We start from the raw sequence: 57,516 nt of genomic DNA, 5'->3' as shown, positions 1-57,516 counted from the left end.
CGACGAAGCGTTCGAAGGCTACTGGAACCGTCCGGACGCGAACGCCAAGTCGCTGCGCGACGGCTGGTACTTTACCGGCGACACGGGCTACTTCGACAAAGACGGCGACCTCTATGTGTCGGGGCGCGTCGACGACATGATCATCAGCGGCGGCGAAAACATCTCGCCCGTCGATATCGAATCGGTGCTCTCGCTGCATCCGTCGGTGGATGAAGTGGCCGTCGCGGGCGTGAAGGACGAGCGCTGGGGCCAGCGCGTGGTCGCGTTCATCAAGCGCCGCGACTACGTCGATTCAGCCGCGCTCGACGCGTGGTGCCGCGAGTCGGACCTTGTCAATTTCAAGCGGCCGCGCGACTACGTGTTTGTCGACGACATTCCGAAGTCGCCAGTCGGCAAGATCCTCCGCCGCAAGCTGTCCGCCGGCGAATATCAATGCGATGACGGTCCGTCCGCATCCGCTGCACACCACACCGAAATCACGAAGGAGTAAATCAACATGACCGACTTGACCCATCGCGGCCAGGCGCTGCTTCAGGACCTCGACGGCTTCTCAATCGAGATCGACGCCGGGCGCGAGCGCGCGGACATCATCCTGCATCGCCCGCCGTTCAACGTGATCTCGATGCACGCGCGCGACCAGTTGCGCGCGGCGTTCGAAGCGCTCGACGAAGACGATCGCGTGCGGGTGATCGTCGTGCGCGCAAAGGGCGAACACTTTTCGAGCGGCGGCGACATCAAGGGCTTTCTCGAAGCATCGCCTGAGCATGTGTCGAAGCTCGCCTGGAACATCGCCGCGCCCGCGCGCTGCTCGAAACCGGTGATCGCGGCCAATCGCGGCTTCTGCTTCGGCGTGGGCTTCGAGTTGTCACTTGCATGTGACTTCCGCATCGCGACCGAGACCACGTTCTATGCGTTGCCCGAACAGAAGCTCGGACAAATTCCAGGCTCGGGCGGATCGGCGCGGCTGCAGCAGATGGTTGGCGTTGGCAGGACCAAGGACATCGTGATGCGCTCGCGCCGCATTCCGGGCAAGCAGGCGTACGAGTGGGGCATCGCGGTCGAGTGCGTGCCGGATGCGGAACTGGAAGCCGCCACTGATGCGCTCGTCGACGAGTTGCGCACATTCTCGCCGCTCGCGCAACGCACGGCGAAGAAGCTGCTCAACGATTCCGAAGATACGCCGCTGTCGATTGCCATCGAACTCGAAGGGCATTGCTATAGCCGTCTGCGAACCTCGGACGATTTCCGTGAAGGAGTCGAAGCGTTCCATGGCAAGCGCAAGCCAGTGTTTCGCGGTTCCTGAGAAGCCAGCAAAAGACGAGGAGACAGGCATATGGAACGTTTCGATTACGTGATCGTTGGTGGCGGATCGGCGGGATGCGTGCTCGCGCATCGGCTGTCGGCGGTGCCGTCGCTGCGCGTCGCGTTGATCGAGGCGGGCGCCGATACGCCACCGGGTGCGGTGCCCGCGCATATCCTCGACAGCTATCCGATGCCCGTCTTTTGCGGCGATACCTACATCTGGCCGGATCTGAAAGCCAAGGCGACGAAGACATCGGCGCCGCGCGTGTATGAGCAGGGCCGTGTGATGGGCGGCGGATCGAGCATCAACGTGCAGTCGGCGAATCGCGGTCTGCCGCGGGATTACGACGAGTGGGCCGCGAACGGCGCGGCGGGCTGGGGATGGGACGACGTGCTGCCGTATTTCCGCAAGCTCGAGCGTGATGTGAATTTCCCCACCGGCGAGTTGCATGGCAGCGACGGCCCGGTGCCGATCCGCCGCATCATGCCGGAAGACTGGCCCCCATTCTGTCACGCGTTCGCCGACGGTCTGCGCGCCAACGGCTTCGCCACCTTGCAAGACCAGAATGCCGAGTTCGGCGATGGCTTGTTCCCAGGCGCGTTCTCAAATATCGACGACAAGCGCGTGTCTACCGCTGTCGCATACCTCGACGAAGCGACACGTAAGCGGCCCAATCTCACCGTGTATTCGAATCTACGTGTCGAGCGGATCGTGATGGAGGGAACCGCCGCGCAGGGCGTGGTCGCGGTGGCGCCGAACGGCGAGCGCGTGCATCTGGACGCCGATGAGGTCGTCATCTGCGCGGGCGCGCTCCAGTCGCCCGCGTTGCTGATGCGCGCGGGCATCGGCTCAAAGCATGAGCTCGACGAGTTCGGCATTGGATGCCTCGTCGACCTGCCGGGCGTCGGGCGCAATTTGCAGGATCATCCGTCGCTCACGTTCTGCCATTTTCTCGAGCCGCGCTTTCGTATGCCGCTTTCTCGGCGTCGCGCGAGCATGACGGCGGCTCGATTCACGTCGGGCGTCGATGGTGGCGAGTCGTCGGACCTGTATCTGTCGAGCGCGACGCGCGCCGCATGGCATTCGCTGGGCAACCGGCTCGGTCTTTTCTTTCTGTGGTGCAACCGGCCGTATTCGCGCGGCCGCGTGCAACTCGTTTCATCCGATGCGGCGGTCGCACCGCGTGTCGAGCTCAATTTGCTCGACGATCAACGCGACCTCGATCGGCTCGCGGTGGGCATACGGATGCTCGCGAAGGTCGTCGCGGCGTCGGGGCTCGGTCACGATCAGCGTGATTTCTTTCCCGCGGCTTTTTCGCCGCGCGTGAAGGCGCTGAGCCGTGTCGGCGAGGGCAACGCGCTGCTGACGTCGGTGCTTGGCACGCTGCTCGATACACCTGCGCCGATCCGCCGCCTGCTGATCGAACGCTTCTTCACGGGCGGGCTCAGGATGTCCGCGCTGCTCGCCGATGAACGCGCCCTCGCGGACTTCATCCGGGCGAACGTCTTCGGCGTATGGCATGCGAGCGGAACGTGCCGCATGGGCGACGCGCGCGAGCGCAGCGCCGTGACCGATACCGAAGGCCGAGTGCACGGAACGCGTGGCTTGCGAGTGGTCGATGCATCGCTGATGCCGCGACTACCTTCGGCGAATACCAACATTCCGACCATCATGATTGCGGAGAAGATCGCCGACGCAATGGTCAATAGACGACGCGCAGGTAGCGCATCGACAACGACGCCGCTCGCCGCCGCGCACTGACAAGTTTCTTTAACGGCAATAAGAGCACGCCACAACAACGTGCCTTCAACACGGGGTCAATCGAGAGATGGCCCGGTGACATTCAAGGAGATGGAAATGTCCGTAGCAGCGCAAAATGGCGCCGCCGCACCCGCTGTCGATCAGCGGCAGGTGATGGGCGCAGTGGTAGCTTCGTGCCTCGGCTGGGCACTGGATTTGTTCGACCTATTCGTGTTGTTGTATGTTGCGCCAGTGGTGGGGCGTCTTTTCTTCCCCTCCGAGCACGCGATGCTTTCTCTCGCCGCCGTCTATGCATCGTTCGCCGTGACACTGCTGATGCGCCCGCTCGGCTCCGCGCTCTTCGGTTCTTACGCAGACCGCCGTGGCCGTAAAGGCGCGATGATCGTCGCGGTGGTCGGCGTCGGCCTGTCGACTGCCGCGTTCGGCCTGCTGCCGACCGTCGCTCAAGCCGGTCTGCTCGCACCGATTCTCTTCCTCCTGCTGCGCCTGATCCAAGGCGTGTTTGTCGGCGGCGTGGTTGCTTCGACGCACACGATCGGCACGGAATCCGTCGCGCCGAAGTATCGCGGCGCGGTGTCGGGACTGATCGGCGGCGGCGGGGCCGGGCTCGGCGCGCTGCTCGCGTCAGTCACGTTCCTCGCGATGTCGGCGCTTTTCCCCGGCGATGCCTTCGACGTATGGGGCTGGCGCTGCATGTTCTTCACCGGCATCATCAGCTCGGTGCTTGGTCTCTTCGTGTTCAACAGCCTTGAAGAGTCGCCGCTGTGGAAGAAGCTCGCCGCCGAAAAGGCTGCGAAGGCCACCGCGCAGGTTAAGAGCGCGCCCGTCGAAGTCGTGCGCTCGCCGCTAAAGACGCTATTTTCGCGCGACTATCGCAAGATTCTCTTCGTCAACCTGCTCCTGACGATTGGCGGCGGCAGCGGCTACTACCTGACATCGGGCTACCTGCCGACGTTCCTCAAGGTAGTTAGCCATGCACCCAACGGTGCGGCCGCGGCGATCCTGATGATCTGCAGCGTCGCGGTGGTGATCGCATCGATCGCGGCAGGGCACCTGAGCACGTTCATCGGTCGAAAAGGCACGTTCGTGTGGATCGGGCTGGTCCGGCTCGTCGCCTTGCCCGCGCTGTTTCTGCTGCTGCCGACCGCGGACAGCATCATGATGGTCGGCGTCTATGCCGTGCTTCTCAGCGCGCTCGGCAGTGCGGGGTACGCGCCGATCCTGATCTTCCTGAACGAACGCTTCCCGACCTCGATCCGCGCGACCGGCACGGGCCTCTCCTGGAACATCGGTTTCGCGATCGGCGGAATGATGCCGACGGCCGTGTCGCTGGTGGCGAAGGACGCGAGCCAGTTGCCGATGACACTGGCGATCTTCGTCGGCGCGATCAGCGTGGTCTTCCTGGTGGGCGCGTTCGTCGTGCCCGAGACGCTTGGCAAGCTCGAAGGCGGTTCCGCGCGCACTCCCACCTGATTCACTGAGCATGATGGCGCGCGCCAACGGGCGCTCGCCTTACACAACAGCCGGAGACATCGATGAAATACGAAGAAGACGTGCGTGCGCGCTCCTACAAGTTTCGTGACGAGTATGTCGACGCCACGCCATGGTGGTATCGCGGCGAAATGCACCTCGGCTTCACATTGCTCTTCACCGGCGGCGTGATCGTCTATTGCCTCATGCAGCTTCATGCGCCGACGCTCGTCGAATGGCTCGCGGTCATTCCGCTCTTTCTGTTCGGTAATTGGGCGGAATGGGCGGCGCACCGCTACGTGCTGCATCGTCCGACGAAGTATTTCAGCATGATCTACAAGCGCCATTGCGCGGTCCATCACCGCTTCTTCACGCATGTGACGCTTGAATACAAAGGCCACCGTCATTGGCGCGCGCTGCTGTTTCCGCCGTTTGCGCCGGTTGCATTCGTGCTGGCGGCCGTGCCGTTCGCGCTCGTGATCGGGTTCGTGTTCTCGCGCAACGCAGGCTACATCGCGTTGTTCACGATGGCGGCATACTTCCTGATGTACGAGGGACTGCACACGCTCTCGCACTTCACCGACAGCCCGTTCCTCGATCGCGTCCCACTCGTCAACACGGTGCGGCGTCTGCACGCCACGCACCATGATCCCGAGGTCATGGCGACACAGAACTTCAACCTGACGTTCCCGATCTGCGACACGCTGTTCGGCACGCGCAGCGATGTTCCGAGTAATGCGCGGGAACCGTTGGAACGCGGGCACTAAGGCGCTTGCTGCCCCGATACGCCCCTCGTCACGCGCTTTATCTCGTCGGTGATGATTGCGATGAGCGCCTGCGCGGCGGGACCGATCGGCCGCTTTGGATGCGTGACCTGGATGATGTGCCGCACGATCGGCGGCGCTGCGATCGTGTGGGCGCGCAGCACGCCTTCATCCACTTTGCGCTGCACGACCACGCGCGGCAAAATCGTCGCGATGTTTCCCTGCTCGACGAACTGCACGATCGAACTGAGCAGATCAACTTCGAACTTTGGCTTGATGACGATATCGACAGCCATTAACGCGGCGTCGAGGGCGCCGCGCAGGCCGTTGCGGCGCGTCGGCAGCACGAATTCGACACCGGATATGTTCGCGAGATCGATCTCCTGCGGCAGCTCGACGCCGTGCACAGCACTCGTTACGAACACCATTTCCTCGGCCAGCAACGGCTCGACATCGAGCGTCAGGCGTCCGCGCGGCTTGTTGATGATGGCGGCATCGAGCTGGCCTGCCTCGACGGCATCAATGAGTTGCGCGCTGAAGCCGTCGGCCACCGATACCTCGACCTGCGGAAAGAGCGCGTCAAACCTCGCGAGCGACTCCGGCAAGACGCTTTCCGCTTCCGAGGCCACCATGCCGAGCGAAACACGACCGGTGATAATCACGTCGCGCCGGCTCAACTGCTCCCGCGCGTGGTCGATGTCGCGCATGATCGGCGTGTAAAGGCGATACATGAGGCGCGCCGCTTCGGTGGGCGCCATGCCGTGCGGGCCGCGTTCGAAGAGCGTCTGTCGCAGTTCGGCTTCGAGCTTCGAGATCTGCATGCTGAGCGCGGGCTGCACGATATTGAGGCGCTTGGCCGCGCGCGTGACGGAGCCATCCTCGAAGAGGGCGACGAAATACTGGATTTGCTTGAGGTCCATGAGGCCAGCGCGAGGAGGGAAGCCGGAGACTGCGAGTGTAACCACAAGTCGAAGCGTGCGTGACGTTGATCCACATGCTCGCACGTCGGCGTGCCGGCCTTTCCGTCGCGCGTTTCGGCGACGCCTCGATCCATTTACGCAACGCATACCCTTCACCAGAGCAGGGTAGCATGCCAAAGCGAAGGAGCCCGCTCTACGACGAATACCTGGACGTGTTTTATAACCGCAGTCGTCGTCATCCGTCGCTCGGCTTTGTATCGCCGGTTCAGTTTCTGCAGAACCGGATCAAGCTCACCAGATCACGGATGCTGCTGCATAACTCGGGACCTGTGGAAGGCGAAAAACCGAGGGAAGCTCACGCGTGGTGTTCGGCGCAAGCTGAGCGCCCTAGATCGACAGACCCGGTCCGCCATTGCCGCCGAGCAACTGCTCGACGGCATCGGCGTCGGCGTAATCCTGCTCGGGCAGCGCGTCAAATACGGTGATGACGTCGTTGCTCACGCCCGCTTCGTGCGTGGCGTCGACGATCGACTAGTTGAATTCCGACGCTCATGGCGTCGTCATTGGGGGCGGCTTCTGGATAAGGGCGTCGGCAACCGCCAGCGAGCGATTTTTCCGTTTTCTCAGGCGGCCCCAACTTTACTACGTTTATAACGAATGCGAGTAGTCCAACCGCTAATGTTGTGTTGCGCGTGGGGGATGATGCTTGTGAACGATGGCATCGGGCGCGCAGTGTTGGCGCGCGCCCATGACGCATTGTACGCTGCTTCGGCTCGCGACAGAGCTCGTTTGGAGACGTCTATTTGCTTCAAATAAGAAATGCGAGTTGTCAGTAGTCCTCGGCGACGCATAAGCTTTCTCTCACTGATGCCTGTCCTGAGCCATGCGATGACGGAACTGCATGGCTAAGCCGCATGCACATTTTCACACGTAGAAGTCGCGATAATCGATTCGCAACGCCGAAAAGCAATATACGTTATGCTAATCATTAACGAGGGTAATATAATGAAGATCGAACCAATGGTCGAGGCATTCGCTGGGCAAGGACACGACAATGCAATGTACACAGGTAGCGAATTCCTCGCCAGCCTGAACGATGGTCGCGAGATCTGGCTGAACGGGGAGCGTGTCGAAAACGTGGTCGAACACCCGGCCTTTCGCAATTCTGCCCGGATGATTGCGCGCTTCTATGATGCTTTGCATGACCCGAAACGCCGTGACGTCCTCACTACCGAGATGGACGACGGTAGTGGCATGCGCTGCCATCGTTTCTTCCAGGCGCCGCGTTCCGCCGACGAGCAGCTACGCGCGCGCGATGCGATAGCCGAGACGGCGCGCATCAACTACGGGTGGATGGGCCGCACACCCGACTTCAAAGCTGCATGGATTGGCACTTTCGGGGCCAACCGTGAGCTGTACGGCGAATACGGTGCTAATGCCCAGCGCTGGTACGACATTGCGCGCCGCCGACTACCGTTCATCAATCACGCTGTGGTCAATCCGCCGGTGGACCGGCATCTCGATCCCAACCATTCCGACGTTTTTGTGCACGTCGAAGCGGAGACTCACGCGGGCCTAGTCGTGAGCGGTGCGAAAGTCGTCGCAACCGGCGCCGCGCTTACGCACTTTACCTTCGTGGCGCACTACAACGTGATGTACAGCGACAAGAAGTATTCACCGGTATTCATAGTCCCGACTAACGCCCCCGGCGTGAAGCTGATCTGCCGCCAGTCATATGAATTGAACGCGACGCTCACCGGTACGCCGTTCGATCACCCGCTTTCGAGCCGGATGGACGAGAACGATTCAATTCTGGTGTTCGACAAAGTTCTGATTCCTTGGGAGGACGTCTTCATGTACGGCGTCGAGATGTCGAACCGCTTTGTTGAACATTCAGGCTTCTTCGGTCGAACGCTGATGCACGGTTGCACCCGTCTGGCTGTTAAGTTTGATTTCATTTGTGGGCTGTTCCTGAAAGCAGTCTCGATGGCTGGCACCAGGGGCTTTCAGGGCGTGCAGGGCGCGGTGGGCGAAGCGATTGCTTTGCGCCACATGCTGTGGAGCTTGTCTGATTCGATGGCGTGGCGTGCCGATCCGTGGAAAGACGATTTCGTCTTGCCAAACATCGAGTCGGCGCTCGCTTACCGCTCGATCGCGGGCGACTCGTATAGTCGGGTCATCAACCTGATCCGGAAGACAGTGGCCAGTTCGCTAATTTATCTGCCGTCGCACGCCGCCGATTTCGCGCAGGCCGAGGAGCGTTCCTATTTGGATCGCTATGTGCGGGGGTCGGACGGCGTTGACTCGGTCGAACGCGTTAAGTTGATGAAATTACTGTGGGATGCAATCGGCTCCGAATTCGCCTCGCGCCACGAACTTTACGAAATCAACTACTCGGGGAGTTATGAGAAGAGCCGCATCGACACCTTCAACATCGCGCACGCCACCGGTCGCAGCAGCGAGATGCATGCGTTTGTCGAGCAATGTATGAGCGAGTATGACCTGAACGGTTGGCTCGCCCCTGATCTGCGCGCAGTCGGCGCTCAGTCGGCTAGCCACTAATCGACGCTGATTCAGCACCATCATTGGGGAAATTGCCACCATGACCCATTTCGTCCGCGAGGTCGCCGTCGTTACTGGTGCGGCAAGCGGCATCGGCGCGGCAACGGTGCATGCCTTGGTGCGTGACGGCTTCGACGTTGCCTGCGTTGATCGGGATGCACGCGCCGTATCGGCGCGTGCCGACGAATTCGGCGAGCGGGCTCGCGCCTTTGCGGTTGATCTTTGCGACGAAGCCGGCGTGGCTGAGACGTTTCGCGCGATCATCCGCTGGCGCGGCTGGATTGATGCGCTTGCCACTTGCGCCGGGGTGGTCGACACTACCGAATGGTCGGCGTTGTCGGCCGCCCGCATCCTCGAGGTCATGCAGATCAACGTTGTTGGCACGTTTACGCCGATTCGCGAGGCTGCCACCGTGATGCGCCCGGGCTCGCGCATCTGTACCGTGTCGAGTGTCGCCGGCATTCGCGGCGGCGGTCTTGCCGGCACGGTAGCATATGCCGCCAGTAAGGGCGGGGTTATCGCCATGAGCAAGACTCTGGCGCGCGAACTCGGCCCGCTCGGCATTACCGTCAACTGCGTGGCGCCAGCGGTGATCCGCACCCCGATGCTTGACCGCACCACCGAAGGATCGGGTGAACTCGGCCGGTTGCACGGTATGACTGTGTTGAAGCGAGAGGGGCGTGCAGAGGAAGCGGCCGATGCCATCGCTTGGTTCCTGTCAGGCCGCGCATCATTTGCGACCGGCACGACGCTGCCGATCGACGGTGGCCTTGCCATGCTCTAGATTTGTCTCGCGTGCGGCGCTCCCTGCACTTCCGCGCGCTTCTATCCAACGTGAGGTCTTTCATGACTTTTCTGCCAGATAACGATTTCACTTTGTTGCGATCGTGGTTGTTTGTTCCCGGTGCAGACCTTTCGTCCTTGCTCGATGCGCCCAGTACGGGCGCCGATGTAATCGTCCAAGAACTCGAGGATTTCACGCCAGCCGAACGTCGTCCGCAAGCGCGCACACTCGCGGCCGAGGCTTACAACGTGTGGCGTAGCCAGGGGATCATGACGGCAGTCAGGGTGAATCCGTTCGAGACCTGCGGACTCGACGACCTGCGTTCAGTGATGGCTGCGCGCCCGGCTTTCGTCATGATGTCGAAGGTGGAGCAAGCGGAGCAGGTCGTCGAACTCGATCGCGCAATTACCCAGCTGGAGCGGGAACTGAATCTTAAAGTTGGTTCAACGCAGATCGTGCCGAACATCGAAAGCGCGCGCGGCATCGTCAATTCCATCGCAGTCGCCAATAGCAGCGAGCGGATCAAAGCGATGCTGGTCGGCACCGAAGACATGGTCGTCGATCTGGGAGCCGATCGCAGTCGCGAAGGTACCGAACTGTTGTACCCGCGCTCGCGCTTCCTGCTCGAATGCGCGGCAGCCGGTGTGGTGCCGATTGATTGTCCCTATACGTTCTCTGACGCCGAAGGTGCCCAGGCGGACATGCGGGTCTCGCGTTCGATCGGCTACAAGGCCAAGGCGGTGGTCAATCCTGGGCTCGTCGAGTTGACCAATCATGCGTTGACGCCATCGTCGAAAGAGGTCGCGATAGCGCGGAGTCAGATCGGCGCTTTCGAAGCGGCTCGCGTAAATGGTGACACCCGCGCAAAGGTCGGCGGGCTGGTTATCGAATACCCAAGTTACTTCGCCGCGAAGCGCTTGCTGGAGCGGCACGAGAAGTTACGGCGCTTGCCGCTCGCCCCACGCGGATGAATTTCCGTTGGCCCCGATCATCACCTATTGGAAAATAGTGTCTCACCGTATGTTCACCAACTGTCGCGGCCATGTCTGTTGGCTCGAACGCGAGTTCTTTCGGCACGTCGACTTAGCTTTTTATGGCACAGTCAAGGCCTTCGAATGAAGGCGGGGGCGCCATTTTGACAAACGCTCAGTCCACTTCGGCGGGATCATCAGCGTAGGTCAGAAAACCTAGTACCACTCGTGTAATCGCGGCTTCGATCGTGCTGAGCGTAAAGCCCGCCGGCGGATCAATCACTGCAGCGTGCACCAGCGATCCGGTGACCGTCATGATGATCCACGCCGCCAAATCCAGGGAGTGCGGCGAGAGCTGTTCACTGTAATCGCCGAGCAGGCCGAGAATTTTCTTGAGGATGCATTGATCAGCCGGACTCTGGTCGGCCGGCGCGTCGAAAAACGGGAACTCCTGTTCGAGCACGCGATGCAGTTGTGGTGAGTCCTGATGCGCGAGCAGCATGGCCCGGACAACCGCCGCGATCCGCGGCGGCAAGCTTTGCCGCTCGGTGGCGAGCAACGCCCGATCGATTGCGACATCCATTTGTCGGGCATGGCGTTCATGCAGCGCCGCGACTAGCGAATCCTTGTTTGGGAAGTACTGATATAGCGAGCCGACGCTCACTCCCGCGCGGGCAGCAACCAGATTTGTCGTGGTGGCGGCGTAACCCCGTTCGCCGAGGACACGGCCGGCGGCTTCGAGTATTGTCTCAACCAAGTATTCCGAGCGGGCTTGCTTGGGCTGTTTGCGCAGTTGGGGAACACATTTCATTTTGGGGCTCTTGGCACGAACTCGAGTGTCACAATACGATTCACACGGGGCCGATGCCCCGCGCGCCTCGCGAACGTTCGCTCCATCTCCTTGTAATGTAATTGAATTCAGTCGGTTGAAGCGCGGTACTTCAAGGCGTATATCTACGACATCTCTACTGTCCTTTTAGATCTGCCTCTCCGCTACGTTTCGCCGCCAACTCATATGGACTGCGATGTTAAGTCTGAATCGCGACGAAGAATTCGGCTCGCGCAGAGCAAACAGATAATCACGAAAAGTCAGCTTTGGAAAGCATTGCATGCGGATGATACTTCCAATTCCGCTACTGCAAGAAGCGATAGTAGGGACACCGATTGTACTGTATCCGTCAGCAAATCCAATCTAGACATCGCATCAATTAGATGTCGACGATATTGAGCAGTATGCCTTACGAGACACGTCAGTATTACTCAGCGTCTGTAAAGATAATCGAGCCCGGTTTAGAATTCTCCCAAACGATGAGGCCGACGGGCTCGCTCAGGTGTTTGTCGGCGAACTGGCGCATGTCGCCAGTGAAGAAGTTCTCTCGCCGGGCGCGCTGCTGCGGCCAGACCGCGTGGACTGGATTGGCCGTGTTATCGGCTTGATCGTGGTACAGGTCTCGCACCAGCGGTGCCGGCCCATGTTGGTCTGAACGACCGTTTGCGTATGTCGGCGCTCTATGATCGTGCCTTGATACACCGGCCCGCGCGGATAGTTGCCTCGCCGGCCCAGCGCGCCGAGCGAAGCCCATACTCACGACAGGAACGCCGTGCGAAAGTCCCGCTCGCTCTCCAGGCAAAAGACCATCTCACGCCAGATCGCTTCGCCTTGCCGAGTCCGTCGAGCCCCCGTGGCACCATGCCTCTCCAAACTCGTATCGTTAAACGTATTGTTCCGCCAGTTACGCTGGAAGCACCTTCTCAGCGTACGGGATAGCATTCAAGACGGGATGAACTGACGCATACGAATTCATACCGACTGCAAGTGTTTTTTTAGGTTGGGGGCGCTCACGTGCGGCGCGAAGTAACCGAGACGAGACGCTTGAACCGCCAGCGCATATGCCGGCCAAGTATTTTCGTGGCCGGCGGCGCTGACGATAGGAACGCGCATTACGCTCTGCTTCCAGGCGCCTTCTCCGGGTGCGATCAGTTGCACCTCTGTTCAAATGCCTGGCGCATTGAGGTGCTGTGGATCTGATCTCCGGATCGATCTCGACCCTACCGAGATATCCATTCGGTATCCTGAGGTACCAAGAATTTTGGGATTAGAAAGTCAATTAACAAGGCATCGGTGTGTCATTGCGGCCGATCACCCATGGTTCCTTCATACGGCCACGCGCTTTGCTTAGGCATGAAGAACCGTAGTCGCCTGAATGTCCAACAAAAAGAACGAATGCGAGTAGTGGAGCGAAACGACTTATGCGTTAGACCATATGGGGCGGTGAGCTGGCGAGATCGCCACGGTAAGTGTCCGGCAGGTGGTTTTTTAATATCGAGTATCGTCCGGGTTCGCAGCGTTCAATAGGATAACAGTCCCGTAGGCATGCAAAATATGTGGAGGTCAATGTAGATACGGGTCAGGACGAAGTTTAGCGATGCTCGTCATATCTCAAATATGCATAATAAATGCGCGATCGGTCACGAATCGTATGGGAAGTATCTGCCGGCGGAGGGATGAAACACTGCACTGCTATCTACGTCAAGCGTGTTGATAAAACACGAGTTGCGAGTGAAGAAGATCACCCGCAACATAAGGCTCCGTTCCGATAAATCAGGCGTAACGCTAGGTATCAGTGCCGCGGTCCAGGGATTTTGCCGCGATGTTTAAGCGGCGCGGCGGCGCTTGATACTCGATCTGTCAACACTCTTTTGGGCACACATCATGGGCGATAAGGGTTACAACACGGTAATCGAAGTCAAATACCGCGACACGGATTCGATGGGGCATGTGAGCAGTCCGGTCTATTACGACTACCTGCAGCACTCGTATCTCAGTTACATGTTCGACCTACTGAAGCTGCCGCGCGATCAGAAGCTGCCGCACATCATGGTTAAGACCTCGTGTGAATACGCCCAACCGGCGTTCTACGGAGACACGCTGACAGTCAAGAGCAGGGTCACGAAATTTGGCACCAAGAGCTTTGAAATGGAGCACATCATGCATCGCAACGACGAGAGCAGCACTATCGTCGCGAAGGGTTTTTCGACGCACGTGATGTTCGACTACGAAGCCAACCGCAGCACAGTTGTGCCGAATACCTTCAAGGACCAGGTCAACGCTTATCAGGTCGAGTAAGCCGGTGAACGTTCCGGAGCGGTACGGCTGTGTGGCTACGGGCCGACTGACTCTTCAACGCCGGACCCGTTGGCCGTGCCAGCGGGAATTTTCTCTATAGAACGGCGATCCGGTGGCGCGGGGGGCGACCCACAAGAGTCCCCTCGCTAAACCCGTCACATGAGTAGGATAGCTATGCTTTCTGCATGCACAACTGAACAGGTAAGACTGCGTACGCGCTATGCCGAGATTGGCGGGGAAATTGCCAGCGCGCGTTATGGGCGAACGGAAGGCTTCGACTACGCCGGCTGGAGCCGTCTACGCGACGAGCGCCTTTGGCATTTGATCGTACCACCCGAGTACGGCGGCGAAGCCGAAGATTGGTGGGGCTTCACGGCAGCGCTGGAAGGCTTGTCTGGTTCGATTCGCACACCAGAACTGCTGTTGTCGGATCGCGCAGGCTGGCATGGTGCGGGCGATGGTACGTCACGGCAGTGCCGCGCAAAAGGAGCGCTATCTCGGCGCAATTCTGCGCGGTGAGGTAAGTGCGACCGGCATCGCCGAACCAAGAACCGGCACTGACGTGCGCAGTATCGAGACGACGCTGAGCGAAGACGGAGACGGTTACCGCCTGAACGGCACGAAATTCAATATTGCGCACGCCCCCATCATGGATTTCGTTCTGGTGGTTACGCGTCTGGTTGGGCGTGAATCGAGCAACATCACTCTGGTGCTGCTCGACCGCGATACTCCTGGAATTGAGACCGGATCCGAGGATGACAAGCTCGGCAACCGCAACCTGCCGACAGGGCAGCTACATTTCAACGACGTGAATGTCTGTGCCTCGCAGATTCTCGGGCAGCCGAGTCGCGGCCTTGGTCATCTGATCGACATAATCTCGCTTGGTCGTCTCTATTATGGTCTTGCTGCCGCGAATCTTCTCGCGCCGTTCGTCGCTGAGGCGATGCAATACGTGGCGAACAGATCCAGCTTTAAGAGCACGATCGATTCGCATCAGTACATCCAAAAGCGTCTTGTCGACATGAAGATCGGTATGGAGCGTAGCCGCTGGTCGGCTTACGGCGCGCTCGGTCAGTTGTTGAACAATCATCCTGAAGCTTTGCTGTCTTGCTCGATTGCCAAGGTGGTTGGCGCGGAAGATCTGATCAGCAGCGCAACGAGCCTCGTGAAGCTGTACGGCAGCGTCGGTTACCACAACGGCTGTATCGGCCAGTTGGTGAAGGATGCGCTAGGCTTTTCCAGCGTGGGCGGCACAGATGAGATGCATCGCAAGAACATTTTTAATCAGATGCAGCGGCTTCTCGGTTAAGTCGGACGGCGGCGCGGTGGTTCAGCCCTGTCGTAGCGGCCGTTCTGACGCGTGGCGAATGCCTCGGCTGTTTCCAATTTCGCTATATGAGTGGGCACATGACTGCGTCGTTTACAGACAGGAACATCAGCTCGATTACGGAAGTGATTGGTCCGGCCGAGTTAAAGCGGCAACTACCGCGCGCGGCGGACAGCGAGCAGTGTGTAGCTCACTCGCGAGAAGCGGTCACGGATGTGCTGTACGGGCGCAGCGGCAAGCTTCTGGTGATTGTCGGGCCATGCCCGATTCACGATCCGGTCGCGGCGCTCGAGTACGCAGCACGTCTGTTGGTTCAGCGTATCTCGCTCCACGAGGACCTCGAAATCGTGATGCGAGTGTACTTCGAGAAACCGCGCACCACGATCGGTTGGAAAGGTTTGGTTAACGATCCTCATCTGGACGATAGCCACGCGATGGAGGAAGGGTTACGGCTCGCCCGGCAATTGATGCTGGACATCACCAGCGTGGGCTTGCCTATCGCCACGGAATTTCTCGATCTGACCACGCCGCACTACCTCGCAGATCTGGTGACCTGGGGTGCAATCGGCGCACGAACCACGGAATCGCAAATCCATCGCGAACTGGCTTCGAGCCTCGCGTGTCCGATCGGTTTCAAGAACGGAACTGACGGAAATGTCAATATCGCGATCGACGCGATTCAAGCGGCGAGACACGCTCACTGCTATCTGGGCATTACCGAGAGCGGCCACTTCGCCAAGGTCGCTACGACTGGCAATCGCGAGGGGCATCTCGTGTTGCGCGGCGGCAAGCGGCCGAACTACGACGCCGCGAGCGTGGCGGCTGCGTGCACGCTTTTGAATCAGAAGGGTCTGCCCGAGCGGTTAGTGATCGACGCGAGCCACGGCAATAGCGGCAAGCTTCCCGAAAACCAGCTGCGCGTATGCGACGATTTGTGTGAGCGCATAGCGAACAACGATGAGCACATCGCCGGGGTGATGATCGAATCGAACCTGGTCGAGGGCCGGCAAAGCTTCGGCGCGGGGGCGGTGTTCACTTATGGACAGAGTGTGACCGATGCATGCATCGGTTGGAGTGACACGGAGGCGTTGCTGCGCCGGCTAGCCAATGCGTCGCGACAGGGCCAACTCCGCAAGGGAGCGAACGAGCAAAACCAGGCAAAGGGTCGTTTGCAGGTGGCCGACTGAGCGCTGACTCAGACCCGCGCGGTGCGTGAGACCACGCGGGTAACGCAATCGGGCTCGTGCCGCGGCAGTCAGGCAACGGCAGGCTCCCCGGTTCTAGCACGTTTTAGAGGAGGTGTTTTAGATGAGTCAACTCGCAGAACCGAAACCGGTCGCCTTCGCGCAGGATGAGATCGACGCACTTCGCGCGGAAATCGATGCGATCGATGAGCAACTACTGGGCTTGTTGAACCGGCGTTTAAGTCGCGCTCAACAGATCGGGGCCAAGTTTTGTATCGACGCGCCCGTGTTGCAGTCAGCTCGGGAGGGCCAATTGCTGGATGCCCTGTGCGCACGTAATGCTGGCCCGCTGGATGCCGCCCACCTGCGCTTGATCTGGCGGGAGATACTCACAGCGAGCCGCTATCTGCAGAGCGAACCTGTAGTCGCGTACCTTGGCCCTTTCGGCACGTACACCGAAGACGCCATGCGCACGCATTTCGGCGTTGCGCATCCTTCGATCCCGTGCGAGAGCGTTGATGCGGTCTTCGACTCCGTCACGCAGGGGAGGGCGGCGTTCGGCGTGGTCCCCATCGAGAATTCGACTGAAGGAGTCATCACGCGCACGCTCGATTTGATGCTGGCGCGGGGATTGCGCGTGAGCGCCGAAGTGGTACTTCCCGTCCAGCACAGTCTGATGTCGAAACACGGCGCACTAAGCGGCATCGACTGCGTGCTCGGTCACGAGCAGGCCCTCGGTCAGTGCCGCCGCTGGCTCGATGACCATCTGCCGGGCGTGCCGCGGCGCACCGTGCCGAGCAACGCCCGGGCGGCGCAATTAGCGACCGTGGAACCGGCCAGCGCAGCGATCGGGAGCCGCCGAGCGGCTGGACACTACGGATTGCAGATCGCGGCCGCGGCGATCCAAGACGAGCGTCAGAACAGCACGCGCTTCTACGTGATCGGTCCGGATCAGCCGCAGGTTCGCGGGGCCACGCGCACCTTGCTGTGCATCGAACTGGATAACCGGCCCGGCGCGCTGCAGCGTATGCTGGCGCCGCTTGCCGACCGGGAGATTGCTGTGACCCGACTCGATTCCCGCCCCCTCAAAAGCGAGCTGTGGGCGTACCGGTTCTTTGTGGAACTGCAGCGCGATCAACATGACGCCGCGGTAGCAGCGGCGTTGGCGGAGATTCGCCTAGCTGCCCAGGACGTAGTGGTGTTGGGTTCGTTCGCTGCGGCGACAGACACGCCTGCCGCCGACGCCGATCGCGACACGCTCGTCAATCCGCTGGAGCACGCGAATGCCATCCCGAACTGATCCGATACACGTCGCACGCGAAGTGGAGAACGGCTCTCGCGAGCGCAATTCAACGCATGACGCGGCGGCCCTCGCACGCAGATTTAGCGCGATCTTCAACGGGCGTGACGACCGTCTGATCGTGCTATTGCGCATCGCGTCGGGGCAGCGAGGCCAACCGCTGTTGCTGCATTGGGTTGACCGTCTGCGGGGCAGCTATGGGGACGACCTCGAGATCGCGCTGCTGACGGGTACGTCGGACCCGGCGGGTATCTACGCGCGTTCCGACAGTACGCCGGATGCGCTTCCGTTAGTGGCCGAGATATGCCGCAGCGCTAGCAAAGACGACCTTCGGCGCCACGTGCCGCAGTCCAACTGGGCACTCAAGCCGACGTCTTGTACGCAGTTAGAGGCGTTCCCGCGGGTCGCGCGCGACTACCTAGAGAGCCGGCGTGGCGCCGCCGATCTGGGCTGGCTGATTCCGTTCGACGGTCCGGATTCGCTTGATCTCCTAGACGAGACGGTGCTATACGCCGCAGCCGACCGGCGTCGGACGATCCTCGACATGACTGGGCAGGCATGCGTGAGCGGCGAACAGGTGCGGCTCGCCCGTCTTGTCACCGAGTATCTGATCCACGGCGCGAATCCGGTCGGCGGCGTCGCGATCAGGGGAATTTCCGCAGCCTCACCGGAGGCCACTTTGCGGGTCGATGCCACCGAAGCAGTGATCGACGAATTCGCCAACGCGGTGCGGGCGCGCCGCGTCTCGGCGTCTACGCGGGCCTCGCTGCCTCTCCGGAGACGCTTATGAGTAACTTCAGCGAAACGAATCTTCGCTTCGCGTTGGGAGCCGGCGGTTCTGCGACAACGCGTCAGACGACCCGCTCAGCGAGCGGGGATGACATACTCCGCCGGTGCATATGCCTAATCGGCCTGATGGGCTCGGGAAAAACGACGGTGGGCCTTCTCTTAGCGGAGCGTATTGGCTTTCGCTTTGTCGATGCCGATGTCGAACTGGAGGCGCGAGCCGGCTGCTCAGTTGCGGACATGTTCGGCCGCCACGGCGAGCGGATGTTTCGGACGCTCGAATCAGTTGTGCTCGACGATGTCACGAGCCGGCCGCCGGTCGTCTTTTCCACCGGCGGTGGCGCCGTACTCTCGGCGGGCAACCGCGCCATGTTGAGGCGCCGCGCGACGGTCGTGCATCTCGGCGCGGATGCCAGGGCACTGTGGCAGCGCATCCGCACTGGTACGGAACGACCGCTTCTCAGGACTGCGGACCCGTTACAGACTCTACGCGAGCTGGAGCAACAGCGGGGGGCGCTCTATCGGGCGTGCGCTGATGTTTCGGTCGATACGACGGGAATGACTATCGCGGCGGTGGTCGACACAATTCACGCTCAACTGGCGCGTCGCACTGCGTGAGCATGTGCACATCTTCACGCAGAATGATATCGCAGATATGAAGCAACACCGCTTTACAAACCGCAACGGACACCCGGTTCTGGCAGAGGTTGAGGGCGATTCGCCTAAGGTTCCCAACGACGACCTGTGGCGCTCCATCAAGCTAGCGTGCAAACGGCGCCTCCAGTGGGCGGCGAATGCAATGCTCGTTCCGCTCCGGCTGCTGAATTATTCGATTGAGACGGCGCCGCACGCCGATCTCACCGTTCGCGTGCTGACTGGACTCGACGAAGTCAGGCCGCGCGAGGCCGCCAGCGTGTCGCCGGCCAATGTCGATCCGGTTTTGCTGCGACAGACGCTCGGTTGCTTCGCTACGGGCGTCACGATCATCACTACCACCGATGCGGGCGGCGAACCCGTCGGCCTGGTTGCGAATTCGCTCACCTCCGTCTCGCTCGACCCGCCGCTAGTATTGTTCTGCCTGAAGCGCAGCGCTTCCACCTTGCCCGCATTCGAGCGCGGCGCCGACTTTGCCATCAATATCCTGCATGCTGGCCAACAGGAAGACGTGACGAAGTTTTTCGCCGGTCACCCGCAGCGCTGGAACAGCGACCACTGGCGCGCAGGCGAAACTGGTTTGCCGGTGCTTGAGCATTGCATCGCGAACCTTGAGTGCAGCAAATACCACCAGTTGGACGCTGGCGATCACGTGATCTTCATCGGTCGCGTGCGCCGGGTGCGCGCCAATATGGCGCGCGAGCCGCTGCTGTATTTCCAGGGCCGATATCGTCGTATCGACACGCAAGCTTGAGTTCGTAGGGCATTGCACGCTCATACCTGCCGTCCGTCCCGGGCTGCAACGGTTAGACCGAGAGTTGGTGCGCGCGCAGAACGGTGTCCCGGACGAGACGCTGGTTGCTGGCATCGCAGTTCTGCAACCCAGCGGTGCGCATCCGACTGGCACCCAGATTCAGACGCGGGTACGGGCAATACAACCGCTAGGGACCCTGCCGCTGCCGATGGTTGCATGTGAAACCGTCTTTGCTGCGAAAGCGCCATAGATGAAATTCGCCTGGGCTCGGCAGAGCGATGCCCCCTTGAACCTCCGGCTTGAGCGGATGAAATGAGAACGTACAACCACCCGTTGCGCTGTACGGCAGGGCGAGTGGCCGTAATCGAGATCGGAAATGTGCGGCTGCGACCTCCATCTGCCAGTTGCATGGATTGCTTGTGCCGCAAGTGTAAGTTATCACCAGGACTATTCATGCAAGTGCGCGAGTCGTCCAGGATACGAGTCATGGACTCAATCGGAGACTCAAAATTCAGACATCCCTCTCCCACCAACTTCCTGGCCTCGGAGGACGCCGCTTTTCCTGCGAGCCCGGCCTGCCCCCGCAAGTAAGCAGCTCGAATGTCCCTTCATGCAGATGGCTGACCTGTGGGGCATCTACCGCCATCATGGTCGCGGTACTTGCAGGGTGCGCCAGCGGAAGCGGCATGCAGCCCTCACGCACGGCATACGACCCCGGCGTGCTGCAGGCGGGCAGCGAGATCACTGCGGCAAGACAGGAAGCGGTCGCGCCACAAGCGCTTCCGATGTGGTGGACCACGTTCGGCGACGCCCAACTCAATATGTTGATGGACCTGGCCGCGCACGACTCGCCTTCTATCCAGATCGCCGAATCCCGTCTGCAGGAAGCCGAAGCCGCGAGCGCTGGTATCGCATCGAATCTGCTGCCCACGGTCGACGCGTCGGCGTCGGTCAACGCTAACCATTTTCCAGGCCACTCCACCTATCCCGACCCTTATGCCGGCAGCTATGGCAGCGACGGAGCGATCGGGGTGAAGCTTGTCTATCAACTGGATTTTTGGGGCAAATGGCACAAGGCGGCGGATGCGGCCAGGCTCAGGGTCAAGTCAGCGGAGTTCGAAGCAGCTGACGCGAAACTCGTGCTCGAAACCGCGCTCGTTTCGGCCTACGTCAAGCTGGACGCTGCATATCGCCTGCGGGATGTTGCGACCCAAGGCCTTGCCCAGCGCGACGGCGTGTTGCACCTGTTGCAAATCCGCCAGCAAGCGGGTCTTTCAACCGACATCAATGCTGTCACGGCTCGCGATGCAGTAACCCAGACACGTTTGGATATTGCGCGCTACACCGCCGAGATTGCACGACGTCAGCATGAAATTGCTGCCCTGCTGAACAAGACGCCGGCATTTTCCGACACGCTGAGCCGTCCTGATATCCACACGCTGGCCGATCCCGCGCCCGTGTCAGACGTTTCGGCGAAGTTGCTCGGTTACCGGCCCGACGTATCGGCCCAGCGCAGCATCGTCGAAGCGGCTGCGAAGGAAATCGGCGTCGCACAGGCTGCGTTCTATCCGGATGTGAATTTGGTTGCTTTTGCTGGGCTCCAGAGTCTGGGGTTGGGATATCTGATGCGTGCCAGCAGCACCCTCGCCAGCATCGGTCCGGCCATCACGCTGCCGATCTTCGAAGGCGGACGTTTGCGGGCTCACCTGAAAGGCCGGGTTGCCGAATACGACGAAGCCGTAAGCGCATACAACGCGGCCATCGTAACGGCTCTGCAGCAGGTGGCGGACGGCATCGCGGCGGTGAAAGCTGCGAGAGAGCGCCAGCAGGAGGCACAGCTGGCCGCCCGTTACTGGACGCACGTCGTCGATCTGCAAAAGATCCGCCAGCGTAATGGACTCTCAGATGCCAATGACCTCCTCGCAACTGAGACGGCATTGCTACTGAGTCGTCGACGTGTGGCCGAAGCCGATGCCGAAGTTGCGGATGCCCAAGTATCCCTGATTCGGGCACTCGGCGGGGCGTGGTCGCCCTCTTCCTCCATTACTTCTGCACGAATTAATCATGACTGATACCACTACGCCTGTTGTCACCCCTGCATCGTCGCGACGTCGCCGACAGATGATCTTGATTGCCAGCGTACTGATTGTGGCGGGCGCCGCATGGGCAGTCTGGCACGGCATATCTGGCAATACGCTCCGTTCGACAGACGACGCATATGTCAATGGGCACGTCGTGTCGATCACTCCCCAGGTCGCGGGTCCTGTGTCGGCGGTGATGGCCGACAACTCGGACCGCGTACAGGTCGGGCAAACGCTGGTAACGCTCGACGGGAGTGAGGCGCGTATTGAGCTTGCGGCTGCCCAGGCCGAGCTCGCGCAGACTGTCCGCCGGGCGCACGGACTATTCGCTGCCGAGGCCCAGACCGCGGCAATGGTCACACTGCGGCAGGCCGAGCTAGCCCGTGCCCAGGCCGACCTGCGTGCCCGTCAGAGCATCGTAGGAGAGGGCGCAGTCACCGCGGAGGACGCTCGCCACGCCGCTGATACCGTCAAGACGGCGCAGGCCGCGCTCAATGCGGCCCAGCAGACCCAGGCAGGGGCTCTGGCCCAGACTCGAGGCACAGATGTCGATAACCATCCCGACGTGCGTCTAGCCCTCGAACGCGTCCGTGCCGCAGCGCTGATGCTGGAGCGAACGACGATCCGCTCACCGGTTTCGGGTATGGTCGCGCAGCGCAGCGTGCAGTTGGGCCGGCGTGTCGCGGTTGGCGAACGGCTCATGGCGGTCGTTCCGCTTGACCAGGTGTGGGTCGATGCGAACTTCAAGGAAGTGCAACTCGCCGGTGTTTGTCCTGGCCAGACCGCTCGCGTGACAGCGGACATCTACGGCAGCCATGTGGTCTATAACGGCACAGTAGTCGATATCGAGGCAGGCAGTGGCGCGGCATTTTCGCTGCTGCCCGCGCAGAACGCCACGGGAAACTGGATCAAGGTCGTGCAGCGTGTGCCGGTGCGGATCCACCTCGACCCGAACGAAGTCGCGCAACATCCGCTGCGTATCGGCATGTCGACCGTGGTCGACATCGATACAGGCAAGTGCCCATCCAAGCAGGACCGGAGGCGGACAGCGTCGGTTGAACAGACGTCGCTCTATACGGAACAGCAAGCCGTGGCTTACCAGAACGCCGCCGCGGCGCTCAGCGGCAGCGATGGAGCGCAGAAATGACACGCGCCGCTCTTCAGCCCATTACGCCGCTATCGGGTATGACACTGGTGATTGCGGCTATTGCGGTAAGTCTTGCGTCGTTCATGGCCGTGGTCGATATCACGATTGCCAACGTATCGATTCCGACGATTTCCGGAAATATGGGCGTGAGTTCCGAAATCGGCGAGTGGGCAATCACCTTTTTCGCGATCGCCAACTCGATCTGCATTCCCCTCACAGGGTGGCTGTCGAGGCGGTTCGGCCAAGTTCGCCTTTTCATGGCGGCGGTCGCGGCGTTTACGGTCGCATCGATACTGTGCGGCCTCGCGCCTAATTTCCAGACGTTGCTTGCTGCGCGCGTGCTGCAGGGAATGGTCTCGGGACCGATCGTTCCGCTCAGTCAGGCGCTGCTCGTCGCCATATTTTCGCCCGGCAAGCGCTCGTTCGCGGTGGCCATGTGGGCTATGACTATCATGGCTGGTCCCGTCGCTGGGCCAGTCCTGGGCGGCTGGCTAACGGACGACTACAGTTGGCCGTGGATCTTTCTGGTAAATGCGCCGGTCGGCCTGTTTGTCGTGGTCGCAGTCATCATGCTGTTCAAGGGGCGGGATACGCCAACGCTGAAGCTGCCAATCGATTTCATGGGGCTGATCTTCCTCGCTGTCGCTGTTGGCTGCCTGCAGGTGACTCTGGATCGTGGCCGAATTCTCGACTGGTTTTCGTCGCCGGTCATCAGCGTTACGGCGATTCTGTCGGCGCTCGGCTTCATTTTTCTTGTCGTATGGGAGCTGGGAGAGAAGCACCCGATCATCGATCTCCATCTGTTTTCACATTGGAATTTCACGATGGGGACTATTGCGGTCGCAGTTGGTTTCGGTCTGTATTTCTCCGCGCTCGTGCTGATTCCTCTGTGGCTGCAAACCGATAGGGGATACAGCGCAACCTGGGCCGGACTTGTGACAGCGCCGATGGGTCTGTTCGGCATACTGCTCGCTCCGCTGCTCGGCAAGTGGGTACAGAAGGGGGATGCGCGGATCTTCGCTAGTCTCGCCTTCGTAGCGTGGGCACTGGTTGCGTGGTGGCGCTCGTCGATGACCACCGATGTTGGCGCCGGCACGATTGCACTGGCTTGCCTCGCCCAAGGCATAGGGATTGGCCTGTTCCTTACGCCGCTCGTGGTGCTGTCGTTGGCCGGCCTTCCGCCCGAACGCGTAGCTGCTGCGTCGGGACTGCAGACGGCCATTCGTATGATGTCGGGCAGTCTGATGGCCTCGCTGGCCCAGACTTTCTGGGATCGGCGCTCGCGGTTCTACCAGAACAAGCTGATCGATACACTTACGCCTTTCCAGGACCGAGTGCGCGACGCCGTCGATGGGCTTCAGCAACACGGCTTTTCCGGCAATCAGCCGTGGGCAATCCTGTGGCACCAAGTGATCGTGCAGGCCGACATGCTTTCGCTTAACGATTTCTTTTTCCTCTCCAGTATCGGATTCGCGCTGTCGATAGCCGTCGTCTGGCTGGCAAGGTCACCTAAAAAGATACTCTGAATCCGGGCGGCTACACCAGGCGGGCGAGCCCTTCCCTCGGTGATAGAACCGCCTTGGATCCTATTGCCGCGAACGCGCGACATATCGAAGCGGTTTGATAAATTTTATGTAGGAGTCTTGCAATGGACATTGATTCATTTCGTCGCTCACCTCGCTTAAGAGTGAGTGCGATCGTGTTGCAGACTCTTGAGATTACTCCACGCATGCGCCGGCTCGTTCTGGGCGGTCCCGATCTTCGTGCGTGGATAGAGTCGGACGGCGTCCGGGAGGCGGCCGCGTGGGTCAAGGTGTTCCCCTCTGGCCGCGAGGGGCGGGCTTATACGATTCGTCACGTCGACGACGCAGCAGGGACGGTAGATATCGATTTCGTCTTGCATGGCGAGTTCAATGATAGCGGGTCGGTTTCGGATTGGGCGCGAACTGCCAGGCGTGGCGATCAGGTCGATATCGCAGGACCCCGCAACGGTGGGTTTTTTCTGCTGCCGGACTCGAAATGGGTCTGGATTGCCGCAGACGCCAGTGCGCGGCCCGCGGCTCAATCAATCATGGAGCGACTGCCGCATGGCATTAGGACCGTGGCCGTGATCGATGTTCACGATGATGAAGAGCAGCGGCAACTGGTTCAATCTCCGGAACGGCTGCATTTGCAGTGGCATCATTGGCGGCAGCGGACGAATACGCTGGAGGAGGCCGACTTGCTTCTCGCAAGAATTAACGGCTTGGATGGTCCGGGGCAGGTCTGGATGGCAGGTGAGGCCGAATGGGTCCGGAGCTGGCGTACGTTCTGGCTCGAACACCGGAAATTGGACAGACATCGCCTGAGCAGCAAGGTGTACTGGAAGATCGGCACGCGTGATCATCGGGACTAGTTTGCCTGACGGACGCCGCCCCTCGCGGCTGATGCTTCGTCGTCGGGGGAAACGTCCGTATCGGTGTTGCCCTCAGGTTTGCAGATCCGGTGAATCAGCCGGCGCAATGCGCGATGTCCCGGATCCGCGTTGAAGCGCGGATGCCACGCTTGGGAGATGGTCACCGGAGGGGTGACTACAGGCAGGCTTTTAAGCTCCATGTCATAACGTGCATTTTGCGTGAGCCGATCGGCGACGGTGGCGACAAGGTCAGAGTTTCTTGCAATCGAAAGCGCTTCCATGAAGGTTGGCGCAACCGCCTGGATACGGCGCGAAAGTCCATGTTTCCCGAGTTCGACATCGACCGGCCCATTCAGGAGACCTCGGCGTGAGACGGTGACGTGACCATACTTGACGAACTCCTTCACGGTCAGTTGTGGTGACCTCGCGAGCGGGTGCCCTTTGCGGAAGACCGCGACAAAGCGGTCATGTAACAACGTTTGACGTACGATCTCCGGCCCGAGATCCTCGATGACTCCGATATCGAGATCAATGAGTCCTTCCCTGAGCGCGACAATGTCCTGTCGACCCTGCGCTGTGAAGCGAATCGTCACAAGGGGCGCCAGATCCTGCAACGCGCGAAGAAGGTCCGGACCAAGCCTGCCGGTCGCTCCGTCGTCCGCGCGGATCGTGAATGTGCGACGCAGGTTCCTGAAGTCGAACACCTCGGTCCTGCGGAGCAATTCCGTAGCGAGATCAACGACCTCATGAACGCCCGCCCGCAATGCCTCAGCACGCGGTGTGGGAACAAGACCGCGGCCCGCACGAACAAACAGAGGATCACCAACCATCTCCCGGATGCGGTTTAACGTGCGGCTCATCGCCGGGACACTCACGTTCAAGCGGTCAGCGGCGCCCGTTACGCTGCCGTCGGTCAAAAGTGCGTCGAGCGCAAGCAGAAGGTTGAAATCGATGGGTTGCATTGTTAGCAACTATAGCTTCGTTGTTAGACCATTTTTGCGAATTATAAGATCATCCTTGTTCGCGCGGCCGAGCACAAGGGATATATGCGGCCACTACCAGTCGATGCGGTGCTTGTGTTCCGTTTCGTGCTGCCGCAGGTAGTCACGCTGGGTGCAGATAAGGGATATGACGCTGAGGAATTCATCGAGGCGTGTCACAGATGACGGTAACATCGCACGTTGCACAAAACACCTCGTGGCGGCGTTCGAGCGTGCCTGATACGATTGCCTCGAGAGTGGCGACGCCATGTCGAAGCAAAAGCGCAAGGTGATCGAACAAGGCTTCGGATGGGTCAAGACTGTGGGGTGCATGCGCCAAGTGGTGGCAGCGCACGTCACTATGCGCCTCCGGCTGAGCTGCTGTCAGGCTGACGCCAAGTTCGGCCTCTTCCGAAATCGGTTGCCAACCGGCATGTGCCCGGACGGCCACCGCCGTGATCGAGAGTCGCAAGACCCAGTCCCTTTCCTGCAGCTCCGACATGTCATACGACTGTATGTGCATTGCCGGAGTGCGGCTCGTGTCCTACGCGCATGGTTCTATTTTTTGCACACCGAATCGCATGAGCTACATCTATCGTTACGATCCCTGGCTGACACATCTTCGAATGCACGGCGACATGTTGCGCGCGGACCGATGGAGTAGCGGTGAAGCCGGACCATGGCAGCACGAATCGCTTGTCGCTGCCGAGCACACCCTCGCCGAGGGTGAAGCGATCTTTCGGATTGCATTCTGGAAAAGTCTTGAAGCCGCGAAGAGCGGGATGGGCTACCGACTATGGAGCCAGATGCATGTGCTGCATCGCGTGCGCGAGGATCATCCGTTCTTCAACGCCTTCGAACGGGCGGACGACGACTTCCTGATTGAAACCGCCTGGCTCTACTGGCAGACATCGACGCGGGAGCCTCAGCAGGATTGGTCGCGGGATGGTATTCCCAAAAGCGATATCGAAATACTGGACCTCGACGGACAATGGCGCGCGCACCAGGTCGACGGCTCGGTCGGCACGTTCCGCGCACCGCGTCAAGCCTGCACGCTCGACGCGGCCAACGACTACGATGCCGCGGAGGCGTGACTTGCCCTGCACGAGGCGCCGATCAATCAGCGCGCCTATCGCGAGGAGGCGGAAAGGCTGATCTTGTGGGCGATCGTGGAGCGCGGTCGCGCCTTGTCGTCGCTGACGACCGAAGACGCGATCGCATGCCGGGCATTTTTTTTGCGGCGGCCGGCGCCGCGAGAGCGTTGAGCCGGGCCGCCGCGGCCGCGCACCGCACCTGATTGAAGGCCGTTTGCCAGCAATCTCTCAGCGCGCTCGACCGCCTTCGCACTGTCGATATTGGGGCCGCTCTTCCGCTGGCTCATCGAGCAGCGCCATGTGCTCGCAACCCCCTTTGCAGGCGTCAAAGTGCGCGGCAAGACGCGCGTGACCCCACTCGACACGGCACGCGGCTTCACCGAAGGTGAACGGGCGCTGATACGCGCGATCGCCGAGGGGCTCGCGTGGTTGTACGGCTGGTCGGAGCCGGCGGCGCAGCGACTGCGCTTCCTACTCGACTTTGCCTACGCGACCGTGCTGCGCGCGGGTGAGCTTGTCGGTGCCAGACTCGGCGACGTCCGCGTTAGCGTGCATGGCGATCACTGGCTGCATCTGGTCGGGAAGGGTAGGCGTCCCGGCAAGGTCGCGCTACCGCCGCTGGCGCGCACGGCGCTCGATCGGTATCTCACGCAGCGTCGGCTAACCGTCACGCCGGCGCGCTGGGAGCCCAAGACACCGTTCATCGTGTCGATGCTCGAAAGCATGGTCGAGTGGATGGGGTATCCGCTGTACTACGCAATTGATAATCAAAGCCCACCCGCATTGTCCGGTGCGTCGCACGCGACGATCTATCCCTATGGTCCGTTCCCGGCCGGAGATGGCAAGACGGTCATGCTGGGCTTGCAGAACGAACGTGAATGGAAAATGTTTTGCGAGCGCGTGCTAGAACAGCCGTTGCTGGCTGTCGATCCGCGCTTCGACGCGAATTCCAAGCGTTCGGCATCGCGTGATGTGCTGCGCGAGTGGATTGACGCTGCGTTCAGCAAGCTGACCGCGGCCGAGGTCGTGCAGCGGCTCGACGCAGCGGGTATTGCGAGCGCGCGGATGAGCACGCTGGCCGATGTCTGGGCGCATCCGCAACTCGAGTCGCGCGATCGTTGGCGCGAGGTGGGCACATCGGTAGGACCGATTCCCGCGTTGCTGCCACCGGGCATGCCGAACGAATTCGAGCCGCGCATGGATCCGGTTCCGGCGCTGGGCGAACACACTGACGCCATCCTGCGCGAACTCGGCTACGAAAGCTCGCAGATCCAGGCGTTGCGCGAAGCCGGCACCATTTAACCCTCTCAGGCGATCACCATGATGACCGACCATCCCAGCCGGACGCTCGCTACCTTCGCGGCATCAATTCGTTTCGACGATATTCCGCAGCACGTCGTGGAGCGCACGGTGAACCTGTATGTCGACTGGCTTGGATCGGCGCTTGGCGGCAAGGGCGCACGGCCGGTCGAGAGTATGCGTTGTTCGCGAGTATGGCGGGCTCGGCGAACGGTGAGAGCCAAGCGGAAGTGCTGATCGACCGCACGCGCGCGACGCCGTATTTCGCCGCGATGGTGAACGCCGCCGCCTCGCATTTCGTGGAACAGGACGACGTGCATAACGGCTCCGTCTTTCATCCGGCGACAGTCGCGTTTCCGGTAGCGCTGGCGCTGGCGCAGGCGGCGCATGTGTCGGGCCGCGACTTTATCGCGGCGGTGGTGGCGGGGTACGAGGTGGGGATTCGCATCGGCGAATTTCTCGGACGTTCCCACTACAAGGTCTTTCATACGACAGGTACGGCCGGGACCGTGGCGGCAGCGGCGACGGCGGGGCGGATGCTGGGGTTATCGCCCTTGCAGATGTTTGACGCGTTTGGTTCAGCTGGCACGCAAGCCAGCGGGCTGTGGGAGTTCTTGCGCGATGCCGCGGATTCCAAGCAGCTTCACACGGCCATGGCGGCCGCCAACGGTCTCATGTCGGCTAGTCTCGCCGCCGATAGCTTCAAGGGAGCGACGCGCATCCTGGAGGGTGAGAAGGGCATGGCGGCCGGCATGTCTACGGACGCGGACCCGGCACGCCTCACCGACCGGCTGGGCGAACGCTGGGCGCTGACGGAAACCTCGTTCAAGTATCACGCCGCTTGCCGTCATACGCATCCTGCCGCGGATGCGTTGCTTGAGGTGATGGCGGAGCACGGACTGACGCCGCAAGACATTGAGCGCGTGACGGCGAAGGTGCATCAAGATGCAATCGACGTGCTCGGCGCCGTGACCGCGCCCACAACCGTCATCAGGCGAAGTTCAACATGGGTACGGTGCTGGGGCTCGTCGCTTATCACGGATATGCGGGTGTGACGGAGTTCGAAGCAGGTCACGCCGCCGCACCCGTCGTGGCTTTTCGAAGCAAGGTGGAGATAGTCCTGGACGAAGAGGTGGATCGAGCTTATCCCGCGCGCTGGGTCGGCAAGGTGACGGTGCATACGCGCGATGGCCGCGAATTGACCGGGCGTGTTGACGAACCGAAGGGAGATCCCGGTAATACGCTCTCGCGCGAGGAGATCGCGATAAAGTTTCGTCGGCTGGCGAATTTCTCCGGGGCGGCGTCGGATGAAGAAGCGTCGCGTTTGCTTGAGCTGGCGTGGGGTATCGCATCGGAGGCACGCATCGGTTCGCTCTTCGACGTGGATGTGCGGTTATGAGCGAGCGTTCTTATCTGTTCGTACCGGGTAATCGTCCGGCGCGCGTCGAGAAGGCTCGCGCGAGCGGCGCCGACGCGGTGATCTTCGATCTGGAAGATGCGGTTCAGCCGAAAGAAAAACTCCTCGCTCGCGATTCCGTTCTGGCGTACATAACCCCGGTCCGGCCCGCGTTCGTACGGATCAATGCGGCGGATACCGAGTGGTTTGGCAACGACGTAGCGGCGATCGCGAGTCACCCGGGCGTGGCGGGAATCGTGTTGCCAAGCGCTGAAGCGCGCGAGCAGATTCAAGCAGTGCTGGCGCATGCGCACCCGGCGCTGACAATCCTGCCGATCGTTGAGACCGCGCGGGGATTCGCCAATCTGACGTTGCTATGCGAGGCTCCGCACGTACAGCGGATTGTGTTTGGCACGCTGGATTTCCAGATTGACCTGAACGTGGAGGGCGACGGCGAGGAGCTCGACATGTTCCGCTCGGCGATCGTGCTCGCATCGCGGCTGGCCGGTTTGAGCGCGCCGGTCGATGGCGTTTCGACCGTGCTCGACGACCCCGTCGCTATCGAGTCCGAAGCACGGCGCGGCCGTCGTCTTGGTTTCGGCGCGAAGCTCTGTGTTCATCCGAAGCCGGTCGACGCCGTGCATCGTGCCTATGCGTGGACAGCGGCCGAGCAGGCTTGGGCCGAACGCGTGCTGCGGGCGGTGGACGCAAACGCCGGTGCGGTGGTAGCTGTAGACGGAAAGATGGTCGATATGCCCGTGATCTTGAAGGCGCGACGAATTGTGGGCGCGCACTGAGGAAGGCCGGGCAAACGACCGAAGACGGGGTCATCGATTTGTTTTTTATCTGGGTTTCAATGAAAACTTCTAGGCGCAAGTGCTCTGGCGATAACTCCGTTGACCATCGACGCACCGGAACACACATATGCGCTGGCTTTCTCTGCAGGTCAACTTTTCACGATCCTCTGCTTCCAGACGGAGCTGACCGTGCCGTTCAAAGCAGCAGTTGACGGCACCTAACTGCAAATTCGCGCCGTTTCTTCAGATCAGGCGATTTCCTCAACAAGTCGTGCTAACTGATGCAACGCACGGTCCATGTCGGGATCGAAGGGCTTGGGGCAACTCAATCGCATAAAGGCATCGAAACGGTTCGAGTTGGAAAAGATCGACCCGGGCGCGATGCGGATACCCCGCGTCAACGCGGCCTCGAAAAGCCGGTCGGACTGCGTACCGTCAGGTAACCCCACCCACAGGAACAGGCCGCCGGGCGGTGGACTCAGCCGCGTGCCCGCTGGGAAGTGACGGGCAATCGCGTCGGCGGTCGCTTCCCGCTGTGCGCGCAGACGCTCACGTAACTGGTGAAGATGCCGGTCAAAGGCCCCCGAACCGATGAATTCCGCCGCGACGAGTTGCGGAAGGATCGCGTTGTGCCGGCTCTGCGCAAACTTGAGCATCTTCACACGGTTGTGCCAGCGCCCTGCGCACATCCATCCGAGCCGCATGCCCGGTGCAAGCACTTTGTTGAGCGACGGGCAATAGATGACGCCGCCGTCGCGATCCCAGGCCTTGAGAGGTTTTGCGGCATCGGCAGGTCCGGCGAGCTCGCGGTAGGGATCGTCCTCGATGACAGCAACGCCGTGACGGGCGCAAAGCTTCACGAGTTCGGCCTTGCGCCCGTCAGGCATGATGCAGCCGACCGGGTTCTGCAGATTCGGGACGATAACCAGTGCCTTGACGTTTTCATAGGCGGCGAAAGCGATATCAAGCGCTTCGAGCGAGAGTCCCGTCGTGGGACTCGCGGGTATTTCGAGCGCACGCAGGCCGAGACTCTCCAGAATCTGGAGCAGCCCGAAGAATGCGGGGGATTCAATCGCGATCGTGTCGCCGGGTTGCGCCACCGCACGCAAGGCGAGGTTGACTCCTTCGACGCCACCCGTGGTCACGATCACCTCGTCTGGCGACACCGCGACGCCAGAGGCCAGCGCTCTCCTGGCCACTGCCTGACGGAATTCCACCTCTCCGCCGTCTTCACCAGCTTCAGTCAGTAGCGTCGGCCGATGCCGCAGGATTTTCATGGCACGCGATTGAAGCGCCGCAGTCGGATAGAGCTCCGTCACTGCCGACGCACCGCCAAGATTCAAGGCATCGGGATATGCCTGCGTGCGTTCGATCACGCGCGAAATGCGTTCGTGCAGGCCGACATATTGCGCTGGCTTCGGCAATGACGCGATTTCCGGCTCCAGGACGGTCGCCAGCTTAGTCGTAGGACGGTGCCGCACGAAATAGCCCGATCGCGGCTTCGCCAGCAGCCAGCCATCGTCTTCGAGGCGCCGGAAAGCCTGAAGGGCAGTCGCGAGGCTCAAGCGATGCTGGTTCATCAGCGCGCGCACGGAGGGCATGCGATCACCCGGCGCAAGTGCGCCCGACGCGATGACGCGGCGATAGTGTTCGGCGAGGCGTTCATAGAGCGGCCCACCGGTCTCCGGCAGATCGGCGCGGTCGTCGTGGTTTGAGGGGAACATTGCCCTGATCGTGCCTGTGCGTGCAGTGTAGCGACAGATACAGAAGGATGAAATCGAGACCGGAACAGCGTCGAATACCTCCAGTCTGTTACGCAACAGATCTTACCATTCTGGATCTGTCGCGCTTCTGCCCGGTCTCGTAATCTGGATGGGTGGTGATGCGCCGTTCGAGCAAAGGGATGGCGCCGCCAGGCCAATGAACAGGACAGAGGTGCACAAGATGGAAAGAGGTGAGCGGCGATACTATCCCGGGCAGGTCTGGGCTTTCAGTCTCAGGCGCGGCAGCACTCTCCTGGCGCTTGACGGCCCGCTACGCGTGGAATATCGCGACGGGTCGCTGGACTGGCTGCCGGATTCGGTGCCGCGCGTCTCTATCACCTTGGAGGAAGGCGAACACCACGTTCTGCCACACAGCGCATTTGTCGAGATCCGCGCTGCCGGTTCGAACGTGGTGACAGGGCTGATCACGGATCCCCAGCCGCTGACATCACAACTCAAGTCGTTCATGAGCCTTGTTCAGTGGATCCGGCAACGATTTACCTTCGGCGACTTCGTAGGCAAAACTCCTGGAGGTCCCGAGTGACCTTCTTCACCTGAGCAGAGCCTGGTTGCGGGCCGCCACTTGTCGTAATACGCTTGAGGCGGGAGCGGCGACTATGAATCTGTGCAATTGACAGCCTCGCAAGTAGATGCCGGCGACACATTCATGTCGCGGACGTAGGCTCCTTCACGTAGAAGGACGAAATGAACCTAGCAGTCCATGAAGGCCAGTTGGCAAGTTCACGTCGCTAACGGTGACAAGTTCAGTTTTATTTCCAAATGGCGATCTTCGACTATCGGCCACTTGCAGCCGTTCATGGTCGCCGGCATGCGCCATTCCGACCGCTGCTATGGTCTGGACAGCGGTCATTCCCCTTTCGACCAAACGGCTTTCCTCGCCACAAAGGCGGGCCGACGCAGTACGCAGGTGCGCTTTTCGAAAAAAACCGGCTCAGGCGAGCCGGCTGAAAGTTCTGGCGATCCGAGGGCCGTGCCAGAACTGAGAGAACGTCCAACCACAGGAACGCTGCCGCTGTGATGCGCCTATCGCCTTAGCCGCGTAGCACAGCGGCAGGGCCGCTTCGGGTAGGCGAATGCGCAGAAATCACTGGCGTCAACGGGAACGACTGCCAGCCGCTGTCCGATTGTTCTTCTGCGCAGCGCTTTTCGTATAGAGGTCCGTAGAGGATGGACGCGAGCCCAGTTCATCGAGCGGTGTGCGATACGTCTCCCGTGCCGTCCATGCGGCGAGCGCCGCGAGGGTTGCGATGACGAGCGTCGCGGTACCGATCACCAGGGGGATGTCGTCCGTGCCAGGCGGTGCAATCGCCGCGAACAGCGAAGGAAGGAGGGCCGTCAGCGCCATGCCGATGTTCTGCCCGATCGACATCGCCGAGACGCGGGTGCGGGTCGGGAATAGCTCGGGCATGAAGCTAGGAAATACCGCGTTGAAGCCCTGATAAATCACGCCCCACATCAGAACCGACGTGAAGATCGCCAGAGGCACATTCTTCGCACTGATCGCATACAGATAGGCATAGGAAAGCAAGCCCGCTCCTACCGAACCGACGACCACGGGAATGCGTCGCCCGATGCGGTCTGACAGCTTTCCGACGAACGGGATCACGATTACCGCGACGATGTTGCCGACTAACGGAATTACCAGATACATGTTGGCGTGAAATCCGATTCCGTAGGATGGCTGCACCGCGTACGCGGCGCCGAAGATGGTGGCGACCATCGCAATGACCGCAGCAAGCGCCATGACCGCAATGCGCACGATGTCGCGCCAGTTATCGCGCAGTGCTATGGTGACAGGTGAGGACGGGAGGCCGCCTTGTGCATCCTCCTGCTCGAACGCCGGGGATTCAGCGACCTTACGTCGGATAACGAAGCCCGCCACCAGCACCAGCGCACTCAGAAGAAACGGAATGCGCCAGCCCCACGACGCGAAATCCTCCGCCGGCATGTAATAGGCGAGAGGGATAAAGATAGCCGCGGCGAAAATCTGCCCCGCCTGTGTGCCCTGCAAGGCGAAGCTTGCATAGAAGCCGCGCTGGCCGAAGGGCGCCTGCTCGAGGATCATCGAACTGGCGCCTGAAATCTCGCCAGCCACAGCGAAACCCTGAACGAGTCGCAGCAGCACCAGAGCGATGGGCGCGAATACGCCCACCTGATGATAGGTCGGTAGAAGTCCCACGAGAAAGGTCGAAATGCCCATCATGAACATGCACAGCAAGAGCAGATGCTTGCGGCCATGCGTGTCTCCCCGCCGTCCAAGGATGACGCCGCCGATAGGACGCGCCACGTAGCCGACACCGTAGGTCGCGAGCGAAGCGACGATCGCCAGCTTTGGATTCCCGGCCGGAAAGAACAATTGTGGAAAAACCATCGCCGCAGCTTGCGCGTAGATGAAGAAATCGTAGTACTCGAGTGCGGAGCCGATCCAGCCGCTGGCAGTCGCGCGCCGGGTTTGCTGCGTTGTTGGACTTTCTGTCTTTCTTGTGACCTGCATGTGTGTCTCCTCTATGGTTCTTGCTGTGTTGCGTTCGAACGCGCCGCGCATGTGCAAATGCGGCGCAAGGGCTCGTTTTCCGCTCAGATGTGTAGCGGCGTCATGTTCATGAACGCACCGAGGTGCCCAAGCTGCGCCAACGCCATTTCTCCGCCGGTTTGTATTCGACATCCCGCTGCGCGGGCTGCCTCGAGGAAACGGGTGACGTCCGGCGACGTCACGACGTCCGCCACGAGGCTGAGGGGGTTGAGGGTCGCCACGAGCGTATCGGGAAGGGGCAGGCTTTCGTTGCCCGTCATTCCTACCGGAGACGCATTGACGACCAGATCGAACGGTTGTAGCGATGTAAGCGCAGCACCAGTCGCAACTTGCGGAAATTGGATCGCCAGCAGCGTGCTCAGTCGCTCAAGGCGCGCGTCGTCCGGGTCGGTCAACGTGATTGCCGATATTCCGTGCTCGCATAGCGCCCAGGCTATCGCGCTGCCCACCGCTCCCGCGCCGATTACGAGCGCCCGAGCCCCGCGGGGCTCGAGGCCGTGGCCGCGTGTGGCATTCATGAACCCCTCGCCGTCGACCATGTCGCCAATTAGCATGCCGTCGGATTCGCGGCGAATCACGTTGACGCACCCTAGCGCCGCCGCCCGCTCGCTCAAACGGTCCATGCGTCTGGCCATGTCCTGCTTGTACGGCACGGTAACGACACATCCGCGCAGATTGCGCCACGCGCGCATGGCGTCGATAAAGTGATCGACGGAACCTTTGTCCAGATCGACTGGAATCATCGACGCGTCCTTTCCATGACGCTCGAACCAGGCATTGAAGTTATGCGGTGACTTCACCTGCGCGATAGGGGATCCGACAATAGCGAGGAGTTCAGTCGTACCACTGATCATGTTGCGCGCTCGATGATGTTGATGAGCGGCGATGATGCAACCCCCCGTGGTTACGGGCAACGTCACAGATGCACTATTAGGCCGACAATCGGCTTTGCGATGCGATAATCGCACCCTCGCAACACATCGATATGGTGGGAAGCATGCATACTCCGCGGATTCGCGAGGGGGATCTGATCGTCGGGCTTCAGAAAGGCCTCGCGCTGATCCAGTTATTCACTGATGAAAACCCGAGGCTGAGCGTGCCCGAAGCGGCTCGACTGGCGGGCATGACGACGAGTTCCGCGCGGCGTTTTCTTCTTACTCTCGTTCATGACGGTTACGCTCAAACCGATGGCCGGCATTACTGGCTTGCGGCCAAGACTTTGCGGCTCGGACAGGCCTATGTGGATTCGGCGCGATTGCCGCGCATGCTCAGGCCGATCGTCGAGAAGGTCGCCAGCGAAACGCGCGAACACGTGTCGGTCGCAGTGCGCGATGGCGATGAGGTCGTGCATATCGTCCGAAGCCGCGTCGCAAACGTCTCTTCGCTCTCGATCCGACAGGGATACCGGCTGCCGATGTACTGTACGGGCAGCGGTCGCCTATGGCTCGCATCCGATTCCACCGAAGAACTGGATCAGTATCTTGAACGTGTAGCGCTGCAACCTTTGACGCCATTCACGCGCACGTCGATAAGGGATATCAAACACGAGGTCGATCAGGTTCGAACGCAGGGATACGTCGAACTGGACCAGGAGTACGAAGTCGGCATGCGCATTCTTGGCGTGCCTCTGACCAACCGTAACGGCGAAATGCGCGCGAGCCTAACTATCACGATGCAGGTATCGACGATGACCCAAGCGGAGATCCGCGAACGGTATCTCCGATTCTTGTATGAAGGTCAGGCGTTGCTTCGTCCGATCATCGACGTTTGATTTGACCAGCAGCGAGATCGTAGCCTTGTAATAGGCACCGACTTTAATCGCCTTGAGGCGGTCAAAGGCCGAGGAGACAGCATTCGTCGTGGGGCAGAGTGCGGCAATACGCGACGTTTGGCGAACACGGATTTTGTCGCTGGAACGGCCGGCTTACTTCCATTCGTGGCCGTTAAGTAATGGCCGTGGATTCGGTATTGTGTGGCCGCGGCTGAAGAAAGGGCAATGGAATTGGGCAAAAGGCGCCGTCAACGGCGTCTTCAGGAACCAAACGTGTGGGGTATGGAAGGGCGGTCACGTCGAACATGGCGAAACCAGCGTCGATGCCTTTCGTCGCACAGGCGCGCGGCGAGATCGGCGGCCTGTCGCTCATTGCAGTCGTTGACGACGACCGAGGCGCCCGCGGCCGCGAGTCCTCGCGCGAGCGCCCGACCGATGCCGCGCCCGGATCCCTCTGTTGAGCGCGCGCCTGCCCTGCTTGCTGAACAGACTGAATGTCTCGTTCATGTTCTATGCATGTCGGTTTGTGATGCGCTAGTTCACCCCGAGAGCGGCCGCCGCGCCAACGGTCGTCCCCGTTCTACGGGAAATTCCCGATCTTACTTTTCTTGTGCGAAGCCCGTCGCTCCGTTACCTTTCCAAAAATAGACAACATTTCTATTTGGGTCGCAAGACATTCGCGCGGAGCGAGGAGACAAGGATGAGTTTGAGATACCGGTTGCTGGCGCTGACCTGGCTGCTGCAGTTCGTGAATTATCTGGACCGGGTGAGTATTTCCGTAGCCGGTCCGACGATGATGAAAGCGCTACATCTCGATGCCGCGCAGTTTGGCATCCTGCTCGCGGCCTTCGCGCTCGGCTATGCGCTGATGCAGTTGCCCGGCGGCTTCCTCGCGGATCGCTTCGGCACCAAGGCGCTGCTGGTCGTGGCGCCGGTTCTGTTCTCGATCTTCACGGGCATGACGGGCTTGGCCACGTCGATGGCCGTGCTCATCGCGGCGCGCTTCTGCTTCGGATTGTCGGAAGGGTCGTGCAACGCGGCGGTCTACAAGGCCGTCGCCGATAACTTCAGTCACAAGGACGCGGCCAAGGCGCACGCCGTCTGGCTTTCGGCGCTGGCGATCGGTCCGGCGGTGGTCGCGCCCGTCGTCACGCACCTGCTGATGAACGGCGACTGGCGCAACGTGTTCTACGTGTTCGCGATTCCGGGCGTGATCGTCGCGCTGCTGATCCTCGTGATGATTCCGGGCAAGGCGATCGAAGCGAAGGAACGCACGACGCACGACAAGGCGAGCCGCGCCGAGCAATGGCGCCTGTTCGCCGGGCGCAAGAGCACGTGGCTGCTGTTCTTCGGCTATATGACGTTCAGCGTCGGTTATTGGGGCTTTCTCGGCTGGATTCCGTCGTATCTTGCCAATCAGCGCCATATCGATCTGAAATCGCTGGGCGTGGCGGCGTCGGTGCCGTATCTGTTCGGCTTTCTCGGCATCGTCGTGTTCGGCTGGCTGGGCAGCGGCATCCTGCATCGCCGCCGGCCGACGCTCGTCGCGGTGGGCTACGTCTGCACCGGACTCGCGCTGTATCTCGCCTATAGCGCCGACGATATCGTCGCGTGCGTGATCGGTTTGTCGGCGGCGGCGTTTCTGCTGTACGGCTGTCTGTCGCCTTATGCGGGGCTCGTCGCGCAACTGGCGCCGCAGGGCGCGCGCGGCGTGTTCGCGGGCGTCATCAATACAGGCGGGCAGATCGGCGGGCTGCTCGCGCCGCTCGGCGTGGGCTATCTCGTCAAGGCGAGCGGCTCCTACAACAACGGCTTCCTGTTCATGATCTCGGCGCTCGTGATCGGCGCGGGCTGCTTCGCGGCGCTGCAATCGCGCATCGGCGGCAGCGAGCCGGAAGCGGACGGCGCGAGTCGCGCGATTCAGCAGAACGTCTGACGCGCGACCGGGGATACGAGCTGAAGGCGGAGGGGTTCAAACCCCGCTGAAATGCGCGTAGGGCGGCTCGAAGATCGACACGTCGCCGCCCAGCGCCTTGGTGAGCGCCGCGCCCGCTTCCATCACCTTCGGCAGATGGACATCGAAGGACTTGCGATCGAAGCGATAGCGCGGCACGCCGAGCGAAATCGCGCAGACGAGTTCCTGTCCCGTGCGAAACACCGGCACGGCGATGGCGGCGCTTTCCGGCTCGCGCTCGCCGAGCGACACGCAATAGCCGTGCTCGCGCACCTTCTTCAGATTGCCCTTTACCGCGCCGTCGGAGAACGCCCGCAGCACATGACCCGCCGCGCCCGCTTCCAGCGTGAGACGTTCGCCTTCGCGCACGTGCATGCGCACCGAACGCTGCCATTCCACGCGATAGAGACACAGGCGCTCGTCGTTTTCTCGCACGTAGACGGCGGCGGTTTCGCCCGTTTCCTTGACGAGCGTGCGCAGGACCGGCAGCGCGTAATCGCGCAGACGGAACGAACTCTGATAAATCATGCCGAGATGGAACAGCATGGGCCCGAGCATGTAGCGGCCGTCTTCCAGACGCTTCAGATAGCCGAAGTGTTCGAGCGATTCGCACAGCCGCAGGATCGTGCTGTGGTAGAGGCCTGTGGCGTTGGTGAGGTCGGTGAGCGTCATGCCGTCGATGCTGTCCTCGAACGCCTTGAGGATCGAGAGCGCGCGGTTGACCGCCGCGACGCCGGGTTCTTCGGTTGCCATTGCTGTTTCCGGTTGGTTGCGCCGTTGTCCGTGTGTTGCCGCGTATCTTGCCGCGTAAGGCATGTGGCCCGCAAGGGCGAAGCACGCCGGACGCTCGGCGAGAACGCCTCATCGAAAGCCCGAAAGCGAGAATAGACATGATGTCTGTTTTAAAAGATAATGACTTCACGCCGAAGTTTTCCGGCGTGCCACGAGCGTAACCGGGAGGAGTTGAACCATGCATCGCAAAGCCTTCGACGCATCGCACGTCGGGCCGCTACGCGGCGTGAAGGTGATCGATCTGTCGCGTCTCGTCGCGGGCAACATGCTGACCTTGCAGCTCGCGGATTTCGGCGCGGACGTCGTCAAGGTCGAGCCGCTGAAGGGCGACACCTTGCGCGCCTTCCGCACGCGCGACGCGGAGGTGTTCTGGAAGGCGTATGCGCGCAACAAGCGCAGCGTGTGCATCGACTTTCATCATGAAGCGGGCGCGAAGCTGATCGCGAGCCTCGCGCGCGACGCCGACGTGCTCGTCGAAAGCTTCAGGCCCGGCACGCTGGAAAAGATGGGGCTTTCGCCGCGGGCGCTGCACGCGATCAATTCGAAGCTCGTCATCGTGCGCGTGTCGGGCTGGGGACAGACGGGGCCGTATCGCGGACGTCCGGGCTTCGGCACGCTGGTCGAAGGCTATTCGGGCTTCGCCGCGATGAACGGCTTCGGCGATCGCGAGCCCGTGCTGCCGCCCATGTTCCTGGGCGACATGACCGCCGGTCTCTACGGCGCGCACGCCGCGATGGTCGCGCTGTGGGAAGCGCGCGTGAACAACGGCAACGGCCAGGTGATCGATCTGTCGCTGTTCGATCCGATGCTCTCGATCCTCGGCCCGCAAGTCGCGAACTTCCAGCTCACCGGCGACGTGAAGGCGCGTACCGGCAGCCGTTCGAGCACCACGTGTCCGCGCAACACCTACCAGACCGCCGACGACAAGTGGCTGTGCGTTTCGACGTCGACGCAAAGCATGGCGCAGCGCCTGTTCGCCGCGATCGGCCGCGACGACATGAACGCCGATCCGCGCTACGCGACCAACAGCGCGCGTTTGCAGCATGTGGAGGAAGTCGATCGCGTGGTCGGCGGCTTCATCCGCGCGCGCACGCTGGCGGACAACCTCGCGTTCTTCGAGCGCGCGGAAGTCACGGCGGGCCCCGTGCTGGACGCGAGCGATCTCGCGGACGACGCGTACGTCACGGCACGCGAAGCGCTCGTCGAAATCGAAGACCACGAGCTCGGCCATGTGGCCGTGCATAACGTGGTCGCGCGTCTTTCCGCGACGCCGGGCGGCTTCGCGCGTCCCGCGCCGAAGAAGGGCGAGCATTCGCGCGAGATTCTCGCGCCGCTCATCGGCGAATGCGCGTTCGACGAACTCATCGGCTGCGGCGCCGTCATCGACGCACATCACGACGCCTTGCGCGCCTGAAGCTTTTCCATCAAGGAGCATGACATGAACCGCGTAGGAAAACCGATCGAATCGCCCGCCGCCTGGAAAGGCCCCGAAGTCGACTGGACGCGCGAAGGCCTGCACGTCCTCACCGACGCCGAAATCGCCGAAATCGACGCGGCGCTCGCGCATCTGCATTCGCTGGGCGATATCGACTTTCCCGACATCAGCCCGGAGACGTTTCCGCTGGACATGATGGGCCGCTTCATGCGCGAGCTGCCCGCGTTCCTGCGCAACGGACGCGGCTTCATGATGCTGCGCGGCCTGCCGCGCGAGCGTTACTCCGACGACGACATGACGCGCATCTACTTCGGCCTCGGCTCGTACGTCAGCAAGCCGGTGACGCAGTCGTACCTCGGCGACGTGCTCGGCCACGTGGTGAACGTGAGCGACTACGAGCCGAAATCGCGCGGATATCGCAAGGGCGGCGGTCAATTGATGCACACGGATTCGTGCGACATCATCGGCCTGATGTGTCTACGCACCGCGATTTCCGGCGGCGAAAGCCGCATCTCCAGCGCGCTCGCCGTGCACAACGAACTGCTGCGCACGCGCCCGGACCTTCTCGAAGCGCTGCACGAAGGGCTCTGGTGCAAGCGTACCGACGAAGACGGCCGCCGCGCGACGCGCACCTTCAGCGAACACAAGGTGCCGTTCTTCACGGACAGCGCGGGCGAAGTGACCTGCTATCTGCCGACCGGCTACGCGCGTCTCGCGGAAAAGAGCGGCCAGGTGCCGTTCAGCGAGCTCGAATCGGAGGCGCTGTACACGGTGCGCAAGATCGCGGCGTCGCCGGAGTTCTTTCTCGACATGGGTTTCCGCGACGGCGATATCCAGTTCCTCAACAATCGCGTGCTTGTGCACGGCCGCACCGATTACGTCGATGCAGAGGCGCTCCACGAGCGGCGTCATCTGCTGCGCCTATGGCTCACGGTGTCCGACTGGCCCGCCATGCCCGACGCGCAGGTGTTCCACAAGCCCGAGGACTTGCGCATGTGGGCGCAATATCGCCGTCCGTTCGCGGAGCTGCCGTCCACGCACGATCGCCTGCTACTCGAAGCGGGTCAGGTCGCGCAGATGGTCGAGTAAGCGCCGATGGCCACGCCTCAGACGCTCGCGCAGAAGCTCATCGCGAAGGCGTGCGGACGCGCCGAGGTCGCGGTGGGCGAGATCGTCACCTGCAACGTCGATCTCGCGATGTTCCACGATTCGAGCGGCCCGCGCCGCCTGAAGCCGATGCTCGATGAACTGGGCGCGCCGCTCTGGGACGCGTCGAAGATCGTGCTCGTGATCGATCACTACGTGCCCGAAGCCGACGACGAATCGCGCCGCATCGTGCGCATCGCGCGCGACTGGGCCGCGGAGCAGCGCTTGCCGCACGTGTACGACAGCGTCGGCATCTGCCATGTCGTGCTGCCGGAACACGGGCACGTGCGGCCCGGCATGTTCTGTGTCGGCGGCGATTCGCATTCGCCCACGGGCGGCGCGTTCGGCGCGTACATGTTCGGCATCGGCAGCACGGAGATGCTGGGCGTCGCGGTATCGGGGCGCATCTGGGTGAGCGTGCCCGACACGCTGCGCATGCGCTGGCGCGGACAACTCGCGCGCGGCGTCACGGCGAAGGACATGATGCTGCACATGATCGGCCGCTTCGGCATGAACGGCGGGCGCTATCAGGCGGTCGAGTTCTGCGGCGAAGCCGTCACCGCGTTGTCGATGCAGGAGCGCATGACGCTGTCGAACATGAGCGCCGAAATGGGCGCGCAGACGGGACTCATCGCGCCGGACGCCGTGACGCTCGACTATCTGCGCGCGGCGGGCGTGACCGGCGATATCGACCTCGCGCACTGGCAAAGCGATGCCGATGCGCCGGCCGAAACGCACGACTTCGACGCCAGCACGCTCGCGCCGCAAGTGGCCGCGCCGCACAGCCCCGCGAACACGCGCGCCGTCGATGAATTCGATGACGTCGCCGTGCAGGTGGCGTACATCGGCGCCTGCACGGGCGCGAAGCTCGACGACCTGCGCGCGGCGGCGAGCGTGCTCAAGCATCGCCGCGTGGCGGAAGGCGTGCAACTAACCGTCGCGCCTGCGAGCGTGCACGATTACGAAATCGCGCGTCGCGAAGGCGTGATGTCGATTCTCGAAGATGCGGGCGCGCAAGTGCTCGCGACATCGTGCGGCGCATGTTCCGGCTACGGCGGACAGATTCCCGAAGGCAGCACCGTGATTTCCAGCACGGCGCGCAACTTCAAGGGCCGCATGGGCGCGGAAACGGCGCAGGTCTATCTCGGCTCGCCGTACACGGTGGCGGCGTCGGCGTTGCGCGGGCGCATCACAGACCCGCGCGAGGTGATCGCATGAACGCAAGCATCATCGAAAGGCATCGCGTGTGGCGCGTCGGCGCGGACATCGACACCGATGCGCTCGCGCCCGGCGCGTACATGAAATTCGGCATCGACGAGATCGCGCGGCATTGCCTGCAGCGGCAGCGCCCGGAGTTCGCCGCGAACGTGCAGGCGGGCGATGTCGTCGTGGCGGGGCCGGGCTTCGGCATCGGCTCGTCGCGCGAGCAGGCGCCAGCGGCGCTCGTGCGGCTCGGCGTGCGCGCCGTGATCGCGCCCGCGTTCAGCGGCCTGTTCTTCCGCAACGCGTTCAACGTGGGGCTCGTGCTGCTTACGTGCGCGCAGGCCGAGTCGATGGAAGAGGGCGAGCACATCGCGATCGATCCGCTGGGCGGGCGCATCACGCGCGCGAGCGGCGAAATGCTCGTCTGCGATCCTTTGCCCGCGTTCCTGCTCGACATGGCCGAAGCGGGCGGGCTTTTCAAGCTGCTGAAACAGCGCTACGGCGTCAAGGAACGGTGAACGCATGACTCTCGCTGAACAACTCGCGCACGGAACCGTGCTCGCGCCCGGCGTCTACGACGCGCTTTCCGCGCTGATCGCCGAGCAGGCCGGTTTCGATGCGCTGTATCTGTCGGGCGCGTCGATCGCCTATACGAAGCTGGGCCGCTCCGACGTCGGCCTCACGACTTACATCGAAGTCGCCGATACGCTCGCGCGCATCACCGAGCGCGTGTCGCTGCCGGTGATCGTCGATGGCGACACGGGCTTCGGCAACGCGCTGAACGTGAAGCGCACGGTGCGCGGTTTCGAACGCGCGGGCGCAGCGATGATCCAGCTCGAAGATCAGACCTTCCCGAAGCGCTGCGGCCATCTGGACGGCAAGAGCGTGATTCCCGTCACGGAGATGTGCGGCAAGCTGCGCGCCGCGCTCGATGCGCGCGAGCGGGACGACACGCTGATTCTCGCCCGCACGGATGCGCTCGCGGTCGAAGGTCTCGACGCCGCGCTCGAACGCGCCGAACGCTATCTGGAAGCGGGCGTCGATGCGCTGTTCATCGAAGCATTGCGCTCGGCGGAGCAGATGGATGCGGCATGCGCGCGTTTCGCGTCGCGCGTGCCGCTGCTCGCGAATATGGTCGAAGGCGGCAAGACGCCGGTGCAAAGCGCCGATGCGCTGTCGGCGCGCGGCTTTCGCATCGTGATCTTTCCAGGCGGCGCGGCGCGCGCGGTCGCGCACACGCTGCAAGGCTTCTACGGCAGTTTGCGCGAGCATCGCACGAGCGCGCCGTGGAAAGAGCGCATGGCCGACTTCGACGAGCTCAACGCGATCATCGGCACGCCCGGATTGATGGAAGACGCGCGGCGCTACGAGTAACCGAAGCGCGCCGCGCGCGGATCAGCGCATCCACGCGAACGCCGCCAGCGCGATCATCACCGTGATCGCGCCGCCGATGCGCGTCGCGATCTGCGCGAACGGCATCAGTTGCATGCGGTTCGCGGCGGTGAGAATCGCCACGTCGCCGGTGCCGCCGAGCCCGCTATGCGTCGCGTTGACGATGGCCGCTTCCACCGGATACATGCCCATGCGGCGCGCGACGAAAAAGCCCGTCAGCGTGAGCGTGAGCACCGTCGATACGGCCGTCACGATATTGACCCAGTGAAACGCGGTGACGATCTCGCCCCACGGCGTCATCGCGACGCTGATCGCGAACATCAGCGGATAGGTGACGGCGGTCGAGAAGAAGCCGTACATGAAGCGCGCGCCGCCCCGCACGCGCGGCGACACGAGCTGGAAGAACTGCGCGGCGACCACGAGCACGAGCATCACGACCGGCGCGGGCCAGCCGAAAAACTGATGGCTCAGCACGCCGATCAGATACAGCGCGATGGCCGTCGCGCCCGCGGCGGCGACCGAGCTCACGTCGAATTCGAACGATGGCGATTTCGCGTCCGTCACGTCGTCGTGATTTTGCGCGACGGTCAGACGCCCGTTGCCCGTCAGATGCGGCCGGCGCGCGCCGAGATAGCTCAGCACGCCCGCGCAGCAGATCGCCGCGATATTGCCGAGCATGACCGCCGACAGCACTTGCGCGAACAGCGGCCCCTGTTCGACGCCGAGAATCTGTGCATAACCCGCCGAAAGCGGCAATGCGCCTTCGCCCACGCCGCCCGCCATGATCGGCACGACGACCATGAAGAGCGCGTGCTTCAGGTCGAGCCCGAGCGCGGTGCCGACGCCGGTGCCGACGAGCGCCGCCGCCACCGATCCGCTCGCCACCGGCACGAAGATGCGCACGAAGCCCTTCACGAGCGTCTGCCGGTCCATGCTCAGCACGCTGCCGACGATGATCGCCGCGATGAACAGATACAGGAAGTTCGACTGCTTCGTGAAGGTCGTCACGGCCTTCGTGATGGGCGCGGGCATGAGCCCGTAGTAGATCATCATCGACGGGAGAAACGCCGCGAAGATCGACGTCGCGCCGATATGACGAATCCACGGAATGCGCTTTGCGAGCTCGGCGCAGGTCAAGCCGCCGACGGCGACGAGCGCGATGCCCGTCGGCAGGTCGGAGGCCAGCTTGCCGCGCGCGCACATCGCGGCGAGCACGGCGATCAGCACCAGATAAACCGGCAACGGCAGCGCGCCGATGCGCACATCGAACACGCGCCACCAGCGCTCTTTCAGGCCAATGGTTTCGTTTTGCTCGTCGAGCGGCCGGGAAGGGGACTTCATCGATTCGTCTCCGTTCATCGCGTCAGATGAAGATCAGCAAGGCCGCGCCGTACACGATCGCGCCGACCGCGAAGGTCACGATCGTGAAGCCGAGCACGCGCTGCACGCCGACGCCCGCCATCGCGACGACCGGCGCGGCCCAGAACGGCTGCATCATGTTCGAGACCTGCTCGCCCATCGCGACGGCCATCGTCGTCGCGGGCACGGACGCGTGCAGCGCGACCGCCGCCGGCACCGCGAACGGCCCTTGCACGGCCCAGTGTCCGCCGCCGCTCGGAATGAAGAACGTGACGATGAGCGAGCACACGTAGCTCCAGAACGGCAGCGTGTGCGCATTCGAGATCGCGATGAAGAAGTGCGAGATGACATCGGGCAGGCCGGTCGCGTCCATCATGCCCATGATGCCGCCGTAGAGCGGGTACTGAAGCATCATCGAGCCGGTTTGCTTCGCGGCGTTCTTGATCGCGTCGGCATAGGCGAGCGGATATCCGTGCAGAATCACGCCGGCGATGAACATCACGAAAATCACCGCATTCACGCCCGAAAATGCGATGTGCTGGAACTGCGTCATTACGATCAGCGCGATGCCCACCACGCCGATGAACGCGCTGCCGATCCACGAATGCTCGATCCAGCGCGCGAAGCTCAGCTTGCCTTCGGGCTTCTGGCGCAATGGCGCGTCGGGATGCTTTTCGGTGTCGAGCACGACGGCGTCATCGTCGCGCGGCTTGAGCCATGCGAGCACGAAGGGCATCGCGAAGAGCATGACGAGCGTCGGCACGAGATTGAAGCGCGTGAACACGGTTTCGCCGAAGGGCAGCACGGCGCCCGTCAGCTTCTGCACGACGTTCATCGAGCTGCCCGGCGTCGACTGCGCAAGCGCGATGGAGCTCGAAATGCCGCTTGCCCACACGACCCAGCCCGAGAACCCGGCCGCGACGATCCACGCGAAATCCACGCGGATGCGCTTGGCCACTTCGCGCGCCAGCAACGCGGCGACGACGAGGCCCATGCCCCAGTTGAAGAACGACGTCACGGCGACGAGCACGAAGGTCAGCGTGGCCGCCTGCGCGGGCGTGCGAGCGATCGAGACCAGCGCCTTGAACATGCGCTGCACGGGCGGCGCATGCGCGAACGCGTGACCCGTGACGAGCACGAGCGTGATCTGAAACGCGAACGTGAAGATATCGAAAAAGCCCTTGTACCAGCCGCCGATCATTTTCGGCACCGAAGCGTGCGGCGCGAAGATCAGCGAGAGCGCCGCGACGATCGCGGTGATCAGGATCGCGAGCACGAAGGGATCGGGAATCGTGCGCTCGAACAGGCGAATGGTCGCTTCGGTGAAGCGGGTCTTGCGCGCGGGCGTCGGCGCGGCGGCGGATTTCATGCTGTGTCTCCTGAAGCCGGTCTTTGTTCTTTTAGATGGCGAAGCCGTAAAGCACGGCGGGGTTCGTCACGAGAATGCGCTCGCGTGTCGCGTTGTCGTCGGTCCATTCGGTGAGCAGGTCGAGCAGCATCGCGTCGTCGGGTTTGTGCGTCTCCGTCACGTGCGGCCAGTCGCTGCCCCACACGAGGCGCTCGGGCACGGCCTGCACCCAGGCGCGGGCCATCGGCGTGATGTCGGCGTAGCGGTTGTCGAGTCCCGCCGACGAGTCGAGATACGGGCCGGAGAGCTTGATCCACGCGCGGCCTTCATCGGCGAGACGGCGCACGATGTCGAATGCCGCATGCTTCACGCCGACTTCCAGCGGCAGCCGCGCGCGATGATCGAAGACGATCTTCGCCGGCAAGCGCCGCAGCAGGGCTTCGTGCTCGACGATCTGCTCGGCGGTCCAGTGCAGTTGCACGTGCCAGCCGAGTTCGGCGACGCGCTCCGCGAGCGGCTCGATCATGTCGAAACCGACCGCCGCGTTCTTCGCCGAATAGAGCGTGAAGCGGATACCGCGAATGCCGCCCCGGTTCAGCGCATCGAGCTCCGCGTCGCTGACGTCGGGATGGAGCACCGCGACGCCGCGCGCGTGGTCGATGCCGAGCTGGCGGATCGCATCGACGGTCACGGCGTTATCCGTGCCGTAGACGCGCGGCGTGACGATCACCACGCGCTCAGTGCCGAGCTGCGCCTGCACCATGCGATACGCGGCGACATCGGCGTTTTCGACGAAGGCTTGCGCCGCGCCCGGCTTCAGGAACGCGCGGTCATAGATATGGATATGGGAATCGCATTTCATCGCGATGACTCTCCGTTCGCGCCGTTCAAATCACCGCGCGCTTCGCACGCAGCGCTTCGATGGCTGCATCGCTCAGGCCCGCTTCGCGCAGCAATGCATCGCTGTGCTGGCCGAAAGCGGGCGCGGCGAACGGCTCGGGCAGCGGCGTCGCGGAAAAGCGCACCGGATGCTTGAAGCCGCGATACGCGCCCACGCCCGGATAGTCGAAGCGCGCGACCATGTCTTCCGCCTGCACTTGCGGGTCGTCGAACATGTCTTCGACGCTGCGCGCGGCCGCGCACGGCACGGCATCGCCGAAACGCGCTTCCCATTCGAGCGCCGTGCGTTGCGCGAGCGCGGCGTGCAGTTGCGGCACGATCTCGTCGCGATGCATCGCGCGCTTGCGGACCGTGTCGTAGCGCTCGTCGGCGGCGAGCGCGTCGAGGCCGGTCAGTTCGCACAGCGACTTCCAGAAATGCGGCGTGTTCGCGGAGAGATAGAGATAGCCTTCGCGCGTCGGATGAATGCCGGTGATGCCGCCCGAACGCATGTCTCGGCCGACGTCCTTCGGTTCGCTGTCGGCCCAGATCATGCGCGCCGACTGCATCGCGAGCGCGCTGCGTAAGAGCGACACGCCGACGTATTGCCCTTCGCCCGACTTCTCGCGCGCGAACAGCGCCGACGAAACACTCGACGCCACCAGCGCCGCCGCGTAGTAGTCGACGACGGAGCCGTACAGCACTTCGGGCGGACCGTCCGCCGGGCCTTGCAACGTGCACATGCCGGTCATCGTCTGCAAGACCTGGTCGTAGCCCGCCTTGTCCTTGTTCGGACCGGTTTCGCCGTAGCCCGTCACCGCGCAATAGACGAGCCGCGGATTGATCTCGCGCAATTGCTCGTACGCGATGCCCAGCCGCGCCGGCACGCTCGGGCGAAAGTTATGCACGAGCACGTCGGCCTGCTTCACGAGCGAAAGCAGCACGTCGAGCGCTTCCGCCTGCTTGAGGTCGAGCACGAGCCCGCGCTTGCCGCGATTCACGCCGAGAAACGCGCGGCTTTCCGCTTCGAGCGTCGACGGATATTTGCGCAGGTTGTCGCCCGTGGGCGGTTCGATCTTGATGACTTCCGCGCCCTGATCAGCGAGCAGCGTGCAGCCGTAAGGACCGGCGATATAAGCGCTCAGATCGAGCATGCGCACGCCCGCAAGCGGCCCGCCGCGTCCGACGTTCTGTTTCATGAAACCTTCTCCTTTCAAATTCCCGCGGCGGCGCGCTGCTCTTCCGAGAGCAGACCCAGCCGCGCCGCGTCCGCGACGAGCGCGCGCGCCCGCTCGACGAACGGCGGATCGATCATCGTCCCATCGACGACATACGCGCCGATGCCTTGCGCATCCGCATCGCGCGCGGCGACGACCACGCGCACCGCATGCGCGATGTCGTCGTCGGACGGACGGAACACGTCGTTCGCGATCGCGATCTGGCTCGGATGAATGCAGCTCTTGCCGATAAAGCCGAACGCGCGCGCCATCTGCGCTTCGGCGCGAAAGCCGTCGGCATCCTTGATGTGGGCGAACGCGGTGTCGTACGCGAAGACGTTCGCCTCGCCCGCCGCCATGCGCAGCGCGAACATTGCCTGCTGGATCGCCGCCGTTTCGCGACGCGCGATGGAAAGCGGCTCGAACAGATCGCCGAGTCCCAGCTGCAGACCCGCGACGCGCGGATGCGCGAGCGCCAGCTCCGCCGCCAAGCGCCAGGCGCGCGGCGACTCGACGTTGAGCAACAGACCGATCGACGCGCTGACGCCGTTGGCGCGCTCGGCCGCTTCCAGCGCGGCGGCGGCTGCGAGCACGTCGTCGGGATGTTCGGGCTTCGGCAGATTGATCAGCGACACGCCATTGCGCGCGACGGCATCGATATCGGCGGCGAAATGCGGCGTGTCGAGCGCGTTGACGCGCACGATCAGCGTTTTGGCCGTGGCGAGCGCGTCGTCAGTTTGCAGAAACCCGCGCAGATCGGCGCGCGCCTGCGGCTTGCGCTCGGGCGAAACCGCGTCTTCGAGATCGAACGAGAGGGCGTCGGCGGCGCTCGCGAGCGCCTTGGCGAAGAGTTCCGGGCGCGACGCCGGCACGAAGAGTTTGCTTCTCATGTGTCTCCCTTCCTTTTTTTGATACACCGGCGAGTCTACGAGCGCTCATGTTTTAGATAAACTATCCGCGTCTATCTTTAAACGCTAGAAAATCTATCCGATGGATACGGCTTTTCTCTCCAACTTGCTGCTCGTCGTCGATACCGGCTCGATGGCGGAAGCCGCGCGCCGCGTCGGCGTGACGCCGGCGGCGATCGCGCAGCAGATGTCGGCGCTTGAGCGCGAACTCGGCATCACGCTGTTCGTGCGCTCCGGCCGCACCGTGATTCCGACGGAAGCGGGGCATCGCGTGATCGAGCGGGCGCGCGGTCTCGTCGCCGATTTCGCCGATCTGAAGGCGCACGCGCTCGAAGGCGAGGCGGCGGGAGAATTGCGCATCGGCACGATCACGACCGCGCTGTTGAGCTTGCTGCCCGATGTGCTCGCCAATTTCGCGCGCGAATTTCCGCGCGCGAAGCTGCTCATTCGCGCGGGTACGTCGATGGAGCTGTACGACACGCTGCAGCGCGGCGATCTCGATGTCGCCATCTGCCTGCATCCCGCGTTCGCGCTGCCGAAGGCTTACGACTGGCACTTGCTGCGCGAGGAGCCGCTCGTCGTGCTCGCGCCGGCGCGGCTCGCGCACGAAGATCCGCATGAACTGCTGCGGCGCGAGCCGTTCGTCCGCTACGACCGCTCGCTAGGCGGCGGCAAGCAGGCGGACCGATATCTACAGGCAGCACGCATCGTGCCGCATGAGCTGTTCGAACTGAACGCGCTGATGGCGATCGCGATGATGGTCGATCGCGGACTGGGCGTGTCGCTGGTGCCGGATATCGTCTCGCCAATGACTTCGGCGCTTTCCGTCGCACGGCTCGCGCTGCCTGTTCACACGGAACCGCGCCGCTTCGGCATGGTGTGGCAGCGCGCATCGCCACGGGCGCGCCTTATTCAGGGCTTGCGGCAGTGCGCGGATGAGGCGGTTGCGGCTAGCCTTGTGAGAGAAGAGTAGTTGAGCGAGGTTTTGGGCGGCGGCTAGCGCGGCGAACTAGACGCCGTTATATCGGGCACCGAAGAACCCTGGCCATTGCCAAACGTCGCTCCTGCAGATCAACCGTCTTCACCCTCGCGCCAGCTCATCGCGCGTCTGAATCCTGGACTGCCGCGGCCGTTCATTGCAGGGCTTCGTCGAAACATACTCAGCTGAGCGGCGGATCAGCCTTGGTAAGAGACATTGAGACGGTCGAATGTTGAGTGGCAGAGAAGGGTCGGTTTCGGGCGACCGCGTCGGGCAGTGACCGGCCAATGGCGTTGTTCGACGCTCCCCCAGTCTGGTTCCGGCTGCATCCCTAAGCGGTCACTCACGGATCGGCGGCGGCCAAATCAAAGCAGATGCCCTCCGCGATTCCGGGACGGGATCACCGCAAGCGGATCTGACAAATTCACTCACTCGGCACTTGGAAAACGTCGCCGACGCGACAGGCGTCGCTTATCGTGACTATGCGACAGACCATTTGCGGATAGCGAAGGGATTGAGCGGGCGAGTCCAGCACGGCGAGTTCGCCGGCTCGCCGTCCCGACTCTGCTACAAGCATTCCTGCGCTTGCTCAGGTAACGCGCACGAGCTCTCCTTCGGCGAAGAACCACGCCGACATCGTCCGTGCCAGCTCGAGCACGACCTCCGCGTCGGTCCGGCCGGAGGACGCGCGCACGTGGAACGAATGATCTGCGTCGTCCACCACATGCAGCGTGGCGCGGGCCCCAGCGTCTCGACGACCGACCTCACCAGGTGAAGCTCGGCCAGCTTGTCGCGCGTGCCCTGCAGGAAGAGAATCGGCACCGTGACGTCCGCCAGGTGGTATGCCCGCTCTACGCCGGGCGCGCCCGCCGGGTGCAGCGGGAACGCGACGAAAGCGAGGCCACGCACGCCCTCGAGCGGGGAGATGGCTTGGGCCTGGGACGTCATGCGGCCGCCGAACGACCTGCCGCCCGCGAAGAGCGGCAGGGCTGGCAGCCGCCGGCGGGCCTCTGCGACGGCTGCCTGCACGGCAGCATGTGCCACGGCCGGCGAGTCCACCCCCTTGGAGCCCCCGCTCCATGTACGGAAACTGGTAGCGCAATGTGGCGACATTGTCCGCCGCAAGGGCGTCGGACAATGACGGCATGCCGGCGTGCTGCATGCCCGCCCCTGCACCGTGCGCGAAGACATACAGGGCTCGCGCGTCCTCCGGCACTCGGAGGAGCGCAGAGACCTTAGTGCCGTCGGGCAGTGCTAGGGAAAGCGATTCTAGGTCGTCCATCGTATTCAGGTCGTCTCGTTGTGGCCTTTGCGCCGATTCTGCATCAGTGAGGCATCGGGGAGCGATTGTGGCGGCCTCCGGCAAGGGGCAGGTGGAGTTTGCCGGCCGATCCAAGGAGCGTGCGCCCATCGTGAACGGCGCCGCAGTCGCGATGTGTCAGTTGACGACCGCAAGCCCGACCTGTGGGCCGCAACGTGATCCGCGCATTGAGACATCTGCGTATTAGCACGCCTGCATCATTGTCAGCGAGCTGTTACGACACTGCAATCAGCGTCAAAGGAAGTTCTCAAAGGGCAGTTCATTTATCTGGCTCTCTGCCAGAGCATGTCCGGCTGCAAAAGATTCTGGGTCACGGTCAAAAGCGGTCGGTCGAGGTCGCCATCCAATTCCGATATCCAAGGTCGCGTCCGCCCACGCTCAATGGCCGGTCTTTGGCGAGCAGTTCGCACATGGCATTGCCTCTGTGCGGCCAACAGCGGTCCTTCGCAGTCGCATGGCGAACGTCGGCTGATGAGCGGCGAGTCGCCATTTTGCGAGGAAAAGTTTTGCGGATGTGTAGAACGCGAGAAGGCCACGCGCTTACGATCGGCGTCGTTTCGCAGCATAAGGGAGAGGCGCGTCGGATAGGTATCCCCATTCGGACGTGCGGGCGACGACGTCGACGCGGAGTGACCTCTCCTCTTTCTTTGTCGGTCGTTAATCGCTCAGTGCAGTGCCGCTGGCACTTAGAACGTCACGAGAAGCGTCCTTCTCAGACGCTCCCTCAGCCTTCCGATGGAAACTGGTCCGAAGCCGACCGCCCGAGCCGCGCTGCGAGCGAGTAAATGGCCAGTACTCCGGCGTTCATCCTTGCATGCGCAGCGGAGTTTGCAGAGTGCACGAAAATTCGCGGAGTCTTGAAGCCTCGAAGCGCAACGGCTTCCTCGATCCAGACAATCACGTCATACCCGGTTCCGCGTTCGTCGTCGCCGAGATCATGGTCAAGACTGATCTACTCGACATCACCCGCCTCTAACAGGCGGATGACCTCGTCGGGCCAGTAAGCTCTGACCCAGCCGGGCGGTGTCTCGCGAACATCATCGAGAAATACTTTCACCGCTGACCTTTGGTCTGCTTTAGCGCGTGATCGACCAGTCCTCTGATGACGTCTTTCGTCCTGCTACTTTCGAAGTTTGCAAGCTCATCGATCTCCTCATCAAGAGTCTCCGACCAAGACACAAAGCCCTGGCCGGGAAAGACAGTGTTTATGCCGGGGTGGTGTTCGAAATAATAGCGCTGGGACGCTATAAAGATGGCAAAGTCGTCAATTCGACTGTCAACGAGCCCGACTACGCCGTCGGCGACCTTTATCGGAAACAAGCCGATATGGATCCTTTTCGAGCCGAAGAGCACGGCCACTCCGTGCGAGGCGGAGGGTTCGTCGAGCACAACGCGGTAGAACAACCCCTTATTTCGGGGACCGCCTCGCCTGTAAAAGTCGAGTGCTTGCTCCCGCTCATATTGCATTGGTCCGAGCGACTTGCAGTCTTGCGCTGTTATCGGAATGAGCAGGCCTTTGGCGACCCAATCGGCAAGCGCCTCACTCACCCCATCGTCAAAAGCACTGGAAAGCCACTTCGACTTGAGTGATTCGATTTGCCTCGCAATCTGGAACGCGTGGCTGACGCGGGTGCGGCTGTCGAGCTCTGCCGAGGACTGCTGCAGGAAGTCTTCAAGATTCATGACTCGGCTCGTGTAAGTTTTGGTCACTCGCTGTACCGCGGTTCGGTAATCAACCAGTGCTGCGTAGATGTTCTCTACGTTGGGCATATCCCGCACTAACTCCATGCAGGATGATATCCACGACAGAACGTTGGTGCGGTAGTGCGCATTTGAATAACGCGCAATCCTACGGTTGCCTTCGTCAACGAAAAATCGCCCATCCGCCGCCATTTCAAGCCGATACGGACTTAGGCTGAGATCGGCGGGCGATTCTCGTCCGTTGGACAGGTACACGAACAGAATATTTTTCGGGCGAGACGCCCCGTTCACGGGTCTGGCCTTCGGCTGTAACCAGGTCTACGTACCGGCTTGCCTGCTGGCGTTGATCGGCAGCATCAATCTTATTTTCAATAACGACAAAGCGTTCCCCGTCCGTGAGATACAGGTCGATGTTCCGGTATTCGCGCGATACTTTCAGGCTCGAGTAGTTCAAAAAATCTGGGTAGCCTAGAGCCGTCATAAACCGCTCACAGAAGGCGCTTCCCCGATAGTGACGACCCCCGGGATTGATCAACGAGTAAATGAACCTGGAGTGCAGGTGCACCTCGTCCTTTGCGCTGAGAACGGAACATAGTGGGCTGTAGTCGTTGAAACCATCAGCTTTTTGGGCTTCGCGATGCCGGTCAAAGTGATCGAAGTGCTCGAAAAAAGTCGCCAACACGCTCGTGGCAGTTTCCAGCTTAAGTGTGGACATGGGATGCAACGTGGCCGGAGGTACGGTGATTATCTCACCCGTCGACTTGTCCGACCGGCAGAGACAACCGCGGTGCCGAACCGATGCTCGATGGTGAGTCGGTGAAATGGCTCCTGCGTCAATCCGGCAATGCAGTCGCCGCCAAAGAGGACTGGAATAGTCGCCTGCGATTCTGGGGTGACCTCCGACCATTCCCCTAACAGAGAGGCGGCAACTAGGGCTACGTCGGAACGGATGCTTTCGCAAGCGGTGAAGCCTTCCGTGGAAACTGGCTAACGGGCCGCAACGGTGTGCGCCGTGAAAAGGTGGCGCTTTCCAGTGGGTGCAAGTCCCACCCGGCAACCGCTCCAGCCGGAAGCAACCGGAGCAGCTATGGAGGTAACGAAATGGCTGAAGCCTTCAGTGATGCGTGCCACAAATTGGTGACAGCGCGAGTGTGCAGGCCGTAACGTGAGTGAACGCCGAGCAAACCTCGGAAAGGTTGATGCGCAGTGCTCCGTCGAAGAAACCGACCACCGAGGCCGGAAGACGCGTACGACCGAAGCCAAGGACAGCAGACGAGGTATTCCGCAAGGCTCACCAATCTCACCACTGTTGGCGAATATTCACATGCGCCGGTTTGTGTTGGCGCTGCCGGATGGGGAAGCCGTCGCCATCAGTTGCGGACGCGGTGGAGACAGCACGTCCGGCAAGCAAAGCGTCAGCAGCTTCGGACAAGCCCTCGCGGAGATCGATCCACACGAATACGAATGGGTGAGCGATCCGTGGGTCGTGCGCTGGAAGGGGCCTTCGAATGCTTTCGGCATCGTCGCCAGGAGCACGAACGAGCGCGGCGCGGATGCGCGCACGCCCGAAGCAATTCTGGAGGCGTTCGGCGCGTTCCTTGAGTACGCGCAGGCACAGGACATTCGTGCGGTCCACGTGACTCTGCTCGGCGCTGGCGAGATGCATGTGTTTGCGCCATGGGTATCGCTCGTGCAGATGGCGCGGGCGTACGGGGACTGGTCCCGAAAAGACCAGACTGTCGAAAAGACAGTCGCCGCTTATGTGTATCTAGTCGACCGTCAAGTCCTCGCTCTCATGCAGGGCGGCTTTCTCGACATCACGCAGGCGCTCCACGGAGGCGAGTTCGGCATAAATGTCGATACATACGACGCCGGAGGCCTGTGCGTGCGGCATCATGAATTGATCCGGGGTGACGACTGCATCGGCAGCTTGATGGACCTGCGCACGCAAGCGCAGCGGGCACAGGTCCACGTGCTGCCGAATCCTCGCCGCGATGCGCGTCCCGTATCCTGTGCGCAGGTGCAGCATCTCACGTTCCGGAACTTCGGGGTGGTTCCGGGCAGCACGCTCGTGATCGATTTTCGCGATATCGCGACATGCGAACCGCGTGCGGCGTCCGGCACTTGAAATGATCGTGACGCTCTGCGCATCGCAGCGGGGGATCTGCCTTTTTCACGATACCTCACGGCGCACCATCGCGTCGTCGAACTTGTTTGACGCAAGTGCATTTCCACAACTTCAACAGCGATGTCGTCATTCGAAGGAATTCGCGCATCAGCAAGCGTGTAGTGGCGTAAGCGTCATTACAAAAACGGGAACAGGTCCGACTAGCGGTCGATTTTTTTAAACATCTGTTGACCCACGATGTGCAGTGATCGTGTCAAGTAATGGCAAAATGGAATGAGAGTAGACTGGCAATGGCCGCCCCAGGGGCGAATCTCATCCTGCTCACAAAGTCAGCAACGCATCCGGTGCGCGCATGTCACGCGGCAATTTGAAATCGCGAAGGGCCGCTCCGCGCATGGCTTCGACCGCGCGAGGAAAGCCGCTTCTGTCGCCGTACAGCGCTTCGAGGCGGTCAACAGTTCGGTTCGCGGCTCGACGGCCGTAGATCTTCGGGGATGAAACTGCCGCGTATATGTCGAGCGCGGCGATGCCGACGACCTGAAGAAAGGCGCCTACGGCACGAATGCGCGCGGTCCGCCGGCTTTTGTCAGACGCGGCTGCGAGTGTCGCGAGATCCAAAGCGTCCCCGCCGACGCGCGCCCACGAATAAGGGGAGGGGTTGCGCGACATCAGGATGCCGATGCCGCATGCAATCTCGCGCAGGCCATAGATACGTACGAGCGTCGTCCCGGCCGTCGCTCCGGCGGCCCGTGCAACAGTATTCGGCGCGAGCAATTCGGCCGCACCGAGCGCGAGACTAAACCAGCCGAG

Annotated in this window: 49 protein-coding genes and 5 pseudogenes (1 of these 54 running past the window's edge); 35 read left to right on the top strand and 19 right to left on the bottom strand. The window is 62.0% G+C overall.

The window, feature by feature from the left end; translation table 11 throughout:
• The 5 genes from QCE48_RS17920 to QCE48_RS17900 all read left to right on the top strand — a co-directional run.
• A protein-coding gene (locus QCE48_RS17920) for an AMP-binding protein (protein ID WP_309784588.1) crosses the window boundary here: on the top strand, positions 1-490 show its 3' end. It extends 1,082 nt beyond the left edge of the window; the window shows 490 of its 1,572 coding nt (coding positions 1,083-1,572); the start codon falls outside the window, past its left edge; the stop codon is at positions 488-490.
• A 6-nt stretch (positions 491-496) separates the two neighbouring features.
• A complete protein-coding gene (locus QCE48_RS17915) occupies positions 497-1,303 on the top strand; it encodes an enoyl-CoA hydratase-related protein (RefSeq protein WP_309784589.1) in 807 nt (268 codons plus the stop codon).
• 30 nt (positions 1,304-1,333) lie between these two features.
• Positions 1,334-3,064 carry a GMC family oxidoreductase N-terminal domain-containing protein gene (locus tag QCE48_RS17910; protein ID WP_309784591.1) on the top strand — a complete coding sequence of 577 codons (1,731 nt, stop codon included), beginning with the start codon at positions 1,334-1,336 and terminating at the stop codon, positions 3,062-3,064.
• Positions 3,065-3,160: 96 nt separating this feature from the next.
• Positions 3,161-4,537: an MFS transporter gene (locus QCE48_RS17905; protein ID WP_309784592.1), complete on the top strand. Its 1,377-nt coding sequence runs from the start codon at positions 3,161-3,163 to the stop codon at positions 4,535-4,537.
• A gap of 62 nt (positions 4,538-4,599) precedes the next feature.
• Positions 4,600-5,301 carry a sterol desaturase family protein gene (locus tag QCE48_RS17900; RefSeq protein WP_309784593.1) on the top strand — a complete coding sequence of 234 codons (702 nt, stop codon included), beginning with the start codon at positions 4,600-4,602 and terminating at the stop codon, positions 5,299-5,301.
• On the opposite strand, the gene QCE48_RS17895 is transcribed toward QCE48_RS17900, so the two are convergent.
• Positions 5,298-6,218 (bottom strand): LysR family transcriptional regulator, encoded by a 921-nt coding sequence (locus tag QCE48_RS17895; protein ID WP_309784594.1) that lies wholly within the window; start codon positions 6,216-6,218, stop codon positions 5,298-5,300. The two genes, QCE48_RS17900 and QCE48_RS17895, sit on opposite strands and share 4 nt — an antisense overlap.
• 1,005 nt (positions 6,219-7,223) lie before the next feature.
• On the opposite strand from QCE48_RS17895, the gene QCE48_RS17890 reads away from it, so the two are divergent.
• The 3 genes from QCE48_RS17890 (at position 7,224) to QCE48_RS17880 (ending at position 10,535) form a co-directional block, all read left to right on the top strand.
• A complete protein-coding gene (locus tag QCE48_RS17890; protein ID WP_309784595.1) occupies positions 7,224-8,780 on the top strand; it encodes a 4-hydroxyphenylacetate 3-hydroxylase N-terminal domain-containing protein in 1,557 nt (518 codons plus the stop codon).
• A 40-nt stretch (positions 8,781-8,820) separates the two neighbouring features.
• The gene (locus QCE48_RS17885; protein WP_309784596.1) at positions 8,821-9,564 is read left to right on the top strand and encodes an SDR family NAD(P)-dependent oxidoreductase; all 744 of its coding nucleotides are present in this window, start codon (positions 8,821-8,823) and stop codon (positions 9,562-9,564) included.
• Between the two features lie 62 nt (positions 9,565-9,626).
• On the top strand, positions 9,627-10,535 hold the full coding sequence (locus QCE48_RS17880) for a CoA ester lyase (RefSeq protein ID WP_309784598.1): 909 nt from the start codon (positions 9,627-9,629) through the stop codon (positions 10,533-10,535).
• A 175-nt stretch (positions 10,536-10,710) separates the two neighbouring features.
• Here QCE48_RS17880 and QCE48_RS17875 read toward each other — a convergent pair whose 3' ends face one another.
• Positions 10,711-11,346: a TetR/AcrR family transcriptional regulator gene (locus QCE48_RS17875; protein ID WP_309784600.1), complete on the bottom strand. Its 636-nt coding sequence runs from the start codon at positions 11,344-11,346 to the stop codon at positions 10,711-10,713.
• A gap of 1,902 nt (positions 11,347-13,248) precedes the next feature.
• Here QCE48_RS17875 and QCE48_RS17870 point away from each other — a divergent pair.
• From QCE48_RS17870 to QCE48_RS17820, 11 genes are all read left to right on the top strand, one after another.
• Complete coding sequence (locus QCE48_RS17870; protein ID WP_309784601.1) at positions 13,249-13,662, top strand: acyl-CoA thioesterase; 414 nt, start codon at positions 13,249-13,251, stop codon at positions 13,660-13,662.
• A 457-nt stretch (positions 13,663-14,119) separates the two neighbouring features.
• A complete protein-coding gene (locus QCE48_RS17865) occupies positions 14,120-14,971 on the top strand; it encodes an acyl-CoA dehydrogenase (RefSeq protein ID WP_309794263.1) in 852 nt (283 codons plus the stop codon).
• A 98-nt stretch (positions 14,972-15,069) separates the two neighbouring features.
• A complete protein-coding gene (locus QCE48_RS17860) occupies positions 15,070-16,176 on the top strand; it encodes a 3-deoxy-7-phosphoheptulonate synthase (protein WP_309784603.1) in 1,107 nt (368 codons plus the stop codon).
• A gap of 121 nt (positions 16,177-16,297) precedes the next feature.
• Positions 16,298-17,473, top strand: coding sequence for a prephenate dehydratase (gene pheA, locus QCE48_RS17855; protein ID WP_309784604.1), 1,176 nt, complete (start codon positions 16,298-16,300; stop codon positions 17,471-17,473).
• On the top strand, positions 17,457-18,263 hold the full coding sequence (locus tag QCE48_RS17850; RefSeq protein ID WP_309784605.1) for a hypothetical protein: 807 nt from the start codon (positions 17,457-17,459) through the stop codon (positions 18,261-18,263). The genes pheA and QCE48_RS17850 overlap by 17 nt, the downstream gene beginning before the upstream one ends.
• Positions 18,260-18,877 carry a shikimate kinase gene (locus tag QCE48_RS17845; protein ID WP_309784606.1) on the top strand — a complete coding sequence of 206 codons (618 nt, stop codon included), beginning with the start codon at positions 18,260-18,262 and terminating at the stop codon, positions 18,875-18,877. The genes QCE48_RS17850 and QCE48_RS17845 overlap by 4 nt, the downstream gene beginning before the upstream one ends.
• 37 nt (positions 18,878-18,914) lie before the next feature.
• A complete protein-coding gene (locus QCE48_RS17840) occupies positions 18,915-19,667 on the top strand; it encodes a flavin reductase family protein (protein ID WP_309784607.1) in 753 nt (250 codons plus the stop codon).
• Positions 19,668-20,314: 647 nt separating this feature from the next.
• On the top strand, positions 20,315-21,739 hold the full coding sequence (locus tag QCE48_RS17835) for an efflux transporter outer membrane subunit (RefSeq protein ID WP_309784608.1): 1,425 nt from the start codon (positions 20,315-20,317) through the stop codon (positions 21,737-21,739).
• Positions 21,732-22,895, top strand: a complete 1,164-nt coding sequence (locus QCE48_RS17830; protein ID WP_309784609.1) for an efflux RND transporter periplasmic adaptor subunit — start codon at positions 21,732-21,734, stop codon at positions 22,893-22,895. The genes QCE48_RS17835 and QCE48_RS17830 overlap by 8 nt, the downstream gene beginning before the upstream one ends.
• Positions 22,892-24,421 carry a DHA2 family efflux MFS transporter permease subunit gene (locus QCE48_RS17825; protein ID WP_309784610.1) on the top strand — a complete coding sequence of 510 codons (1,530 nt, stop codon included), beginning with the start codon at positions 22,892-22,894 and terminating at the stop codon, positions 24,419-24,421. Before QCE48_RS17830 ends, QCE48_RS17825 begins: the two co-directional genes overlap by 4 nt.
• A 122-nt stretch (positions 24,422-24,543) precedes the next feature.
• Complete coding sequence (locus QCE48_RS17820; RefSeq protein ID WP_309784611.1) at positions 24,544-25,290, top strand: siderophore-interacting protein; 747 nt, start codon at positions 24,544-24,546, stop codon at positions 25,288-25,290.
• Here QCE48_RS17820 and QCE48_RS17815 read toward each other — a convergent pair.
• A complete protein-coding gene (locus tag QCE48_RS17815) occupies positions 25,287-26,252 on the bottom strand; it encodes a LysR family transcriptional regulator (RefSeq protein ID WP_309784612.1) in 966 nt (321 codons plus the stop codon). The two genes, QCE48_RS17820 and QCE48_RS17815, sit on opposite strands and share 4 nt — an antisense overlap.
• Positions 26,253-26,393: 141 nt before the next feature.
• Between QCE48_RS17815 and QCE48_RS17810 the strand changes: the two are divergent.
• The 5 genes and pseudogenes from QCE48_RS17810 to QCE48_RS17790 all read left to right on the top strand — a co-directional run.
• Positions 26,394-26,616: pseudogene (locus QCE48_RS17810) on the top strand (IS5/IS1182 family transposase); the annotation flags it as partial.
• Positions 26,617-27,271: 655 nt separating this feature from the next.
• A pseudogene (locus QCE48_RS17805) lies at positions 27,272-28,666 on the top strand (CoA transferase); the annotation flags it as partial.
• A 21-nt stretch (positions 28,667-28,687) separates the two neighbouring features.
• Positions 28,688-30,062: pseudogene (locus QCE48_RS17800) on the top strand (MmgE/PrpD family protein).
• Entirely contained in the window at positions 30,059-30,856 is a 798-nt protein-coding gene (locus tag QCE48_RS17795) for a CoA ester lyase (protein WP_309784614.1), read from the top strand. Before QCE48_RS17800 ends, QCE48_RS17795 begins: the two are co-directional and overlap by 4 nt.
• 99 nt (positions 30,857-30,955) lie before the next feature.
• A complete protein-coding gene (locus QCE48_RS17790) occupies positions 30,956-31,078 on the top strand; it encodes a hypothetical protein (protein WP_309784615.1) in 123 nt (40 codons plus the stop codon).
• A 26-nt stretch (positions 31,079-31,104) separates the two neighbouring features.
• On the opposite strand, the gene QCE48_RS17785 is transcribed toward QCE48_RS17790, so the two are convergent.
• Positions 31,105-32,580: a PLP-dependent aminotransferase family protein gene (locus QCE48_RS17785; RefSeq protein ID WP_309784616.1), complete on the bottom strand. Its 1,476-nt coding sequence runs from the start codon at positions 32,578-32,580 to the stop codon at positions 31,105-31,107.
• A gap of 148 nt (positions 32,581-32,728) precedes the next feature.
• On the opposite strand from QCE48_RS17785, the gene QCE48_RS17780 reads away from it, so the two are divergent.
• Together QCE48_RS17780 and QCE48_RS17775 are read left to right on the top strand one after the other, a co-directional pair.
• On the top strand, positions 32,729-33,163 hold the full coding sequence (locus QCE48_RS17780; protein ID WP_309794261.1) for a hypothetical protein: 435 nt from the start codon (positions 32,729-32,731) through the stop codon (positions 33,161-33,163).
• 177 nt (positions 33,164-33,340) lie between these two features.
• Positions 33,341-33,658, top strand: coding sequence for a hypothetical protein (locus QCE48_RS17775; protein WP_309784618.1), 318 nt, complete (start codon positions 33,341-33,343; stop codon positions 33,656-33,658).
• Positions 33,659-33,733: 75 nt separating this feature from the next.
• Here the strand turns inward: QCE48_RS17775 and QCE48_RS17770 are convergent, their stop codons facing one another.
• On the bottom strand, positions 33,734-35,134 hold the full coding sequence (locus tag QCE48_RS17770; RefSeq protein ID WP_309784619.1) for an MFS transporter: 1,401 nt from the start codon (positions 35,132-35,134) through the stop codon (positions 33,734-33,736).
• An 83-nt stretch (positions 35,135-35,217) separates the two neighbouring features.
• The gene (locus tag QCE48_RS17765) at positions 35,218-36,027 is read right to left on the bottom strand and encodes a shikimate dehydrogenase (RefSeq protein WP_309784620.1); all 810 of its coding nucleotides are present in this window, start codon (positions 36,025-36,027) and stop codon (positions 35,218-35,220) included.
• A gap of 131 nt (positions 36,028-36,158) precedes the next feature.
• On the opposite strand from QCE48_RS17765, the gene QCE48_RS17760 reads away from it, so the two are divergent.
• Positions 36,159-36,944: an IclR family transcriptional regulator C-terminal domain-containing protein gene (locus QCE48_RS17760; protein ID WP_309784621.1), complete on the top strand. Its 786-nt coding sequence runs from the start codon at positions 36,159-36,161 to the stop codon at positions 36,942-36,944.
• 260 nt (positions 36,945-37,204) lie between these two features.
• Here the strand turns inward: QCE48_RS17760 and QCE48_RS17755 are convergent, their stop codons facing one another.
• Entirely contained in the window at positions 37,205-37,381 is a 177-nt protein-coding gene (locus QCE48_RS17755; protein ID WP_404982627.1) for a hypothetical protein, read from the bottom strand.
• Positions 37,382-37,644: 263 nt separating this feature from the next.
• On the opposite strand from QCE48_RS17755, the gene QCE48_RS17750 reads away from it, so the two are divergent.
• Positions 37,645-38,880 (top strand): MFS transporter, encoded by a 1,236-nt coding sequence (locus tag QCE48_RS17750; protein WP_309784622.1) that lies wholly within the window; start codon positions 37,645-37,647, stop codon positions 38,878-38,880.
• A 36-nt stretch (positions 38,881-38,916) separates the two neighbouring features.
• Here the strand turns inward: QCE48_RS17750 and QCE48_RS17745 are convergent, their stop codons facing one another.
• The gene (locus QCE48_RS17745) at positions 38,917-39,651 is read right to left on the bottom strand and encodes an IclR family transcriptional regulator (RefSeq protein WP_309784623.1); all 735 of its coding nucleotides are present in this window, start codon (positions 39,649-39,651) and stop codon (positions 38,917-38,919) included.
• A 217-nt stretch (positions 39,652-39,868) separates the two neighbouring features.
• Here QCE48_RS17745 and QCE48_RS17740 point away from each other — a divergent pair, with 217 nt between their 5' ends.
• From QCE48_RS17740 to QCE48_RS17720, 5 genes are read left to right on the top strand one after another with little or no spacing between them, the layout of a single operon-like run.
• Positions 39,869-41,104: a CoA transferase gene (locus tag QCE48_RS17740; RefSeq protein WP_309784625.1), complete on the top strand. Its 1,236-nt coding sequence runs from the start codon at positions 39,869-39,871 to the stop codon at positions 41,102-41,104.
• 24 nt (positions 41,105-41,128) lie between these two features.
• Positions 41,129-42,214 (top strand): TauD/TfdA family dioxygenase, encoded by a 1,086-nt coding sequence (locus QCE48_RS17735; RefSeq protein WP_309784626.1) that lies wholly within the window; start codon positions 41,129-41,131, stop codon positions 42,212-42,214.
• 6 nt (positions 42,215-42,220) lie between these two features.
• A complete protein-coding gene (locus tag QCE48_RS17730) occupies positions 42,221-43,489 on the top strand; it encodes a 3-isopropylmalate dehydratase large subunit (RefSeq protein WP_309784628.1) in 1,269 nt (422 codons plus the stop codon).
• Entirely contained in the window at positions 43,486-43,992 is a 507-nt protein-coding gene (locus tag QCE48_RS17725) for a 3-isopropylmalate dehydratase (RefSeq protein ID WP_309784629.1), read from the top strand. The genes QCE48_RS17730 and QCE48_RS17725 overlap by 4 nt, the downstream gene beginning before the upstream one ends.
• Before the next feature lie 4 nt (positions 43,993-43,996).
• The gene (locus tag QCE48_RS17720; protein ID WP_309784630.1) at positions 43,997-44,848 is read left to right on the top strand and encodes an oxaloacetate decarboxylase; all 852 of its coding nucleotides are present in this window, start codon (positions 43,997-43,999) and stop codon (positions 44,846-44,848) included.
• Positions 44,849-44,869: 21 nt separating this feature from the next.
• Here QCE48_RS17720 and QCE48_RS17715 read toward each other — a convergent pair whose 3' ends face one another.
• Genes QCE48_RS17715 through QCE48_RS17695 form a run of 5 tightly spaced genes read right to left on the bottom strand, consistent with a single transcriptional unit; the run spans position 44,870 to position 50,559 of the window.
• Entirely contained in the window at positions 44,870-46,207 is a 1,338-nt protein-coding gene (locus tag QCE48_RS17715; protein ID WP_309784631.1) for a 2-hydroxycarboxylate transporter family protein, read from the bottom strand.
• Positions 46,208-46,229: 22 nt separating this feature from the next.
• Positions 46,230-47,594, bottom strand: coding sequence for a TIGR00366 family protein (locus tag QCE48_RS17710; protein WP_309784632.1), 1,365 nt, complete (start codon positions 47,592-47,594; stop codon positions 46,230-46,232).
• Between the two features lie 31 nt (positions 47,595-47,625).
• Positions 47,626-48,435: an amidohydrolase family protein gene (locus QCE48_RS17705; protein WP_309784633.1), complete on the bottom strand. Its 810-nt coding sequence runs from the start codon at positions 48,433-48,435 to the stop codon at positions 47,626-47,628.
• A gap of 25 nt (positions 48,436-48,460) precedes the next feature.
• The gene (locus tag QCE48_RS17700) at positions 48,461-49,651 is read right to left on the bottom strand and encodes a CoA transferase (RefSeq protein WP_309784634.1); all 1,191 of its coding nucleotides are present in this window, start codon (positions 49,649-49,651) and stop codon (positions 48,461-48,463) included.
• Between the two features lie 14 nt (positions 49,652-49,665).
• A complete protein-coding gene (locus QCE48_RS17695; protein WP_309784636.1) occupies positions 49,666-50,559 on the bottom strand; it encodes a CoA ester lyase in 894 nt (297 codons plus the stop codon).
• A 100-nt stretch (positions 50,560-50,659) separates the two neighbouring features.
• Between QCE48_RS17695 and QCE48_RS17690 the strand changes: the two genes are divergently transcribed.
• Positions 50,660-51,550 (top strand): LysR family transcriptional regulator, encoded by an 891-nt coding sequence (locus QCE48_RS17690; protein WP_309784637.1) that lies wholly within the window; start codon positions 50,660-50,662, stop codon positions 51,548-51,550.
• 595 nt (positions 51,551-52,145) lie between these two features.
• Here QCE48_RS17690 and QCE48_RS17685 read toward each other — a convergent pair.
• The 5 genes and pseudogenes from QCE48_RS17685 to QCE48_RS17665 form a co-directional block, all read right to left on the bottom strand.
• Entirely contained in the window at positions 52,146-52,277 is a 132-nt protein-coding gene (locus tag QCE48_RS17685; protein WP_309785095.1) for a hypothetical protein, read from the bottom strand.
• 95 nt (positions 52,278-52,372) lie between these two features.
• A pseudogene (locus tag QCE48_RS17680) lies at positions 52,373-52,669 on the bottom strand (alpha/beta family hydrolase); the annotation flags it as partial.
• 932 nt (positions 52,670-53,601) lie between these two features.
• Positions 53,602-53,934, bottom strand: a pseudogene (locus tag QCE48_RS17675) (cyclic-phosphate processing receiver domain-containing protein).
• Positions 53,931-54,560 (bottom strand): hypothetical protein, encoded by a 630-nt coding sequence (locus QCE48_RS17670; RefSeq protein WP_309784638.1) that lies wholly within the window; start codon positions 54,558-54,560, stop codon positions 53,931-53,933. The pseudogene QCE48_RS17675 and the gene QCE48_RS17670 overlap by 4 nt, the downstream one beginning before the upstream one ends.
• Positions 54,561-54,771: 211 nt before the next feature.
• Positions 54,772-55,293 (bottom strand): PD-(D/E)XK nuclease family protein, encoded by a 522-nt coding sequence (locus tag QCE48_RS17665; RefSeq protein ID WP_309784639.1) that lies wholly within the window; start codon positions 55,291-55,293, stop codon positions 54,772-54,774.
• Between the two features lie 450 nt (positions 55,294-55,743).
• On the opposite strand from QCE48_RS17665, the gene QCE48_RS17660 reads away from it, so the two are divergent.
• Positions 55,744-56,706: a hypothetical protein gene (locus tag QCE48_RS17660; RefSeq protein ID WP_309784641.1), complete on the top strand. Its 963-nt coding sequence runs from the start codon at positions 55,744-55,746 to the stop codon at positions 56,704-56,706.
• 321 nt (positions 56,707-57,027) lie between these two features.
• Here the strand turns inward: QCE48_RS17660 and QCE48_RS17655 are convergent.
• Positions 57,028-57,516, bottom strand: a 489-nt coding sequence (locus QCE48_RS17655; RefSeq protein WP_309794259.1) for a hypothetical protein, incomplete at its 5' end; no start/stop codon positions are given.

Source organism: Caballeronia sp. LZ024 (assembly GCF_031451455.1).
Lineage (GTDB): Bacteria > Pseudomonadota > Gammaproteobacteria > Burkholderiales > Burkholderiaceae > Caballeronia > Caballeronia telluris.
This window is presented reverse-complemented; position numbering and strand designations above follow the sequence as displayed.

Excerpts from the sequence above, each read along its gene's own strand:
- QCE48_RS17880 (WP_309784598.1), top strand. The coding sequence starts at position 9,627 with ATGACTTTTCTGCCAGATAACGATTTCACTTTGTTGCGATCGTGGTTG.
- QCE48_RS17760 (WP_309784621.1), top strand. The coding sequence starts at position 36,159 with ATGGTGGGAAGCATGCATACTCCGCGGATTCGCGAGGGGGATCTGATC.
- QCE48_RS17895 (WP_309784594.1), bottom strand. The coding sequence starts at position 6,218 with ATGGACCTCAAGCAAATCCAGTATTTCGTCGCCCTCTTCGAGGATGGC.
- QCE48_RS17775 (WP_309784618.1), top strand. The coding sequence starts at position 33,341 with ATGAAGGCCAGTTGGCAAGTTCACGTCGCTAACGGTGACAAGTTCAGT.
- QCE48_RS17870 (WP_309784601.1), top strand. The coding sequence starts at position 13,249 with ATGGGCGATAAGGGTTACAACACGGTAATCGAAGTCAAATACCGCGAC.
- QCE48_RS17875 (WP_309784600.1), bottom strand. The coding sequence starts at position 11,346 with ATGAAATGTGTTCCCCAACTGCGCAAACAGCCCAAGCAAGCCCGCTCG.
- QCE48_RS17780 (WP_309794261.1), top strand. The coding sequence starts at position 32,729 with ATGGGTGGTGATGCGCCGTTCGAGCAAAGGGATGGCGCCGCCAGGCCA.
- QCE48_RS17670 (WP_309784638.1), bottom strand. The coding sequence starts at position 54,560 with ATGAATCTTGAAGACTTCCTGCAGCAGTCCTCGGCAGAGCTCGACAGC.
- QCE48_RS17745 (WP_309784623.1), bottom strand. The coding sequence starts at position 39,651 with ATGGCAACCGAAGAACCCGGCGTCGCGGCGGTCAACCGCGCGCTCTCG.
- QCE48_RS17905 (WP_309784592.1), top strand. The coding sequence starts at position 3,161 with ATGTCCGTAGCAGCGCAAAATGGCGCCGCCGCACCCGCTGTCGATCAG.
- QCE48_RS17715 (WP_309784631.1), bottom strand. The coding sequence starts at position 46,207 with ATGAAGTCCCCTTCCCGGCCGCTCGACGAGCAAAACGAAACCATTGGC.
- QCE48_RS17885 (WP_309784596.1), top strand. The coding sequence starts at position 8,821 with ATGACCCATTTCGTCCGCGAGGTCGCCGTCGTTACTGGTGCGGCAAGC.
- QCE48_RS17710 (WP_309784632.1), bottom strand. The coding sequence starts at position 47,594 with ATGAAATCCGCCGCCGCGCCGACGCCCGCGCGCAAGACCCGCTTCACC.
- QCE48_RS17850 (WP_309784605.1), top strand. The coding sequence starts at position 17,457 with ATGCCATCCCGAACTGATCCGATACACGTCGCACGCGAAGTGGAGAAC.
- QCE48_RS17820 (WP_309784611.1), top strand. The coding sequence starts at position 24,544 with ATGGACATTGATTCATTTCGTCGCTCACCTCGCTTAAGAGTGAGTGCG.
- QCE48_RS17720 (WP_309784630.1), top strand. The coding sequence starts at position 43,997 with ATGACTCTCGCTGAACAACTCGCGCACGGAACCGTGCTCGCGCCCGGC.
- QCE48_RS17865 (WP_309794263.1), top strand. The coding sequence starts at position 14,120 with ATGGTACGTCACGGCAGTGCCGCGCAAAAGGAGCGCTATCTCGGCGCA.
- QCE48_RS17705 (WP_309784633.1), bottom strand. The coding sequence starts at position 48,435 with ATGAAATGCGATTCCCATATCCATATCTATGACCGCGCGTTCCTGAAG.
- QCE48_RS17860 (WP_309784603.1), top strand. The coding sequence starts at position 15,070 with ATGACTGCGTCGTTTACAGACAGGAACATCAGCTCGATTACGGAAGTG.
- QCE48_RS17700 (WP_309784634.1), bottom strand. The coding sequence starts at position 49,651 with ATGAAACAGAACGTCGGACGCGGCGGGCCGCTTGCGGGCGTGCGCATG.
- QCE48_RS17845 (WP_309784606.1), top strand. The coding sequence starts at position 18,260 with ATGAGTAACTTCAGCGAAACGAATCTTCGCTTCGCGTTGGGAGCCGGC.
- QCE48_RS17785 (WP_309784616.1), bottom strand. The coding sequence starts at position 32,580 with ATGTTCCCCTCAAACCACGACGACCGCGCCGATCTGCCGGAGACCGGT.
- QCE48_RS17690 (WP_309784637.1), top strand. The coding sequence starts at position 50,660 with ATGGATACGGCTTTTCTCTCCAACTTGCTGCTCGTCGTCGATACCGGC.
- QCE48_RS17665 (WP_309784639.1), bottom strand. The coding sequence starts at position 55,293 with ATGTCCACACTTAAGCTGGAAACTGCCACGAGCGTGTTGGCGACTTTT.
- QCE48_RS17910 (WP_309784591.1), top strand. The coding sequence starts at position 1,334 with ATGGAACGTTTCGATTACGTGATCGTTGGTGGCGGATCGGCGGGATGC.
- QCE48_RS17835 (WP_309784608.1), top strand. The coding sequence starts at position 20,315 with ATGGTCGCGGTACTTGCAGGGTGCGCCAGCGGAAGCGGCATGCAGCCC.
- pheA (WP_309784604.1), top strand. The coding sequence starts at position 16,298 with ATGAGTCAACTCGCAGAACCGAAACCGGTCGCCTTCGCGCAGGATGAG.
- QCE48_RS17730 (WP_309784628.1), top strand. The coding sequence starts at position 42,221 with ATGGCCACGCCTCAGACGCTCGCGCAGAAGCTCATCGCGAAGGCGTGC.
- QCE48_RS17825 (WP_309784610.1), top strand. The coding sequence starts at position 22,892 with ATGACACGCGCCGCTCTTCAGCCCATTACGCCGCTATCGGGTATGACA.
- QCE48_RS17915 (WP_309784589.1), top strand. The coding sequence starts at position 497 with ATGACCGACTTGACCCATCGCGGCCAGGCGCTGCTTCAGGACCTCGAC.
- QCE48_RS17890 (WP_309784595.1), top strand. The coding sequence starts at position 7,224 with ATGAAGATCGAACCAATGGTCGAGGCATTCGCTGGGCAAGGACACGAC.
- QCE48_RS17840 (WP_309784607.1), top strand. The coding sequence starts at position 18,915 with ATGAAGCAACACCGCTTTACAAACCGCAACGGACACCCGGTTCTGGCA.
- QCE48_RS17750 (WP_309784622.1), top strand. The coding sequence starts at position 37,645 with ATGAGTTTGAGATACCGGTTGCTGGCGCTGACCTGGCTGCTGCAGTTC.
- QCE48_RS17830 (WP_309784609.1), top strand. The coding sequence starts at position 21,732 with ATGACTGATACCACTACGCCTGTTGTCACCCCTGCATCGTCGCGACGT.
- QCE48_RS17770 (WP_309784619.1), bottom strand. The coding sequence starts at position 35,134 with ATGCAGGTCACAAGAAAGACAGAAAGTCCAACAACGCAGCAAACCCGG.
- QCE48_RS17900 (WP_309784593.1), top strand. The coding sequence starts at position 4,600 with ATGAAATACGAAGAAGACGTGCGTGCGCGCTCCTACAAGTTTCGTGAC.
- QCE48_RS17695 (WP_309784636.1), bottom strand. The coding sequence starts at position 50,559 with ATGAGAAGCAAACTCTTCGTGCCGGCGTCGCGCCCGGAACTCTTCGCC.
- QCE48_RS17740 (WP_309784625.1), top strand. The coding sequence starts at position 39,869 with ATGCATCGCAAAGCCTTCGACGCATCGCACGTCGGGCCGCTACGCGGC.
- QCE48_RS17725 (WP_309784629.1), top strand. The coding sequence starts at position 43,486 with ATGAACGCAAGCATCATCGAAAGGCATCGCGTGTGGCGCGTCGGCGCG.
- QCE48_RS17735 (WP_309784626.1), top strand. The coding sequence starts at position 41,129 with ATGAACCGCGTAGGAAAACCGATCGAATCGCCCGCCGCCTGGAAAGGC.
- QCE48_RS17765 (WP_309784620.1), bottom strand. The coding sequence starts at position 36,027 with ATGATCAGTGGTACGACTGAACTCCTCGCTATTGTCGGATCCCCTATC.
- QCE48_RS17815 (WP_309784612.1), bottom strand. The coding sequence starts at position 26,252 with ATGCAACCCATCGATTTCAACCTTCTGCTTGCGCTCGACGCACTTTTG.
- QCE48_RS17795 (WP_309784614.1), top strand. The coding sequence starts at position 30,059 with ATGAGCGAGCGTTCTTATCTGTTCGTACCGGGTAATCGTCCGGCGCGC.